Raw genomic sequence first — 57,249 nt, forward strand, 5'->3', positions numbered from 1 at the left:
CAGACCGTGGCCGGCCACTGCGCAGGAAACCCACCCGTCCTGTCATACACTAGCCCGTCGTTTGCCACAGGGGCCGTACCGGTGTCGCCCTTGCGATACCCCGGAAACCACCCATGACCAACCGTCCTCCCATGCGCGTGCAGGTCCGCCTGCCCGGCGCGCCGCAACCGCCTGCCGACCGTCGCCGCCTGCTGGTGATCGGCGGCATCTGGCTGCTCAGCCTGGTGCTGGCGGTGCTTGGCGGCTGCTGGATGGCCACCCCGCGCGATGCCCAGGGCCAGCGCCTGCAGGCCGCCGAGAAGCGTGCCGAGACGCTGCAGGCACAGCTGACCGAGCTGCGCCAGAAGCAGGCCACGCTGGAAGCCTCCGACCGCATCAGCCGTGCCGCCAATACCGAGGTGCAGTCCTCGCTGGCCGAGCGCGATGAGGAAATCGCCGGGCTGCGCGCCGATGTTGCCTTCTATGAGCGGCTGGTCGGCTCGACCAGCCAGCGCAAGGGCCTGAACACCCATTCGATCGAGTTCAGCCCGGAAGCGGCCGGCACCTGGCAGTACACCGCCGTGCTGACCCAGAACCTCAACCGCGGGGCCATCAGCCAGGGGCAGATGCGCTTCACCGTGGAAGGCGTGAAGAACGGCAAGTTGGCCACGATCAGCTGGGATGATCTGCACCAGCGCAGCAAGGTGCCGGGACAGGACTACTCGTTCCGGTACTTCCAGCAGCTCACCGGCAGCGTGATGCTGCCGGCTGACTTCACCCCGCAACGCGTGCGGGTGACATTGGGGAGTGGTACGGGGGGTACCACCCAGGTATTCGACTGGAAACAGGCCGGTGCGCCGGCCAGCAAAGGGGAGTAGGCAGATGTTCGGAAGCAGCAAATCCAACCGTGAAGGCCAGCTGGTGGTGGATGCCCTGATCGGCAACCAGGTGGTGATCCGCGGTGATGTGGAATTCAGTGGTGGCCTGTATGTGGAAGGCCGCATCCACGGCAAGGTGATCGCCGCCGAAGGCGCCAGTGGTGCGACCCTGACGGTTGCCGAGCACGGCGTGATCGAAGGTGAGATCCGGGCCCAGGTGGTGGTCATCAGTGGCCGCCTGGACGGCGATGTACACGCTACCGAGAAGGTCGAGTTGACCCCGAGCGCACGGGTCAATGGCAACGTCCATTACCAGGTGGTGGAGATGAACGCGGGCGCGCAGCTGAACGGCCGCCTGATCCATGCCAGCGCCCCGATGGCAGCCTTGCCGGCGCCGGAAGGCGAAGACGCCCATGATGGCAAGGGCGATACCGCCGCGCGTCGCAAGCTGGCCGAGGCGATGGCTTGAAAGCCGTCGTCGGCACCCCCATGCTGGCAGCATGAGCACGCTAGTCTCCCTGCCCGGCGCCACCCCGGTTGCCGCGCCCGATTACCAATCGCTGGAGCGCCCGCTGAACTTCACCGAGTCGGCGGCCGCCAAGGTCAAATCCCTGATCCAGGAAGAGGGCAACCCCGACCTGGCCCTGCGTGTGTACATCGAGGGAGGCGGCTGTTCGGGCTTCCAGTACGGGTTCGAGTTCGACGAGAACCGTGCCGAGGATGACCTGGCGGTACAGACCAGCGGTGTGACCCTGCTGGTCGACCCGCTGAGCCTGCAGTACCTGATGGGCGCGGAGGTGGATTACACCGAGAGCCTGACGGGTGCCCAGTTCGTGATCCGCAACCCGAACGCAAAGACCACCTGCGGCTGCGGCAGCAGTTTCAGCATGTAAGCAGGGCGCGGGGCCTGTGTCCCGCGCGACAAGGTGTGTGGAGCAAGCTCCACACCCACAGGCGGTTTCCGCAAAGCCTGCGGCTTGCCACCTGCATCGATTGGCGGCACGCTTGGCGGATGCCCAATACTCCTTCGCCGCTTTCCGGTTTTGCCTTCGTTGGCGAACCGTTGGAGCGCGCCGATGCCCTGCGCGAAGATGCCGATGCACTGGCGCGCCTGTGGCCGGGCGCGCGCATCCTCGTCCTCGATCACGATGGCAGCGCCTTCACCGGCGATGACGACCAGCCGCTGGCGCTGACCGGCGCCGACGTCGGCGGTGGCCCGGGCGCCGCAGTTTTCCTGGGGCTTCGCGGTGATCAGGCATGGTTCTCGGTCGAAGCCACCAATGTCACCGTGAGCGCGCCACGCCGACTGGATCTGCGCCAGGCTGCGTTGTTGTGGCCGATGGCCGATGCCACCGCTTTCAGCTATGCCCGTGGCATGTCCTACTGGCACTCGCGCACCCGCTTCTGCGGCGTATGCGGCGGCGCGGTGGCGTTTGCCCGTGGCGGCTTCGTCGGCCGTTGCGCGCAGTGTTCCACCGAACACTATCCGCGCGTCGATCCGGCGGTGATCGTCGCCGTGGAAAACCAGGGCCGGCTGCTGCTGGGCCGACAGTCGAACTGGGCCCCGCGCCGTTACTCGGTGCTGGCCGGCTTCGTCGAACCTGGCGAGACCTTCGAGCAGACCGTGGTGCGCGAAGTCCATGAGGAGAGCAAGGTGCGGGTGACCGCCTGCCAGTACCTCGGTTCGCAGCCGTGGCCGTTCCCCGGCGCGCTGATGGTCGGCTTCCGTGCACAGGCGCATGACGACCTGCCGACCGTGGATGGCGAGCTGGAAGACGCGCGCTGGTTCAGTGCCGACGAGGTCGGCGCCGCGTTGGCGCGCGATGTGGAGGACGACGGCCAGGGCATCCGCCTGTCGCCACCGATCTCGATTTCGCGGAGCCTGATCGAACACTGGTACCGCCAGCAGCGAGGCTGAGCCGGCGTTTCGGCCGGGCCGATCGTGGCAGCTGTATTGCCGCCACCTGAACACGGCCCGGGTTACAGTCCGGTTCACCCGCGAGGGCACCGCTGCGACAGGTAAGGTAGCGGCGCCGAGCGTTCTGTTTCGTAGGGAGACCTGCCATGTTCACCACTCTGGCCGCCGTGCTGGTGGCGCTGGCCCTGGGCCACGTTGCCCCGGCCGCTGCCGCCTCGATGCGCCGTTTCGACGGCTTCCGGCGCTGGCTGGGCTGGCTGGATGCGCGTGGTGGCAAGGCCTGGCAGGGACCGGCTGGAGTGGCGCTGGCGCTGCTGCCGCCGCTGCTGCTGATGGGGCTGCTGGCGTGGCTGCTGCGCGGAGTGCTGTTCGGCCTGCCGTCGCTGCTGCTGGGGGTGGGCGTGCTCGCCTGGTGCTGGGGGCCACGCGACCTGGATCGGGATATCGAAGCGATCATCGACGCGGATGATGCGGCGACACGACAGGCGGCCGTGCGCAACCTGCAGGCCGCCGGTGGCAGCCTGCGCGAAGACGTGCCGTCGCTGGTCGAAGCGACCTTGCTCAATGCGCTGCGTCGCTGGTTCGCGGTGCTGTTCTGGTTCCTGCTGCTGGGCCCGGCCGGTGCGTTGGGCTACCGCTTGCTGGCGCTGATGGCGGAAAGCCCGATGCGTGCACGCGTGCCGGTGGAGCCGCTGGCGCTGGCCCAGCGCCTGCTGGGCTGGATCGAGTGGCCGGTAGCGCAGCTGATGGCGTTCTCGATGGCGCTGGTCGGCAACTTCGATACGGCGTGGAAGGCCTGGCGCCAGGCCCATGGCGAACGCCTGGTCGGCACCATCGGGTTTCTGGGCGCGGTGGCGCGGGCCAGCGTCAACGCCGAGCTGCGCGAGGACGCGCACGATTACACCGAGGCGGGGCTGTTGCCGGTGTGGCAGCGGCTGCCGGACCTGCGTGATGCGATGAGCCTGGTGTGGCGGATGCTGCTGCTGTGGCTGGCGATCCTCGCGTTGCTGGTGATTGCAGGCTGGGTGACGTAGGTGTTCTGGCAGGGCTTGCAGCCCTGCACCTGCAGAGGCCAACGCCAAAGCCAAAGCGGCTCTGGGTTGCTGAGGGTTGGGCGGGGCGGTGTGGGGCTGCAGGACACGCCGTAAACCCCTCCCTGGGGGCTCGATGGCGCCATCCATGGCGCCAACGGTCCTGCAGCCCCACACCGCCCCACCCCCGACAGTTTCCCGATGACGGATGTTCTGTAGAGCCGAGCCATGCTCGGCTCCGAGCGAGCGCAGCGAAGCGATCCGCTTTCGCTTTTGATCTTCTTTTTCTTTTCCGTGGTGGACGCACACGGAAACTGTCAGAGGCCGGGCGGGTGGGCTGCGCAGGGGCGTGAGCCGCATGGATGCGGCGACCGAGCTTACATGGGTGAGGGCGCTTTGCTTGCGAAGCACTGCTTCGCGAGCGACCGAACGCACAGCCGCCAGCGGCTGGGCTGGGCCCCGGCGGGGTACTTGCAGCGGCCCCTGCGCGGCCCACCCGCCCGGCCAGATCCCGTATCAATGCACTCGCCCACCACGAGGGGCTGCGCCGTTGGCTGGAAACCTAGACCGGTGCCAGCGCGGTAAACGGTGCCCATGGCAGGTTACGCAGCAGCGCATACCCGGGCAGTACCCAGAGCCAGAACGTGGGATTGGCCAGCACCCGCATCAGCGGGTCCAGCAGGCGCGGACGGATGCCGGCGACGTTCAGCAGCATCAGCAGCAGGAAGGGCAGGCTGATGACCAGCAGCGGGTTCATCGCCATCGCGCCGGGCAGGTCGAAATGGACCAGCGAATACAGGCAGCGGGTGCTGCCACAGCCCGGGCAGTACAGGCCGGTCAGCGCGTACAGCGGGCAGCTCGGCAAGGGATTGCCGGCGACATACGGATTGACGTTGCGCAGCACCAGCGCGGCACCGGCGGCCAGGCCGGTGGCGGCCAGCAGCGGTGCCCAGCGGGCCAGTCGGGATCGGGTGGGCAGTGCGGACATGCAGCAACGGATCCGGCGCAGGCGCCGGATCCGTCCACGCGGATCAGTAGCCGCTGTTGCTCATCGCACCCATGCCGCCGAGAGCGACGATCAGGATGCCGTACAGCACGCCGACCACGACGGCGGCAATGGCCGACCAGATGGCCCACTTCTTGGCCTTGGCCGAGGATTCCTGGGCACCGGCGATGTCGCCAGCGGCCAGCTTGCCGTTGACCTGGGCGGCGTAGACGATCGACACGATGCCGGCCGGCAGGCAGCAGAACAGGGTGCTCAGGATGGCCCAGACCAGATTGTTCGGGACCTGCGGAGTGGCGGTATTCATGGGTTCAAGCTCCTTGATGGGTGGTGGTGGTGAATCATTGGTCGGAAAGAGCGCCCAGTACGGCCAAGCCGCCGAACAGCCCGAACCACAACAGCAACAGGACCGGCAGGGCCACGGCCGAAGCCACCGCCCACCAGCCCGCCTTGCGCGACGCGCTGTAGGCCCCCGGCAGGTCGCCGGCCGCGCGGCGGCCATCGACCTGGGAGGCATAGACGATCGACACCACGCCCAACGGCAGGCAGCAGAACAGCGTCGTCAGGATCGCCCAGACCAGATGGTTGGGGATGTAGACCGGACGGCTGAGCGGTGGCGGTTGATTCAAAGCAAGACTCCATTCCTTGGTGGCCGGCCTTGGTGCATTGGCCGAACCTCCCCCCTGTGGGTGCGTAATCTACCTCAACCTGCGCTGCATGTATGCGTTTACAGTCAGATGGTGGCGTGTATGGCCCTTGACTGGGCGCTATTTGACGGGTCTCTGTCATGAGACAGAGGCCGTCATTCCGGGGATTGGGGCTATCGCCTGGAAGCGCTACCGACGGCCGCCGGGCCGATCAGGCGTGATCGCCACGCAGGGCCCGCACCTGCGCCTCCAGCACCGGGGCGCGGGTGGCGTGGCCATCGACGGCCGGTGCCGCCACGACCTCGACGGTAGCGCGGAAACGGCGCGGCACCCGCATGCGGCCGAGGCGGCTGTCGCGGCGACTCCACATGCTCGACCACATGCCGCGCAGGGCCATCGGCACCACCGGCACCGGCCGCCGCTCGAGGATCTTCTCGACGCCGGACTTGAACGGCGCCATCTCCCCGTCGCGGGTCAGCGCACCCTCGGGGAAGATGCAGACCAGTTCGCCTTCGGCCAGCGCAGCGTCGATCTCGTCGAACGCGCGCTGCATCAGTGCCGGGTCTTCGCGCGCACCGGCGATCGGGATTGCCTTGGCGGTCCGGAAGATCCAGCGCATTACCGGGATGTTGAAGATCCTGTAGTACATGACGAAGCGCACCGGGCGCGGAATCGTCGCCGACAGGATCAGCGCGTCCATGTAGCTGACGTGGTTGCAGACCAGCAGTGCGGCGCCTTCGTCGGGCACGTTGGCCTCGATGCCGTGCGGGCGCAGCCGGTACAGGGTGCGCACCATCAGCCAGCTGAGGAAGCGCATCAGGAATTCGGGGACGATGGTGAAGATGTAGATCGCCACCAGCGCGTTGGCGATGGCCAGCGCCAGGAACTGCTGCGGAATGGTCCAGTGCAGCAGCGTGTGCGCGGCCAGCGACAGCAACGCCGCAGCGACGATGAAGCCCGAGTTCTGGATGTTCAGTGCGGCGAACACGCGCGACATCTGCGCCTTCGGCGTGCGGCTCTGGATCAGTGCGAACAGCGGCACCACGAAGATGCCGGTGAACAGGCCGATGCCGATCAGGTCGATGACGATGCGGATGCTGCCGGGCTGCTGCAGGAACGGCGCGATGGTCAGCCCGTGCACCGTCGCTTCGCCGCTGCGGGCGAAGTACAGGTCGAGCAGGAACGCGGTCATGCCGAACGCGCCCAGCGGTACCAGGCCGATTTCCACCGTACGGGCTGACAGCTTCTCGCACAGCAGCGAGCCGACGCCGGTGCCCACCGAGAACAGGGCCAGCGCGAAGATGTACAGGGTCGGCTCGCCGCCCAGGTTGGTCACTGCGTAGGCCGGTAGCTGCGAGGTCAGCACGGTGCCAACGAACCAGAACCAGGACACGCCCAGGATCGAGTTGCGCACGGCCTTCTGCTGGCGCGCCATGCGCAGTACCGCCAGCGATTCCGGCAACGGGTTCCAGTTGATCTTCAGGGTCGGGTCGCCTGCATCGACCCTGGGAATCAGGCGCGCGGCGATGTTGCCGCAGATCGCCAGGGCGATGATCGCGCACGCAGCCACCACCGTGCCGTGGCTCCCGGCCACGGTGAACACCAGGCCGCCGACGATCATGCCGGAGAGGATCGACATCGAGGTCCCCATCTCGACCAGGCCGTTGCCGCCGGTCAGCTCCTCGGGCCTGAGCACCGACGGCAGCACCGAATACTTCACCGGGCCGAACAGGGTCGATTGCATGCCGGTGCAGAACAGGGCGACCAGCAACACCGGCAGGCTCTGGGTGAGGAAGCCGGCGGCGGCCAGCGACATGATCACGATCTCCATGGTGGTGGTGATGACGATCAGCCGCGATTTTTCCAGTTTGTCGGCGATCTGCCCGGCCAGTGCCGAGAACAGGAAGTACGGCAGGATGAAGATGGCCGGTGCCAACGTGGCGTACAGCCCGAGTTCCTCCTCTGGCACGGCCATGAACAGCAACATGCTGATGATCGCTTGCCGGTACACGTTGTCGTTGAACGCACCGAGCGCCTGTACCACGAAGAACGGCAGGAAACGGCGCTGGCGGAGCAGGGCAAACTGGTTGTGACCGGACATGGAACCTCCTTGACCGGCGCAGCCTAGCATTCCTGCCCATCCGCTGTGGGTGCGGACCTGTGGGTGCGGACCGTTGGTCCGCACACCTGCCGTCGGACTCAGACGATATCGTCGACCACGCCGCCATCCACGCGCAGTGCCGCACCGGACGTGGCCGAAGCCTGCGGCGACGCCAGGTACACCACCATGTTGGCCACTTCCTCGACCGTGGCAGTGCGCTGGATCACCGAGGACGGCCGGTGTGCCATCACGAACTCGCGGCCGATCTGCTCCAGTGGCTTGCCGCTGCGTCGGCGTTCATCCTCGAACATCGCCGCGAAGCCGTCGGACAGGGTCGGGCCAGGCAGCACCGCGTTGACGGTGACGCCGCTGCCGGCCACGCGCTTGGCCAGGCCGCGCGACAGTGACAGCTGCGCGGTCTTGCTGACCCCGTAATGGATCATGTCGGCCGGGATGTTGCGCGCCGATTCGGACGAAATGAACAGCACGCGGCCCCAGCCGGCATCGACCATCGCTGGCAGCAGCGCACGCGACAGGCGTACGCCGGACATCACGTTGGTCTGCCAGTAGCGCTCCCAGGTGGCGTCATCGGTCTGGAAGAAATCCTCTGGGCCGAAGATGCCGGCGTTGTTGACCAGGATGTCGATCTTCGGCAGCCCGGCCAGCAGCGTATCGACACCGGCCGCATCGGAGAGGTCGGCGGCGACACCCAATACGTCGGCTCCCGGCACGGCCGCGAGCAGATGCTGGCGGGCGCGCTCGACGCTGCTGGTGCTGCGGCCATTGACAATGACCCGCGCACCAGCGCTGGCCAGGCCTTGGGCGATGGCCAGGCCGATGCCGGCGGTGGAGGCGGTGACCAGCGCGGTGCGACCGCTGAGTTCGATTTTCATGGTGATGATCCAGAGCGGGCGATTGCCCAGTATCCGCCTGGCGCCGTGATCGAACTGCATCGCCAGGTGCAACGCGCCGTTGCACGCGGCGCAGCAGATCCACGCCATGCGTGGATGGGATGCCCGATCAGCGATGAGGGATCAGGTCAGGTTGGTCACCGCCTCATTGGCCGCTGCCCGCACCTTTGGCAGCATGCGCAGTACCAGCGCCATCTGGGTACGGATCAACTGCAGTTTCGGCGGCATCGCCTCGTCGATCTGCTCCAGCTCGGCAGCCGCCGCGCGGTCGGCGTCGTTGTCATCGTCCGCGACGGGTTGCCGCGCGGTCAGCGCCGTCGCCAGCTGCTGAAGTGCCTTGCGCACGCGATCGCCCGCGGCCAGCGCCAGTGGATCGCCTGCGTAGCTGTCCACCTGGTCGCGGTGCGCACCCAGCGCCGACAGATGCCCCAGCAGCGTGTTGGACAGCGCCAGGAAGCGGAAGCCGGCATCCAGGTTGCGGCGCACGTGGCCGGGTTCGCGCAGCATGTTCGACAGTGCGGTGGACAGCGCGGCGTCGGCGTTGTGCATGTCGCGGCGGGCGATGCGGTAGGCCAGGTCGTCGCGCATGCCGCTGCGGTACTGGCCCAGCACCGAATCCAGGTAGCGAGCGGCGGTATCCAGCACGCGTGCCAGGACGAGATGCAGCTGGCGGCCCTGCCAGTCGGGCAGGATCAGGAACGCGGCGGCGGCGGCGATCGCGCAGCCCAGCAGCGTATCGACCATGCGCGGCACGATCAGCACGAAGCCATCGCCGATCAGGTTGAAGCAGGTCAGCGCCATCACGGTGATCGCGGCTGATGCCACCAGGTAGCGGTCGGTGCGGGTGAAGAAGAACAACAGTGCCGACAGCAGTGCGATCAGCAGCTGTACGTGCAGCTGCGGGAACAGCTGCAGCAGTGCCCAGGTCAGCACCAGTCCGGCGACGGTGCCGACGATGCGCTGTGCCAGGCGCTGGCGGGTGGCGCCGAAGTTGGGCCGGCACACGAACACGATGGTCAGCAGTACCCATGAACCGTTCTGCGCATTGAACAGCCGGATCGCTGCAAAGCCGGCGATCAGCGCCAGTGCCATGCGCAGGCCATGGCGGAACAGCACCGAGCCGGGCGTGAGCTGCTGGCGGATGCGCACGCCCATCTCGCGCAGGGTATGCGGGTTGCTGTCGCGCAGGCGAGTGTCGACGTTGTCCAGGCTGGCTTCGGAACGTTCGGCATCCAGCAGGCGGCGCTCGATGCTGCGCAGGTTGTGAACCAGCAGGTCCAGCGAACCGAGCAGGCGCTGCCACTGCGGGCGCTGCTGGTCACGCAGGTAGGCGAGCGCGTCGGCCAGGTCGCGCCCGGCCTGCTGGTTGCTTTCGCCGTATACGAACGGACGACGCAGCCGGATCGCCTCGCCCAGGCGGGCACAGGCCTGGCCCTGCAGGTCGAGCAGGCGCTGGCAGCGGTAAAGCACATCGCTGTGGAAGAAGGCGTCCACCAGCGCGCCATACGGGTAGTGCGAGGAACTGGCGCGCTCGTGGAAATCCTGTGCCATGTAATACAGGCGCAGGTACAGGCCGGAGTTCACGCCCGGCCGCCCGGAACGGCCGAAGCGGGCCAGGATCGCGGTCTTGGCCTCGTTCAACGCACCGACCACGCGCCGGTTCTGTTCGGCCAGGTCGAGCTGGCGACGTTGCAGGTCGGCTTCGCGCACCGGCTCGAACAGCGCAGCCTTCAGCTGCAGGTAGCGGCCCAGCTCAACGTACAGCCGCGCCACGCGTTCGCGCACCGGCCGGTTGGCGAACAGCGCAGTCCACAGGATCGACAGCAGCCCGTACCAGGCTGCACCGGCCAGCAGATGGCTGACCGCGTCCAGCGCGCTGTGGAGGTCGCTGGCGCCATGCTGCTCCAAGCCGATCATCGTGTAGATCGCCAGCGTCACCGTGGCCTGGGCAATGGATGCGTAGCGCTCACCGAGCGCGCCAAGCAGTGTCAGGCCGAAGGTGGACAGTGCCAGCGCACCGATGAAGATCCACGGCCACGGGAACAGCCAGATCACCGAGGCCGCCGCAATGCAGAAGCACAACAGTGACAACACCACGGCCTTGATCCGGCCCCACCAGTTGTCGTCCGTTTCCGCGATGGCGCTTGCGATGATGCCGAGGAACAAGCCGGGCAGGGCGGTCAGCGCCTCGAACTGCCAGCACACGGCCACGGCCGCGGTCAGCGCGATGAACACGCGCAGGCCGTAGCTGGCCTTTTCGTGGGCCCACAGGCGGCTGAGGCGGGATTGGCGGGCGGACATGCAGGCTCGGTGGAAGGGTCTTCCACCATTATTGCGGGCTGCGCGTGAAATATGGAGTGCGGACCAACGATCCGCACCCACGGTGGTGCCGGGCCTTACATGTCGAACCGCACGCTCACAGCGAACGTGCGTGGCAGGCCTGTGCCGGCGTTGGACCAGTACTTCCGGTTGGCCAGGTTCTCGACACTGGCGCGCACGGTCACCGGATGACCGGAGGCGAGCAGGCGGTAACCGATGCCTGCATTGACCAGCGTGTAGTCGGGCAGCTTCAGGGTGTTGTCGGCGTCGTACCAGACATCGCCGTAATAGCGCACCGCGGCGTAGGACTCCAGCCCATCCACCCACGGCAGCTGGTAGGTGGCGTGCACGACCCCACTCCAGCGCGCTGCACCGGCGGTACGGTTGCCTTCCTGTGCGACGCTGGCCGGGGACAGCCTGTCGTAGGTCGGGTCAAGCCAGGTGACGCCTCCGCCAACCGTGAGGACATCGCTGAGGTGCAGGTCGGCACTGGCTTCGATGCCTTCGTACAGCGTGATGCCGTCCTGCACCAGGCGCTTGCCGGCCGGTGTGAGTTCATCGATATTTGCGCCACGCTCCAGCCGGAACGCCGCCACGTTCGCATTCCAGCGCGCGGCCTCGGCCTTCGCGCCGATCTCGTACTGCTTGCTGAGGGTCGGGTCGAGCACATCACCGGCGTTGACGTAGTTGTTGCCTACGCGGCTGCCCGCTTCCAGCGATTCGATGTAGCTGGCGTAGAGGATGACCGCCTCGCTGGGCTTGAACATCACGGCATAGGTCGGTGTGACCGGATAGGTGTGGTAGCGGCCCTTGGTCTCGTAATCGTTGTAGCGCCAGCCCGCCAGCACCGACCAGCCGCTGCCGAGATCGACGGTATCGCTTGCGAACACGGCCTGCTGCACGGTCTCGTCGCCGCGGGTCATCACCCGTGAACCGACGGCGTCATGGCGGATGGCATGGCGCTGGTACAGGTTGGCGCGGCCGATCAGGCTCCATTCGTAGGGACGGTCCCAGCCCAGCCCGGTCTGGTGACTGATGCCTGCCACCACCTGATGCTGCAGCGGACCGGTGTGGAAGCTGCCCTGCAGCATCGCCTGCGCCAGCTTCCACTCGCTCTTGCCACCCAGTTCATAGACGTTGACGTCATAGTCGCCATTGGGCGAATCGATGTAGGCGAAGATCTTGTTGACGTCATTCCACGAGGTGGTGACGCCATAACTCAGGCTGGTTTTCCAGTCGCTGTTGATCTGCCAGTCCAAGCGGGTCGACAACAGGCTGGAACGAGTGTCGTAGTAGGTGCCGGGGACACTGTTGCCGGCATTCCCGGCGATCGGTCGTGGCAATGAGGTCAGTCCGCGGAAGTAGTACTGCGGCGATTCCTCGCGCAGGTCGCGTGACTGGAACACGCCGTCGAAGGTCCAGATCAGTGCGTCGCTCAGGCGCGCGTCCAGCGACAGTGCGCCCACCTTGCGATCGACGTGGCCACCGTTGAAGGTTTCGCCCTTTTCCCGGTAGGCGTTGAAACGATAACCGAACATCTGCTCGTTGCCGAAGCGGCCGCCGACGTCGATCCCGCCGCTGACGATGCCCTGCTCGCGCCAGCCCAGCTGGGCGGAGAAGGTGGGCGTGTCGGTCGGCTTCTTGGTGATGTAGTTGACGATGCCACCGGGGGCACCGAAACCGTACAGGAATCCGCCCGGGCCTTTCAGCAGATCGACCTGTTCCATCACTTCCAGCGGCCACTCGGTACCCCACGAGGAGACCTGCAGGCCATTGACCCGATAGCTGTCGAAGTTCAGGTCGATGCCACGGTTGCGGATCGGCGAACTCCAGCCACTGGCATAGGCGCTGACCTGGGTGGTGACCGAAGGGTCGAGCAGGAACGCTTCGCCCAGCGAGACCACTTGGCGCTGCTCGATCTGCTCGCGGCCCACGGCGGTGATCGCAAACGGGGTATCACGCAGCACGCGATCACCAAGGGCGCCGGTATCGGCGTGGGTGCGTTCGGCGGTGACCTTCACCGCATCCAGATCGGTGGCACTGCGGTTCCGATGGGTGCGCTCGGGTACGGACTGGGCATGCGCGGCACAGGCCAGTGACAGGGAAACGGCAAGCAGGGCCGGGCGGCAGAGTGGGTGCAGGAGCATGGTTCAGTCATCCTCGGCGAACGGCCACGCGCCATCCGCCCGCATGGGGGGAAAGGTTGATGGCTGGGATCACGCAGGCTTGCCGGAGAGGGCAGCGGGGCGCCGCGAAGGGGCGCAGGACCATGGCTGGAGGGGAATTGTTCTCTTTTCGTTACAGCACGTCAAACCCGGAGGCGTGCGGACCAACGGTCCGCACCCACCCTCCGTGCCCGTGGTAGTGCCGGCCGCTGGCCGGCAGATTCGCAGCACCTAGAAGTAGATCCACGCCATGCGTGGATGGGCTCTGCTACGCCCGCTGCGCGCGCTTGAGCAGCTTCGCTTCGCGCCTGCGCGCGCGACGGGTGCGCCAGCGCTCGGCCAGGCAGGAGAAGATCACGTACAGCGCCGGCGTGCTGAGCAGGGTCAGGCTCTGCGAGAACAGCAGGCCGCCGATCATCGCGATGCCCAGCGGGCGGCGCAGCTCGGACCCTTCACCCAGGCCGATGGCCAGCGGCACTGCGGCCAGGATCGCGACCATCGTAGTCATCATGATCGGGCGGAAGCGCACGATGCTGGCCTCGCGTGCGGCATCGCGCGGCGCCAGCCCATGCTCGCGCTGCGCCACCAGTGCGAAGTCGATCATCATGATCGCGTTCTTCTTGACGATGCCGATCAGCAGCACCAGCGCGATCATCGAGATCACCGACAGCTCGGTGTTGGTGCCGAACAGGGCCAACAGCGCACCGACACCGGCCGCCGGCAGCGTGGACAGGATGGTGACCGGGTGGATCAGGCTCTCGTAGAGCATGCCCAGTACCAGGTACACGGTCAGGATCGCGGCGAACACCAGGATCAGCATATCGCTGGGATCGGAGTTGAAGCCGAAGCCCGCATCGTCGGCCAGGCGGATGTCGCCGGGCATGCGCATGCCGGCCACGGTCGCGTCGATGATCGCCTTGGCCTCGCCCATGCTCACGTTGGGAGCCAGGTTGTAGCTGAGGTCCATCGTCGTGTACTGGTTCTCGTGGGTGATCTGCGATGGGGCCAGGCCAGGCATCTGCGTGGCCACCGCGGTGATCGGCACCATGTCGCCGTTGCGCGCACGCACGTACACCTCATCCAGCGCCGCCGGGGTGGCGGTCTGCGAGGGCAGGGCATTGACCACCACGCTGTACTGGTTGATGTCCGAATAGATGGTGGAGATCTGGCGCTGGCCGAACGCACCGTACAGCGCGCCGTCGATGGCGCCCACCGTGATGCCCAGGCGCGCGGCCTTTGCGCGGTCGATCTGGATGTTCTGGCGCAGGCCGGCATTGTCCACGTCGGTCCCGACGTCGCGCAGCTTCGGGTTCTTCTTCAGTTCCGCCTGCAGCTTGGGCAGCCATTCCTGCAGTCCGGCCAGGTCGTTGCCCTGCAGCGAGATGCGGTACTGCGCGCCCTGGCTGGAACCGCCGCCATCGTTGCTGGGCAGGTCCTGGATCGCGCGCAGGCGCAGCTGCAGGTCGGGATAGCGATCGGCCTTGGCACTGAGGCGCGCCAACGCATGCGCGGTGGTTTCGCGGCGGCCGTCGCTGCGTGATTTCAGCTCGATGTTGAACTGTGCACTGGAGCCCTGGCGGCCGCTGCCCAGGCGTACACCCACCGTCTTCACCGCCGGGTCGGCCATCAGCATGTCGGTGATGCGGCGCTGGCGCGCGACCATGTCCTCGAACGACACGGTGGCACTGGAGTTGGCGCGGCCCCAGATCAGGCCGGTGTCCTGCGGCGGGAACGCGCCCTTCTTCACCGCGCCGAACAGGAAGATGGTGACGCCGATCAGGATCAGCGGCGTCAGCGACAGCAGCAGCGCGTGGCGCAGCGAGAAGTCGAGGAACACGGTGTAGATGCGCAGCATGCGCTCGTGGCCGGCGTCCAGCCAGCGGCCAAAGCGCGACGGTGGCGCGCTGTGGTCGTGCGCACTGAGGAAGCGGCTGCACAATGCCGGGGTCAGCGTCAGCGAGACGATCATCGAGACCACGATGGCCGCCACCAGGGTGACGGTGAACTCGCGGAAGAACGCGCCCATCATGCCGCTGGCGAACAGCAGCGGGATGAACACCGCCACCAGCGAGGCGGTGATCGAGACGATGGTGAAGCCGATTTCGCGCGCACCGGTCAACGCCGCCTGCATGCGCGGCATGCCTTCGTCGAGGTGGCGCATGATGTTCTCGATCACCACGATCGCATCGTCGACCACGAAGCCGATCGCGATCACCAGCGCCAGCAGGCTCAGGTTGTTCAGGGTGAAGCCCATCACGTACATCACCAGCGCGGCGCCGGCCAGCGACAGCGGCACGGTCACCGCCGCGATCAGGGTGGGTGCCAGCCGGCGCAGGAACAGCGCCATGGTCAGCACCACCATCGCCAGGCTGATCAGCAGGGTGACCTGCACTTCATGCAGCGACGAACGGATGGTCGGCGTACGGTCGAAGTACGGCGTCATCGTGGTGCCCGGCTGCAGGTAGTCGCGCAGGGTGGGGATCTGCGCCTTGACCCGGTCCACGGTCTCCACGATGTTGGCGCCGGCGCGGGTGAACACGTACATCACCACCGCCGGCTTGTGGTCGAACCACGCCGCCTGGTAGGCATCCTGTTGGCCGTCGTAGACGTTGGCGATATCCTTCAGCCGGATCACCCGGCCGTCGCCCTGGGTCTTGACCACCAGGTCGGCGAAGTCGGCGGCGCGCGCCACCGAGTCGTTGGCGATGATCGCCGTGGTGGTGTTGCCATCGCTGAGGAAGCCGGTGGGCGAGGTCACGTTGGCCGCGCGCACTGCGTTGCGCAGGTCATCGGCGGTCAGGCCCAACGCGTTCATCAGGCGCAGGTTGACATCCACGCGCACCGCCGGCGTCGACGCGCCAGCGATGTCGACCGAGGCGACGCCGCTGATCTGGCGGATGCGCTGCGCCAGCAGCGAGTCGGCCACGTTGTAGAGCTCGTCGGCCGACTGCGTCTGCGAGGTCAGCGCGATGGCGATCACCGGGTCGTCGTTCGGATTCGCCTTCTGGTACATCGGCGAGCCCATGCCCGAGGGCAGGTCGGCCTGGGCCGAGTTGATCGCCGTTTGTACATCCAGTGCCGCCGAATCGATGTTGTGGCCGCTCTGGAAGATCATGAACACCAGCGAGCTGCCTTCCGAGCTCGACGAGCGCATGCGATCGATGCCCGGCAGCTGGCCGAGATGGCGTTCCAGCGGCGCGGTGACGGTCGAGGCCATGGTCGCCGCGTCGGCGCCGGACTGGCTGGCATGCACGAAGATTACCGGGATCTCGATGTTCGGCAGCGCCGATACGCCCAGGCGCAGGTAGCAGATCAGGCCGACCATGAACAAGCCGATGGCCAGCAGTGCGGTGCCGATCGGGCGGCGGATGAAGGGACCGGACAGGTTCATCGCGCGGCCCCCCACGGCAGTGGGGCGTGGATCATGCCTGCGGCTCCTGCAGCGAACCATCGCGCAGCGCACGCTGTTCGCGGCGGCGCGCCAGCCACTCGGAGAAGCGCTCCATGTACAGGTAGATCACCGGCGTGGTGTACAGGGTCACCAACTGCGACAGCAGCAGGCCGCCAACGATGGCGATACCCAGCGGGCGGCGCAGCTCCGAACCGATGCCGGTGCCCAGCGCCAGCGGCAGTGCGCCGAGCATGGCCGCAGCGGTGGTCATCATGATCGGGCGGAAGCGCAGCAGGCAGGCGCGGCGGATCGCTTCATGCGCGTTGGCACCGGCGCGGCGCGCCTCGATCGCGAAGTCGACCATCATGATGCCGTTCTTCTTGACGATGCCGATCAGCAGCACGATGCCGACGATGCCATCCACCGACAGGCTCAGCCCGCACAGCATCAGCGCCAGCAGCGCGCCGACGCCGGCCGGCGGCAGCGTGGAGATGATCGTGATCGGGTGGATGTAGCTCTCGTAGAGCACGCCCAGCACGATGTAGATCACCACCAGCGAGGCCAGCAGCAGCCACACCACGTCGGTCTGGCTGCCGGTGAACTCAGCCGCCTTGCCGATGAACTCGGCATGCAGGTGGGTGGGCATGTCCAGGCTGTCCTTGGTCTCCTGGATCGCTCGCACCGCTTCGGACAGCGAATAGCCCGGCGCCACGTTGAACGACACGGTCACCGCCGGCAGCTGCTGCTGGTGGCTGACCACCAGCGGGGCGCTGCTGACCTTGCCTTCGGCCAGCGCCGACAGCGGGATGATGTTGCCGGCGCCGACGGTGATGCCGGTGTTCTGCGCGCCGATGCCGGTGGCGGTGGACGAGTTGGAGGAGGTGACCTGGCCGAAGCTGGTGGCATTGGTGCCGGTCAATGCGCCGGCGCCGTTGGAGGCGACCGCCAGCTGTTCCATCAGCGCGGTGCTGGTGCGGAACTCCGGTGCCACTTCCAGCACCACGCGATACTGGTTGAGCTCGGTGAAGATGGTCGAGATCTGGCGCTGGCCGAACGCATCGTAGAGCGTGTCGTCGATGGTCTGCATCGGCACGCCCAGCACGCTGGCCTTGTCGCGGTCGATGTTCAGTTCCAGGGCGCGGCCCTGGTTGGACAGGTTGTTGTCGACGTCGGCCAGTTCCGGGCGCTTGCGCAGCGCTTCGGTCAGGCGCGTGGCCTGGGTCGCCACCGTCGCCGAATCCACGTCCGACAGCGAGTACTGGTACTCGGTGGCGGCCACGCGGGTATCCAGGGTCACGTCCTGCACCGGTTTCAGGTACAGCGCCACGCCCGGAATGCCGGCCACCGCCTTCTGCAGGCGCGGCAGGATCTCATCCAGGCCATCGCGCTCGCCGCGTTCCTTCAGCACGATCGACAGCTGGCCCTGGTTGAGCGTGGGATTCATGCTGCCCGCGCCAATGAAGGCCGACACGCCGGTCACATCCGGGTCCTGGCGCAGCGCTTCGGCCACCTGCCGGGTGCGCTGCTCCATCTGCGGGAAGGCGATGTTCTGGTCGGCCTGCACCACGCCGGTGATCAGGCCGGTGTCCTGTTCGGGCAGCAGGCCCTTGGGGATCAGCACGTACAGCAGCACGGTCAGCACCAGCGCGCCACCGGCCACGGCCAGGGTCAGGCGCTGGTGGCCCAGCACCCAGTCCAGGCTGTGCTCGTAGAGGCCGACGGTGCGCGTCCACAGGTTCTGCTTGCCGGCCGCTGCCGCGCGCTCATGCGCGTCCTCGCCCTCGGGCAGGGCGTCGGGCTTGAGCAGGTAGGCGCACATCATCGGGGTCAGCGTCAGCGAGATCAGCATCGACAGCACCACGGCGATGCTCAGCACCCACGCGAACTCGTGGAACAGGCGGCCGGTGACGCCGGGCATCAGCAGCAGCGGCAGGAACACCGCCACCAGCGAGACGGTCAGCGACAACACGGTGAAGCCGATCTGGCGTGCGCCGATCTCGGCCGCTTCCTTGCCGCTCTTGCCCTGCTCGATGTAGCGCACGATGTTCTCGATCATCACGATCGCGTCGTCGACCACGAAGCCGGTGGCCACCACCAGCGCCATCAGCGACAGGTTGTCCAGCGACATGCCGGCGAAGGCCATCACCGCGAAGGTACCGGCCAGCGAGAGCGGTACTGCCACCGACGGGATGATCGTGGCCCACAGGCGGCGCAGGAACACGAAGATCACCGCCACCACCAGGCCGATGGTGAGGATCAGGGTGAACTGCACCTCATGCACCGAGGCGCGGATGGTCTCGGTGCGATCGTTGAAGATTTCCAGGTGCACGTCGGCCGGCAGCACGCCCTGCAGCTGCGGCAGGATCGCGCGGATGCGCTCGACGGTCTGCACGATGTTGGCACCGGGCTGGCGGCGCACTTCCAGCAGCACCGCCGGCTTGCCATCGGCCCAGGCGGCCAACTGGTCGTTCTCCACGCCATCGATCACCTCGGCCACGTCCGACAGCCGCACCGGGCGGCCGTTCTTGTAGCTGATGATGGTGTCGCGGTACTCGGCGGCGCTGGCCAGCTGGTCGTTGGTGCCGATGCTGTAGGACTGGGTCTTGCCGTTCAACGAACCCTTCGGCGCGTTGACGTTGGCCTGGGTCAGCGCGCTGCGCAGCTGTTCCAGGGTCAGCCCCATGTTCGACAGCTGCGCCGGATTGACCTGGATGCGCACGGCGGGCCGCACGTTGCCGGCAATCGAAACCAGGCCCACGCCCTGCACCTGCGACAGGCGCTGGGCCAGGATCGAATCGGCGTAGTTGTTGACGTCGCGCAGCGGGCGCGTGTCAGAGGTCAGCTTCAGGGTGACGATGGCCGCGTCGGCCGGATTCACCCGGTTGTAGACCGGCTGGTAGGGCAGCGATGAGGGCAGGGTGGCCTGGCGGATCGCCGCCTGCACGTCCTGCGCGGCGATGTCGATGTCGCGGTCCATCGAGAACTGCAGGATGATCGTCGACAACCCGGCCGACGAGTCCGACGTCATCAGTTCCAGCCCGGAGATCTGCCCGAACTGGCGCTCCAGCGGGGTGGTGACCAGCGAGGCCATGGTGGTGGCGTTGGCGCCGGGGTACTGGGTGGTGACCACCAGGCTGGGCGCATCGATTTCCGGCAGCGCCGACACCGGCAGCTTGCGGTAACCGAGGATGCCCAGCAGCAACAGGCCCGCCATCAACAGCGAGGTAGCGATCGGGCGGCGGATGAAGATCGTCGAAAAGCCCACGGACTGATCCTTGCTGGCACTTCAATGTCGGCGCCGGCAGGTCCGCCGGCGCGAGGGAGAACCGTGGCCTGCGCTCAGCGCGGGCCACCACCGCGACGGCCACCGCCGCCCGCGTTCTTCTGTTCGGCCGCCTTCAGTTCGGCCTCGGTCGGCGCGGCCGGGGTCTCGCCCGGCTTCAGCGCGGTGACCTTGCTGCCCGGCTTCAGGCGGAACTGGCCTTCGCTGACCACCCGCTCGCCGCCCTTGAGGCCTTCGGCGATCTGCACCTGGCTGTCGCCCACTTCCACGCCGCTGCGCACGGTCTGCATCTTCACCGTGTTGTCGCCCTGCACGACATAGACGTACTCGCCGTCCGGGCCACGCAGCACCGCCTGGGTCGGAATGACCACGCCGCCGCCGATGGTGCGCAGCTGCATGCGCACGTTGACGAACTGGCCCGGCCACAGGCCGTTGTCGGTGTTGTCGAATACGGCGCGCGCCTTGAACGTGCCGCTGTCGGCACTGATCAGGTTGTCGACCACATCGAGCTTGCCGTCGCCGGACAGCACGTGCGAATCGGCGCGGTCCAGCGCCGCCACCGGCACCGTGCCGGCGGCCTGCGCCTGGCGCACATCGCCGAGCTGGCGCTCGGGCAGGTTGAACAGCACGTGGATCGGATGGATCTGGGTCAACGTGACCAGCGCGGTACCGGCGTTGACCACGTTGCCGGCGTCGACCGCACGGATGCCGGCGATGCCGGAGATCGGTGCGGTGACCCGGGTGTACTGCAGCTGCACCTGCGCCGAGCGCATGCTGGCCTCGTTTGCGGCCACGGCGCTTTCGTACTGTGCCACTTGGTTTCGCTGTGTATCCAGATCGGTCTTGGCGACGTACTGGCGATACTCCGGCGCGTTCGAGCGCTGGTAGTTGGAGCGCGCGGTGGCCAGCAGGGCCTCGTTCTGGCGCTTGGCTGCCGCGGCCTGGTCGTAGCTGGCCTGGGCGGTGCGCGGATCGATCACCGCCAGCACATCACCCTGCTTCACTTCCTGGCCTTCACGGAAATTCAGGCTCATCAGCTGGCCGCCGACCTGCGGGCTGACGGTGACGGTGTTCATCGCGGTCACCGTACCCAGCGCGCTGGCATACACCGGCACGTCCTGGCGCGTGGCCTCCACCACGGTCACCGGCACTGGACCGGCACTCGGATCTTCGCCGCCCTGGCGCGCGCCCGCAGCAGGTTTTCCAGCCTTGTCCTTGCCCCCGCCGATGACGCGCAGGCCGACCACGGCCAGCACCAGGATCGCCACGACCAGCAGCACGATCTTCCAAACACGTGACATTACGAGGACTCCGAGAGGGCTGGACCGGACGGGACGCCGGGACAATGCGCAAAGCATACCTGTGCCACATCACGTTTCCTGCATGACGGATGGGACGGGCGCTAAGACCGGATGCGGCGCCGGAGGTTCCCGTGGCGCCGGTGTTGCCCTACATTCAGCTGGAACCCTCTTGCTGTGGAGATTGCGATGCGCCGTTCGCTGCTGCTGTCCGCCCTGCTGCTGGCCCTGCCGGCGCTTGCCCATGCCCAGGACGGGCAACGCCCGGAAGTGACCGCCGCCGCGCAGCGGCTGCAGGCCCGGGTGGTCGAATGGCGTCGTGACTTCCACCAACATCCGGAGCTGTCCAATCGCGAGGCGCGCACCTCGGCCGAGGTCGCCAAGCGCCTGCGGGCGATGGGCCTGAAGCCGAAGACCGGCATCGCCCACCACGGCGTGGTGGCGATCATCGAAGGCGGCAAGCCGGGTCCGAAGATCGCGTTGCGTGCAGACATGGACGCGTTGCCGGTGACCGAGCAGACCGGCCTGCCGTTCGCCTCCAAGGCCACCGACCAGTACCGCGGGCAGACCGTGGGCGTGATGCATGCCTGTGGCCACGACGCGCACACCGCGACGCTGCTGGGCGTGGCCGAAGCGCTGGTATCAATGAAGAAGGACCTGCCGGGCCAGGTGATGCTGATCTTCCAGCCGGCCGAGGAAGGCGCGCCGCCGCCGGAAGAGGGCGGTGCCGCACTGATGCTGAAGGAAGGGCTGTTTGCCGACTTCAAGCCGGAGGCAGTGTTCGGCCTGCATGTGTTCTCCAGCGTGCAGGCCGGCCAGATCGCGGTGCGCGGCGGCCCATTGATGGCTGCCTCTGATCGCTTCGGGATCAAGGTGATCGGTCGCCAGACGCATGGCTCGGCACCGTGGAACGGTGTTGACCCGATCGTCGCCACCGCCGATCTGGTCGGCACCGCGCAGACCATCGTCAGCCGCCGCGCCAACCTGTCCAAGCAACCGGCGGTGCTGACCTTCGGCGCAATCAACGGCGGCATCCGCTACAACATCATTCCCGATGAAGTGGAGATGGTCGGCACCATCCGCACCTTCGACGAAGGCATGCGCCAGCAGATCTTTGCCGACCTGCGCAACGTGGCCGAGCACACGGCCGCCGCGCACGGTGCGAAGGCGGTGACCGACATCTACGAATCGGAGGGCAACCCGGCCACGGTGAACGACCCGGCGCTGACCGCGAAGATGCTGCCGAGCCTGCAGGCGGTCGTGGGCAAGGACAACGTGTACGAGCCGCCGCTGCAGATGGGCGCGGAGGATTTCTCGCTGTACGCGAAGGAAGTGCCGGGCATGTTCTTCTTCGTCGGGTCCACCAGCGTGGGCATCGATCCGGCGACGGCGCCGGCCAACCATTCGCCGAAGTTCCTGCTGGATGAGAAGGCGCTGGATGTGGGATTGCGCGCGTTGCTGCAGGTGAGCCTGGATTACCTGCACGGTGCCGGCTCGCCTGCGGGGTGAGGGTTGCCGGCAGGGCTTGCAGCCCTGGGTACGCGACATCGCATGCGCGCTGTCGCTCCCACAGTTCGCTGCGCGAACAGTGGGCCCCCCTTACCAGCTTCCAGACCCCTGCCGCTTCGCGGCCGCCCCCTGACTCAGGGGGCTTTCCTCCAGACCCGATCCCGTGGCTTGCCGGTAGATCCACGCCATGCGTGGATGGCAGACATCGAAAATGTCCGAAGGATCGGATTTTGACTTTCTGATCTTTCCCGTGGTGGATCGGCGGCAGAAATGTGTCGGGGGGCCGGGCGGGTGGGGCTGGCGGGGTATCCGCGCCATGGATGGCGCGGCTAAGCCTCCAGGGACGGATTCACGGCGTCCCCGCCAGCCCCATCCGCCCGGCCCACTCCCGGGAATCCAGGCTTTCGACGACCCAACACCCCACCACGGAGGGGCTCCGCCGTTGGCCGGCCAGGCCGAAGGCCCTCCCTCCGCGCGATACAATGCGTCTCATGAACACCCCACAGGATTCCAGCCTCGGTCGCGAGGTCAGTTACCCGTCGCAGTACGATCCCGGCCTGCTGTTTCCCATCCCGCGCAGCGGCGCCCGTGCCGAGATCGGCCTCGATGATGCCGCGCTGCCGTTCGTCGGCCACGACCGCTGGCATGCGTTCGAACTGAGCTGGCTCGACCCGCGTGGCAAGCCGCAGGTGGCCGTGGCCACCGTCCAGGTGCCCTGCACCTCGCCGCGGTTGATCGAGTCGAAGTCGTTCAAGCTCTACCTGAACTCCCTCAACAGCACCCGCATCGACAGCGCCGAGGCGCTGCGCTCGCGCATCGTGGCGGACCTGTCGGCCTGTGCCGGTGCGCCGGTCCAGGTCGAGTTCGGCCTGCCGGGTCTGCGCGAGACGCCGCTCGGCGAATCCATCGACGGGCTGGACGTGGAGATCGATTGCTACGGCCCGCCGCAGGCCGACTTCCTTGCCGCCGATGCGGGCGAGGTGGTGGAGGAGACCCTGGTTTCGGCGTTGCTGAAGTCCAACTGCCCGGTCACCGGCCAGCCGGACTGGGCCACGGTCAGCCTGCGTTACCGTGGGCCGAAGATCGACCGCGCCGGCCTGCTGCGCTATCTGGTCAGCTATCGCGAGCACGCCGAGTTCCACGAGCAGTGCGTCGAGCGGATCTTCAGCGAGGTGTCCGCGCGCTGCCAGCCGCACTGGCTCGAGGTTGAGGCCCGCTACACCCGCCGTGGTGGCCTGGACATCAACCCTTGGCGTGCCAGCCCCGGCATCGCCGCCCCGGCTGCGACCTACCGCGAGCTGCGGCAGTAACCGCCGCAGTCGGATACCCGTTGTGCCGGGCCATGCCCGGCGAGCGCCGGCCAGCGGACGGCACTACCGGGCGTCCATTCCCCCGATTGTTCAGCCGCCCCCGGGGGCGGCTTCACATCTGCACCATCCCCATTTAACAACCTCCATGGCACCGTGCGAACCACGTAGTCATGCAGACGGGAGTTGTGGATGAGTACCGAGAAGAAAGCCGATTTCTCCGGCGTCAGCAGCAGCGTCGACAGTACCGCCGAACAGGCACCGAAGGCGGACTTCTCCGGCGTCAGCGCTTCGGTGGACAGCACCGCAGACGTTGTCAGCGGCGGCACCTATACCGTGCAGAAGGGTGACTCGCTGTCGAAGATCGCCAAGCAGCATCTGGGCGACGCCAATGCCTGGAAGAAGATCTTCGAAGCCAACCGCGATGTGCTTGATGACCCGGACAAGATCTTCCCGGGCCAGACCCTGAAACTGCCGCCGAAGTAAGCCGGCCAGAGTGCCGTCCAACAATCCCTGGGAGGAACCCCGAATGATCAAGACCACCCCGCTCCAGACCGCCCTGATCGCCGCCCTGCTGGGCAGCGTCGCCCTGGTCGGTTGCAAGAAGAAAGAAGAGTCGACCGACAACAATGCCGCTCCGGCAGCGACTGCTCCGGCCGAACCGGCAGCACCGGCCCCGATGACCGGCGCGCCGCCGCCGATGGCCGAAGCTGCTGCAGTGAGCGTCTCGGCGGTCACCGTCGGCAAGACCGCAGCCGCCGACAAGTCGGTTGCGACGACGGCTTTGTTCGCGCCGAAGGACGACATCATCGTCTCGGTCAAGACCGACGGTGCTGCCAACAACGTCACCGTTGGCGCGAAGCTGACCTACCAGGACGGCCAGGTGGCCGGCGAACAGAATGCCACGCTGAACACCAGCGGTGCGGAAACCACCAACGTCACCTTCAAGAATGCAAAGGGCTGGCCGGCCGGCAAGTACCGCGCCGAAGTCACCGTCGATGGCAAGGCGGCCGGAACGCCGCAGGAGTTCGAGGTCAAGTAAGTCCAGCCGACTCTCTCCCGGCAGGGCTCACGATGGACGCAGCCGCGAGGCTGCGTCCTTTTTTGTTGGGCGATACCCGATCGAGGGGATCTCGGGTACGCTGAACGGAATATGGAAGCGTGGGAGGGATGGGACGCTCAACTGGATTGTTCTCACGCTGGCAATGGCGTCGACGGACGGTGAAGTAGTCACCTATGTTCATACGGATGCACTCGGGAGTCCGGTGGCTATTACGGACTCAAACGGGAAGGTGATCGAGAGATTCACATACGAGCCTTATGGCTCTGTCGTTGGAATCGCCGCGGCAGATGGTCCTGGTTACTCAGGCCATGTGTTTGATTCCACGACAGGTCTCAATTACATGCAGCAACGATATTACTCTCCCGAAATAGGTGCCTTTCTCAGTGTAGATCCCGTCGCTGCCTATGGTGGGAAGTCTTCCCTCTTCAACAGGTAGCGATACGCCAATAGCAGTCCTTACAACTTTGTCGATCCGGACGGCAGAGTTCCTGTAGTTACGCGGATGAAGGACGGTTCGGTGAAAATCAGCTTCCCAACAAAGTTTTCAGGGGATGGTGCGACACCCAAGAACATAGCGACCTTCAAAGAGCAGGTGGCGTCAATGTCAGGAACCTATGATATTGGCGGGAAGGAGACGCGCGTGACGGTCGAGGTCACTGACATTGAAAGAAGTACCCCGCGGGCCGCCCGTAATGAGATAAAGCTTGTCAACGGGGAAACCTCCCACCGCAGCGGACGTAGTTTTGCGGAGTTGGGCGGAAAGAAGGGCGAGATCAATGTCCTGGATAGATTTGACAAGGGTGTTGTTCCTCATGAAGTGTCACATCTTGGCGGTGTGGATGATCTCTATGACAAGACAACGGGGCTGCCCAACCCTGCACGCGGCGACGGAATCATGAATAGGGTTCCCGGTGTGGTTGACAGCCATACCATCGGTGGAATTGTGGACGGTGATTCGGCAGTTCAGAAACGGGAGCGTTGAGATGCTTGCACGCATTTTGGTTTTCTTCGCTTTCTTATTCCCGCTCACTTCGTGGGCCCAGGAATCTAGCCTGTGGAGCTACAGTTGTGACCACTTCCTATACGGCGCCTGTGTGCGGCTGCCGACAGGCATGTCCGTGACCTACGAGGCACCTGTTGACTTTGGTCTGCACCGCATCAGGCGTGATGGTAGGGAAGTCGCCTTGATCTACGAGGGCGATGCCCCCGAAAAGCCTGTGCCAGGAAGCACGCCGGATCTGCGCTTCACGGATGGCGGATATGTCGTGTCGGGGTATGCAAGGGCGGAAGGACCTTCCACCCGGTACGACGTCTACGTTCGACCCGGATCATCTGGCGCCGGCTCGCTGCACATCCGAGGCTCTGCAGCGACAGCAGATGAACTCGCCAGCCTGGCCGCCGTCGTTGGGGGATTCCGAATCTGCAACTTCCAGCAAAGCAAGCGCTCGCAGACATTGATCTGTCCAAGGCGTGCCGAGTGGGGGCAGGGATTGTCGGAGTGGGTCATGCGTGCCTCAACGAGCGGGAAGTCGAATTAGCCATCAAGCCTCAGCTTCCAGACCGGAAGCGAGCCAACGACGAAACACAGCGGTCCAGTACCGCCGCGTATGGCGTGGCTTTGCCCCGCGCGACTGAAAACGCGACAATGCAGGGGTTTCCCCGCCGCGCGCCCACCCTGACGGCGACGGGGGAAAGCGTGGGGCCCCGCCTCGCGCGCGACACGGTTGCACGTGGCCCGGCGCTGGCGCCGGCCTTCCCCTGAGCATTGCTACAGAGTCCAAGTCCCCCATGTCCAAGATCCTCTACACGCTGACCGACGAAGCACCGTTCCTGGCCACCCAGTCGCTGCTGCCGATCGTTGACGCCTACACCGCCACGGCCGGCATCGTGGTGGAAACCCGTGACATCTCGCTGTCCGGCCGCATCCTGTCGCAGTTCCCGGAACTGCTGTCCGACGCGCAGAAGGTCAGCGACGACCTGGCCGAGCTGGGCCAGCTGGCGACCACCCCGGACGCCAACATCATCAAGCTGCCGAACATTTCCGCCTCGGTGCCGCAGCTGAAGGCGGCCATCAAGGAACTGCAGGACCAGGGCTACCCGCTGCCGGATTACCCGGAAACCCCGGCCGACGACCAGCAGCGCGACTACAAGGCGCGCTACGACAAGGTCAAGGGCAGCGCGGTGAACCCGGTGCTGCGCGAAGGCAACTCCGACCGCCGTGCACCGCTGTCGGTGAAGAACTACGCGCGCAAGCACCCGCACCGCATGGGCGCCTGGTCGGCCGATTCGAAGTCGCACGTGGCGCACATGGCCGCCGGCGATTTCTACGGCAGCGAAAAGTCGGCCACCCTGGTCAACGCCGGTTCGCTGAAGATCACCTTCCACGGCAAGGACGGCAGCGCCGTCGTGCTGAAGGAAAAGACCGCGGTCAAGGCCGGCGAGATCGTCGACGCCGCCGTGATGAGCCGCAAGGCACTGGCCGCGTTCATCGGCGAGCAGATTGCCGATGCCAAGGCTCAGGGCGTGCTGTTCTCGCTGCACCTGAAGGCGACCATGATGAAGGTCTCCGACCCGATCATGTTCGGCGTGGCGGTCAATGAGTTCTACAAGGACGTGCTGGCCAAGCACGCCGACGTGCTCAAGCAGGCCGGTTTCGACGCCAACAACGGCATCGGTGACCTGGCTGCGCGCCTGCCGTCGCTGCCGGAAGCCACCCGTGCTGCGATCGAAGCCGACCTGGCTGCCGAGTACGCACAGCGCCCGGGCGTGGCCATGGTCAACTCGGACAAGGGCATCACCAACCTGCACGTGCCGAGCGACGTCATCGTCGACGCCTCGATGCCGGCGATGATCCGCGACTCCGGCAAGATGTGGAACGCCGAAGGCAAGCTGCAGGACACCAAGGCCGTCATTCCGGACCGCTGCTACGCCGGCGTGTACCAGGCCGTCATCGACGACTGCAAGGCGCACGGCGCCTTCGACCCGGCCACCATGGGTTCGGTGCCCAACGTCGGCCTGATGGCACAGAAGGCCGAGGAGTACGGCTCGCACGACAAGACCTTCCAGATCGCTGCCGATGGCGTGGTCAAGGTCACCGACGATGCCGGCACCGTGGTGTTCGAGCACGCCGTGGAAGCCGGTGACATCTGGCGCATGTGCCAGACCAAGGACGCGCCGATCCAGGACTGGGTCAAGCTGGCCGTCGAGCGTGCCCGCCTGAGCAGCACCCCGGCCGTGTTCTGGCTGGATGCCGCCCGCGCCCACGACGCGCAGGTCATCGCCAAGGTCGAGCAGTATCTGAAGGACCACGACACCAACGGCCTGGACATCCGCATCCTGCCGCCGGTGGAAGCGACCGCGTTCTCGCTGGACCGCATCCGCAAGGGCGAGGACACCATCTCGGTGACCGGCAACGTGCTGCGCGACTACCTGACCGACCTGTTCCCGATCATGGAGCTGGGCACCAGCGCCAAGATGCTGTCGATCGTGCCGCTGATGGCCGGTGGTGGCCTGTTCGAGACCGGCGCCGGTGGTTCGGCCCCGAAGCACGTGCAGCAGTTCGTCGAAGAGGACTACCTGCGCTGGGATTCGCTGGGTGAGTTCCTGGCCCTGGCCGCGTCGCTGGAACACCTGGGCAACCGCTATGACAACGCCGCCGCCCGCGTGCTGGCCAAGGCGCTGGACGAAGCCAACGGCCAGTTCCTGGACAACGACAAGTCGCCGTCGCGCAAGCTGGGTGGCATCGACAACCGTGGCAGCCACTTCTACATCGCCCTGTACTGGGCGCAGGCCCTGGCCGCGCAGGACGAGGATGCCGCGCTGAAGGCACGCTTCGCACCGCTGGCCAAGGCGCTGACCGACAACGAGCAGAAGATCGTCGACGAGCTGATCGCGGTGCAGGGCAAGGCCGTGGACATCGGTGGCTACTACCGCCCGGACCTGGCCAAGGCCAGCAAGGCGATGCGCCCGAGCGCGACCTTCAACGCCGCGCTGGAGCAGCTGCGCGGCTGATCCTGCGCCGTTCGGTGGTGACACTGGAACCCGCGCTTCGGCGCGGGTTTCTTTTTTGGCTCCGGGGTCAGATCCCTTTTGCATGGCAAAAGGGATCCGACCCCTGGCGATGAAAACCGTGACATCCGTCAGCTGTCGGACTGCCGTCAACGGGGCATGAAACTTGCCCGCGATGGCTGTCGCAGAACCGACAGAAGGGGGTGTGCAAGCGCCTTCAATCTGAGCAGTCGATCACGACGGTCTTCGTCGGCAATATCCTAGCCTTGGCGACGCGAGACCACCGGGGAGGTGGTCGCCCGGGGAACACGGATGGCACGCGTGCTGGTGGTGGGAACCGATATCCAGGGCGAGCAGGCCCTGCTGCAACGGCTGCGCCTGGCGTCGGCACTGCCGGACGGCCACGTCCGGCGCAGCCAGGACCTGGACGACTGCGACCTGCTGGTCATCCGCGATACCCCGGCACTGCGCAACGCGGCCCAGCGCATGCGCCAGCAGCGACCGCGCCTGCAATGCTGGATCGAGGACAACGGCGGCCAACTGCGCGACGGCGACGGACACCAGGATGTGCTCGACGACGGTGCCATCGGCCGCGCGCTGCGTCGCATGCAGTTGGCACCGGAGCCCCTGGCCATGCCCGCACCCGCGCTGATACGTCTGGCCGATGGCGCACACGCCATTACCCGCCTGCTGCGCGAGCGGTTGCCGCTGCGCCATGGCCAGGCACTGTTGAGTGATGCGGGCGAACCTTTGCTATTGATGGATCTGGAGCACGACCAGGCCGTGCTGTTGCAGGAACCTGCGAGCGCAGTGGTGGAGCGCCTGGCCGATGCTTTCGAACGCCTGCAGCTGGATGCACTGACGCCAATGCGCCTGCAGGCGCTGGCTGGTGAGCGACCACGCCAGCCGCTGCGGCCGCTGTTGTGGCAATGGGCGCAACGCAGCCGCCACTGGCAGGCACTGGACGAACGCCTGCGCGGGGCTTCGGTGAAGCTGCTGCGCTGGCCGGATTTCCGCGTACTGGGACACGACCACGATGGATTCCGCCTGTGCTCGTTGCTGCTCAAGCGCGCGTGCACGGTTGAAGAATGCGCGATGCTGCTTGAGCTGCCGGCGGCGGCCGTTCGCGATTTCATCCACGCGGCCTACCTGTGTGGCTACGCGCAGCTGCAGGCCGCCCCGGCGGCGCCGATGATGGCGACCGGTGGCACCCGCACCGACAACGGACTGCTTGCCCGCCTGTGGCGGCACCTGCGCGGGAGTGAGCGCAATGCGTGAGCACAAGGTGGTCGTGCTCGGTGGCATGGGCAGCGGCAAGTCGACACTCGTGCGCAGCATCGCGGCCGGCGCGGTGATCGACACCGATGTGGCCAACAGTGATCGCCTCGGTGCCGACAAGGCCTCCACCACCGTCGCGCTGGACTACGCAGACATCGACCTGCCCAACGGAGAACGCCTGCGTCTGTACGGAACGCCCGGCCAGCAGCGTTTCGATTTCCTGTGGCCGATCCTGCTGCAGGGTGCACGGGGCGCGGTGCTGCTGCTGGACGCACGTCGCGCCGGCATTGCCAGCGAGCTGCAGGACTACCTGCAGGTGCTGCAGCCGTTCGCATCATCCCTGGTACTGGTCGTGGCCGTCACCCACCTGGACCAGGCACCACAGGCGGCGCTGGATGACTGGGCCACGCACGCCTGCCTCGACGACCAGCCGCTGCCGTTGCTGGCCGTCGATGCCCGTGACCGCGAACAGGGACTGCTGCTGATGGATGTACTGATGAGCGAAATGGAAGCGCACGCACTGGTGGCCGCGTATGGGTGACGGGCAGATGGCGGTACTGCCCGATGCGGGCCAGCGTGAGCGCCTGCAGCCGCTGCTGCAGGACCTGCAGCAGCGGGTGGAAGGCGTGCGCACGGTGGTGCTGGCCAGCGTCGATGGCTTTGCCCTGGTCAGCGCCGGTGCCGACGGGCGCGGCGAACGGCTGGCGGCGATGACCAGCGCGATGCTGGCGTTGGCCGCAGCGGTGGGGCGCGAACTGGTGCTGGGCGATCTGCAGACGCTGATGCTGGAAGCGATGGGCGGGAAGGTGCTGATGCTGGCAATCCAGGCCGAAGGGCGTGCGCCGCTGCTGCTGATGGCGGCCTGCGACCAGCGCAGCGTGATCGGCCAGGTGCTGTGGCAGAGCAGGGAATGTGGCCAGGCGATCCTGGCCGAACTCGGCGGATCGTGAGCCCGGCCGCAGGGGAACGAGGGGCTCGAACCAACATCGACAAGGGGTGCGACGTGGCTGGATTGAATGAATCGTTGAACGCACTGATGGGCATCGACGGCGCGCAGGCAGTGGCGCTGGTCGACTACGAAAGCGGCATGCTGCTGGGCGAAGCCGGTGCCGGCATGGACATGGAAGTGGCCGCCGCCGGCAACACCGAAGTGATCCGGGCCAAGATGAAGACCGCTGCCTCGTTGAACCTCAATGACAGCATCGAGGATATCCTGATCTCGCTGGGCAAGGCGTACCACATCATGCGACCGGTCGCGAAGAAGAAGGGACTGTTCTTCTACATCGTGCTGGACCGGACCAAGTCCAACCTTGCGCTGGCCCGGCGCAAGGTGCAGGACGTGGAGGCCGAACTGGCGATCTGAGCCATCTGCTCCTGTAGAGCCGGGCCATGCTCGGCTGCTTTCAGCCGAAGCAGCCGAGCGCGTTCGGCGCTGCTTTCACTGCGGTGGAAGCAGCAGCGTGGTCACGAACGAAAGCGCTTCGCTGTCGCGCTTGGCGAAGTACGTCTGCGCCTTCTGGGGCAGCCACACTTCGTTGAAATGGCGGCGGAAATCCTCGTAGAACTCGTTGGGATACAGCTTGGCCTGCACCGTCCGGCCGTCCGGGTAGGCGTGGTCATACGTGGGCAGTGCGTCGGTGTTGACGCCGCGATGATCCCTCAGCCATTTGCAGAACAGGCGGCCTTCGGAGATGTCCGGCACCAGCGCCTGCGGGAGCGTATAGCCTGCCTGCTCCAGCGGTGCGATCAGGTTCAATGTCAGCTCGTTGAGCATCGAAAAATGGGTATACGGCACCTTCGCACGGTTCTGCATGTAGCGATCGATGTGTACGGGGAGCAACGCATTGGCGCGACCCTGCTGCCATTCCACCACCCACTGCGAGACCTTCACTGCGAACTTGCGCGACAGCCACTGGCCGAGGTTGATGGCCAGATAGGGATGGATCCAGGTGCCCTGCATGGTCGGATTCCCGCCGGAGACCACGTGGATCAGTTCATGCTCGGCCAGACCGGTCTGGACGGTAAGCTCCTGCAGGAACTCCTCCGTCGATTTCAGCGCCCGGTAATCGGACCAGCGCTTGTTGACGGACTGGCAGAGGGCGGTTGCGCTGATGTAGCCATCGCGGGCACGCTGCGGGATCACGTTGCCTTCTTCCACGCGTGGGATAAAGGTCATTTGCTGCATGCGTCACCTCGTGCCGTGGTTGGGCCTGAAAGGGTAGGCAGCAGAGGGGCACCGGGTCTGTAGGAATCGTTGCGTTTGTTGCGGCGCGTAGCGACGCCGTTCCTGTAGAGCCAAGCCGACGCTTGGCTGTTCTTCGGGCAGATTGCGGTGAACCAAGCCGAGCATGGGCTCGGCCCTACACAAGCCACCCCACGCCAGCGTATGGTGAAGCCGGTCCTCCCGGCTGAGTCCTGCATGTCCGAGCCTGATATCGATGCCGAGCTGGCGTCGCGCATCGCTGGTGCCATCCACGCTGGCTTCGAGCAGTACCACGCCCGCTTTGCGGCGATCACCGCCCGCGCGCGGCAGCGTTTCGAGCAGCGCGACTGGGCGGGCGCGCGCCGGGATGCAGTCGAGCGCATCGCGTTGTACGACCTGTGCATTGCCGAACAGATGGATGCACTGCGGCGCCTTGCCGGCGAAGCGGTCGGGGAGCGCGCACTGTGGCTGCAGGTGCATGCACGCTACAGCGAATTGCTGCGGGGGCTGATCGACGCCGAACTGTACAAGACGTTCTACAACACCCTGTCGCGGCGCTTGTTCTCCACCCGTGGCGTGGACCCGGCGCTGGAGTTCATCGCCTTTGACGTCGAGCCGTCCGATGCGATCACCCATCCGGTCGCGCGGCATACCTACGCGGTTTCACCGACGCGGCCGGTGGAGGCCCTGCAGCGCGTGTTGGCCGATTACCGCTTCGACATTCCGTATGCGCACCAGTTGCGCTGCGCGGCGGCCATCGCCGTGCGCCTGCAGGATGATCTGGCCCACTGGGGCGATACGCCGGTGCGCAGCATCGAGCTGCTGGACACCGTGTTCTATCGCGAGCGCCGTGCCTACCTGGTGGGCCGCGTGTTCGGCGAGCACCGCTTCTCACCCTGCGTGATCGCGCTGGTCAACGATGAGCGTGGACTGCGTGCCGACGCGGTGCTCACCCGGCGCCGCGACGTCGCCCACCTGTTCGGCGTGTCGCGCAGCTATTTCCAGGCCGACCTTGCCACGGTGGGCGATGCGGTGGTGTTCCTGCGCAGCCTGCTGCCAGGCAAGCCCATCGATGAGATCTACACCGTTCTGGGCCGTGCCAAGCAAGGCAAGACCGAGCGCTACCGGACCTTCTTCCGCCACTTCAACGAACATCCGCAGGAGCGGCTGGTGCCCGCCGAAGGAACACCTGGCATGGTCATGGCGGTGTTCACCCTGCCCAGCTATCCGCTGGTGTTCAAGCTGATCCGCGACCGCTTCGCCTGGCCCAAGGCGATGTCGCGGCAGCAGGTGGAAGAGAAGTACGCGCTGGTGTTCAACCTCGACCGCGTCGGCCGCCTGCTCGATGCGCAGCCGTATCGCCACCTGCGCTTCCCGCGCGACCGCTTCGCACCGGCCTTGCTGGAGGAGTTGCTGCAGCAATGCGCGCAGACCGTGCGGGTCGATGGCGACCATGTGGAAGTCGCACTGTGCTACGTACAGCGTCGTTTCCGTCCATTGAACCTGTACCTGCGCGAGCAGGGGGGCGAGGCGGTGCGCGCAGCGGTACTCGACTACGCGCAGGCGATCACCGACATGGCGCGCAACAACATCTTCCCCGGCGACATGCTGCCGAAGAACTTCGGCGTATCGCGGCATGGCCGGGCAGTCTTCTACGACTACGACGAGCTGTGCCTGGTCAGCGACTGCGTGTTCCGCGCCTGGCCGCAGCCGCGTACGCCGGAGGAAGCCATGGCCGATGAACCCTGGTTCCATGTCGGTCCACGCGACGTGTTTCCCGAGCGCTTCGGCCCGTTCATGTGCCTGCCCGCCAGCGAACTGGCGGCAGTGCGGGAACACTACCGGCACCTGTTCGATCCTGCGTGGTGGCAGGGCCTGCAGGTGCGCTTCGCCGCAGGTGATTATCCGGATACGCCGCCCTACGCGGCGGCCCATCGCCTGGCCTGAACGGCGTGGCGTGAAGCGCGTGCCGGTCCGGTCTGGACTGCGGTACGCTCGGTGCTCACTTCATCACCACGGATCCGGCAATGATGCGTTCCCCCCTGTTCCTTGCCCTGGCCCTGGCGTTCTCCGCCGGTGCCCCCCTGCTGCCAGCCGATGCCGTCGCCCAGAACGCGCGCGCCGTGCGTGCCACCGCCGAGATGAGCATGGCGCTGTCGGGCAGTATCGACGTGGCGGCCGATGGTTCGGTCAGCGCGCTGGTCCTGGACCAGCAGGCGATGCTCGCACCGGGTATCGCCTCATTCGTGGAGGGCACCATCCGTGGCTGGCAGTTCGAGCCGACGCTGCGCGATGGCAAGCCGGTGGCGGTCCACGCACCACTGCGGGTGCGCCTGCGTGGCAAGCAGCAGGAGGACGGCAGCTACCAGGTCAGCATGACCAGTGTCGACTTCAGTGAGTATGACCCGAAGGCTACCGATTCGGTGACCCGGAAGAGCATGCCGCCACCGCGCTACCCCGAGGATGTCTTCCGCAGTGGTGGGCAGGGTGATGTGCTGTTGCTGGTCAAGGTAGCCCGCGATGGGACCGTGGCCGACGTCATTGCCGAACAGGTGAACATGACCGTGGTCGCGCCGGAGCGGACCCTGGCCAAGATGCGCGACCTGCTCGCCAAGGCCAGCATCAGCGGCGCGCGCAAGTGGACCTTCGTCCCGCCGACCACCGGCGAGAACAGCACGCGCGACTTCTGGACCGTGCGCGTGTTGGTGAACTTCGCCCTGAACAGCGACACCGGCAGCAACGGCAATGCCCAACCTGAGCACTATGGCCGCTGGCGTGCCTTCATCCCCGGCCCGCGCCAGGCCGCACCGTGGCGCAAGCCGGATGCCGTCGAACAGGCGGGCAGTGATCTGCTGCCGGCCGGGGGCGTGTACATGGTCGATGGCACCCAGCGCGGCCTGCGCCTGCTGACACCGTTGGCGCAGCGCTGAGCCCGGCGCGGTGAAGCGGTCGGCCAGGCCGGCCGCTTTTCAGTCCGCGTACGGGTAGACCACCACCCGGTTGCGGCCCTGTTCCTTGGCCATGTACAGGGCCTTGTCGGCCAGCCGCAGCGCCTGCTCGGCATCGACATGGAAGCTGGGGAAGTGGGCCACGCCCAGTGACACGGTGATGGTGCCGACCGGCTCGAACGGATGATCGGCGATGTGCTGGCGCAGGCGCTCGCCGGCCTGGCGCGCAGAGTCGGTGCTGATGCCCGGCAACAGCAGCAGGAATTCCTCGCCACCGGCACGGCAGAGGATGTCGCTGTCGCGCGAGTAGCGGCGCATCTGGTCGGCGATATGGACGATGGCGGCGTCGCCGATGTCATGGCCGTGGCTGTCGTTGATCGATTTGAAGCGATCGATGTCCAGCGCCAGGATCGCGAACGGAATGCCCTGCACCTGCAATGCATCCAGCGCCTGCTGCAGGCCGCGGCGATTGAGCAGGCCGGTCAGCGGATCGGTACGGTTGGCGCGGCTGAGCGTGCCGATGCGGTCCTGCAGCGCGTTGAAGCTGTGCAGCACCGCCTGCTTGAGCTGGGCCACCTCGAAGTACCACGCGCGGATGCCGCTGACGTGGCTGATCGCGTTGCCGGTGTCCTCGCCACCCTGCACGTTCCGCGCCAGCTGCCACAGCGGCATCGAGATGCGACGGGCGAACCACCAGGTGACCAGCAGTGACAGCAGGCCGAGCGGGATCGCATTCCAGATCACCGCGGTCATCAACCGCGACAATGGCTGCAGCGTGGCCTCGGTCGGCCGCTGGGCGATGATGCCCCAGCCGGTGGCCGGTACCGGCGCATAGCCGGCCAGCATCGACACGCCCAGGTTGTTGCGGACCTGCTGCGCACCGCGTTCACCGCGCACGACTGCCTTCACCGCCGGGTTGCCGACCACGTAGTCGCCGACCCGCTTGCCATCGGCGTGGTACAGCAGGCGGCCATTGCGGTCCACCACGTACAGGTACGAGCCGTCGCGGTAGTAGTGCTTGCCCAGCAGCGTGTGCAGCGCACTGCGCTGGCGCAGGTACAGGGTGCCGCTGACGTAGCCGCGATAGCGGCCCTGGCGATCGAAGATCGGGTGCGACAGCGAGACCAGCAGCTTGCCGGTGGTCGACTGGTAGGGATCGCTGATCATCGGCTGGCGCGCGGCCAGTGCGGCGTTGTTGCCGGCGCTGTGCAGGATCTCGCCCTGCAGCTGCAGGGTCTGCGGCGAGGTGGCGATCACCAGGCCGTCGGCATCCACCACCAGCGAGGAGTTGAAGCTGTTGGTCTGCAGCTGCAGGCGGCTGGCCTCATCCTGCGCCTGTGCCGGATCGAGGTTGCTCTGGCCGAGCCGGGTGGCGGCGTAGGCCAGCTCCTGCTGCGCGGCCAGCAGGAAGTTCTGGGTGGTCTCGGCCAGCTTGGTGGCATAGACGCGGTTGGCTTCCAGGGTGTTGCCGACCAGCTGGTCGCGCTGCACGCGGTAACTGGCCAGCAGGGTATTGGCCAGGGCGATGATGGCGCTGAGCAGGGCCAGGGCGAGGATCAGCTTGCCCAGGTTGAGGCGGGTGGACAGCGTTCGCATGCGTCGACGGATCCGGCAGGAGGCTGGACCCGACCGGTTCTCCGGAAGGGGCGACAGCGGGAATCGGTGGCCACGCCCTTGGGGCCGGGCAGGGTATGGGGCGAATTATCGCCAAAAGTCAGCGGCGGCAAAGTGAAGCAGGTCGCCCTGCAGGCAAAAAAAAACCTGCCGCAGCGGGCGGCAGGTTCTTTTCGATGCAATGGCGCGGATCAGCGCTTCATCGAACCGAAGAACTCGTCGTTGGACTTGGTGTTCTTCATCTTGTCCAGCAGGAATTCCATCGCGGCCATTTCATCCATCGGATGCAGCAGCTTGCGCAGGATCCAGATCTTCTGCAGCAGTTCCGGTTCGATCAGCAGGTCTTCGCGGCGGGTACCGGAACGGTTGATGTCGATGGCCGGGAACACGCGCTTTTCAGCGATACGACGGCTCAGGTGCACTTCGCTGTTGCCGGTGCCCTTGAACTCTTCGTAGATCACCTCGTCCATCTTCGAGCCGGTGTCGACCAGCGCGGTGGCGATGATGGTCAGGCTGCCGCCTTCCTCCACGTTGCGCGCGGCACCGAAGAAGCGCTTCGGGCGGTGCAGGGCGTTGGCGTCCACGCCACCGGTCAGCACCTTGCCCGAGCTCGGCACCACGTTGTTGTAGGCGCGGGCCAGGCGGGTGATCGAGTCGAGCAGGATCACCACATCCTTCTTGTGCTCGACCAGACGCTTGGCGCGCTCGATGACCATTTCGGCCACCTGCACGTGGCGCGCGGCCGGCTCGTCGAAGGTCGAGCTGATGACCTCGCCGCGCACCGTGCGCTGCATTTCGGTCACTTCTTCCGGGCGCTCGTCGATCAGCAGCACGATCAGGTGCACGTCCGGATGGTTGGTGGTGATGGCGGTGGCGACCTGCTGCATCATCATCGTCTTGCCGGCCTTGGGCTGCGACACGATGAGCGAGCGCTGGCCCTTGCCCTGCGGCGCCATCAGGTCGAGGATGCGGCCGGTGATGTCTTCCGACGAACCGTTGCCACGCTCCAGGGTGAAGCGGCGGCGCGGGAACAGTGCGGTCAGGTTCTCGAACAGCACCTTGTTCTTCGACGCTTCGATCGGCTCGCCGTTGATGGTGTCGACGATGTTCAGCGCGAAGTAGCGCTCGCCGTCCTTCGGGAAGCGGATGCGGCCGGAGATGTGGTCGCCGGTGCGCAGGTTGAAGCGGCGGATCTGGCTGGGCGAGATGTAGGTGTCGTCCGGGCCGGCCAGGTAGCTGGCTTCGGCCGCGCGCAGGAAACCGAAGCCATCCGGCAGGATTTCCAGCACACCATCGGCGGCGACGCCGTCACCGTGGCGGGTCAGCACCTTCAGCAGGGCGAAGATCACGTCCTGCTTGCGGGCACGGGCCACGCCTTCGGAGATCTGCAGCTGTTCGGCGATTTCCAGCAGCTTCTGTGCCGGCATGCGCTTGAGGTCGCTCAGCGAGTAGACCGGGAAGCCCTCGGGCACGTTGGCGTGCGGGCGCGGCACGAACGGCTGCTGTTCGCCGCCGTCATTGGACATGCCATCGTCGCGGAAGCGGTTGTTGCGGTCACGGTCGCGGCGGTTGCGGAAGCGGTCGCGGCGGTTGCCCTGACCTTGCCCCTGGCCCTGCTGGCCGCTCTGGTTGTACGGGTTCTGGCCCTGGTTCTGGCCCCCCCCCTGGTGATTCTGCTGCCGCGGCTGGCCGGATTCGCGGCCCTCGCCACCCTCGCCACCGCCACTGCTGGCGGGGGCCTCGGCGGCGGGCGCGCTCGGCGCAGGTGCTTCGGGCGCGGCGGCCAGCGGCAGGGTCGGCTGCGCCGGAGCGGCGCTGGTTTCTGCGGCTGCCGGGGCGGCGGCCTTGCTCACGCGGGGCTTGCGCACGCGCTTTTCGGCGGGCGCATCAGCGCTGCCGGTTTCGGAAGTGTTATCGGACAAGAGCGTTATTCCTCGCTTGAAGGTGCGAGCGCCCGGCTGGGGCGGCGAACGTTGGGAATGGGTCTGGAAGAAACTGCGTCCAGAGGGTGCGGCACGCGAACGCGGCCGGATATGCCGACACTATCATCGGCCTGCGGCGCCATGCAAGGGTCGCCGGGAACAGCATTCATCATGGGCGTGGTGCGCCCGCCGGCAGCCGCGCTCGGCGGCTGCCGGAGACCGGCAGGATCAGGCCAGGGCCTTGTCCAGCAGGCCGGCCAGCTGGGCCTTGCCCACCGCACCGATCTGCTCGCCGACCTTCTCGCCATCCTTGAACACGACCAGGTACGGAATCGAACGCACGTGGTACTTCGCGGCCAGCGCACGGTTGTGGTCAACGTTGACCTTGGCGATCTTGGCGCGGCCCTGGTAGGCATCGGCCAGCTCGTCCAGCGCCGGGGCGATCATCTTGCAGGGGCCACACCACTCGGCCCAGAAATCGACCAGCACCGGTTCCTTGGAATTCAGCACTGCGCTATCAAAGTCGGCGTCGCCGACATGTACAACCTTGTCGCTCATCTTGGTTTCTCGTCTTGGATTGCACCCGGCCATGCCGGAGGTGGGTGAACTGGGCCTTGCCCGGTGGCGCGACCCTCGTCGTTGCCTCGCGGCGCACTGCCGCGGTGCGTTCGGCGGGATGCCTGGACGCTCACGGCCGGCAGTGTACCCCTATCGCGGGGCAGGGACAGGCGCCGTCTGGAACCCAGCGTATCGTGATCGCTTCGATGGCCGGTATGTGTCGGATTTCACTGTCTTCCTGAAGATGGGGCTGGCAGTGGGCGACACCAGCGCCTCCGTGCAAGCCGTTCAAGTCCGGTGTGGCTGGGTGAAGGTGGCGTCTCTGGGCGCCGTGAGACGCGGCATTCCGGTTTGCCTGCCCGAGTGCGTTAAACTGGGACATTGTGCGGCGCACGGACCGAGGGGTCCCGGCCTGCCAACCCGCCGCAGGGGCCGCAGTTTGCGACGGTTCCCCTAGACGCTGAAGTGCCAGCCGCCCCAAGGGCCGGCGGCCATACCAAGACGGACTCATGAGCGACAAACCGCTGACCGATTTGACCTTCTCCTCCTTCGAGCTGCACCCGGCCCTGCAGGCCGGCCTTGAAGGAGCCGGATTCACCCGCTGCACCCCGATCCAGGCGCTGACCCTGCCGGTCGCGCTGCCCGGTGGTGATGTTGCCGGCCAGGCCCAGACCGGTACCGGCAAGACCCTGGCCTTCCTGGTCGCTGTCGTGAACCGCCTGCTGACCCGTCCGGCGCTGGCCGACCGCAAGCCGGAAGACCCCCGCGCCCTGATCCTCGCCCCGACCCGCGAACTGGCCATCCAGATCCACAAGGATGCGGTGAAGTTCGGTTCCGACCTGGGCCTGCGTTTCGCGCTGGTCTACGGTGGCGTGGATTACGACAAGCAGCGCGAGCTGCTGCAGCAGGGCGTGGACGTGATCATCGCCACCCCGGGCCGCCTGATCGACTACGTCAAGCAGCACAAGGTGGTTTCGCTGCATGCCTGCGAGATCTGCGTGCTGGACGAAGCCGACCGCATGTTCGATCTGGGCTTCATCAAGGACATCCGCTTCCTGCTGCGCCGCATGCCGGAACGCACCATCCGCCAGACCCTGCTGTTCAGCGCCACCCTCAGCCATCGCGTGCTGGAGCTGGCCTACGAGCACATGAACGAGCCGCAGAAGCTGGTGGTCGAAGCCGAGACCATCACCGCTGCCCGCGTGCGCCAGCGCATCTACTTCCCGGCCGACGACGAGAAGATCCCGCTGCTGCTGGGCCTGCTGTCGCGCAGCGAAGGCGCGCGGACCATGGTGTTCGTCAACACCAAGGTGTTCGTCGAGCGCGTTGCCCGCTCGCTGGAAAAGGCCGGCTATCGCGTCGGCGTGCTGTCCGGCGACGTGCCGCAGAAGAAGCGCGAGAGTCTGCTCAACCGCTTCCAGAAGGGCCAGCTGGAAATCCTGGTGGCCACCGACGTCGCCGCGCGCGGCCTGCACATCGACGGCATCAAGTACGTCTACAACTACGACCTGCCGTTCGATGCCGAAGACTACGTACACCGCATCGGCCGTACCGCGCGCCTGGGCGAAGAGGGTGATGCGATCAGCTTCGCCTGCGAACGCTACGCGATGGGCCTGCCGGACATCGAGGCCTACATCGAGCAGAAGATTCCCTCCGAGCCGGTCACCAAGGAACTGCTGACCCCGCTGCCGCGCCCGGAACGCCCGGCCCCGGCTGCAGGCGAGGAAGGCGAGGACAACGAAAGCGTCGGCCAGATCTTCCGTGAAGCGCGCGAAGCCCGCGCCGCCGAGGAAGAGCGTCGGGGCGGTGGCCGCAGTGGCGGTCGTTCCGGCAGTGGTGGTGGTCGTGGTGGCCGTGACGGCGAGCGCAGCGGCGAACGCCGTTCGCGCGGCCCGCGCAAGCCGCGCGTGGAAGGCGAGCAGGCCGCAACTGCCCAGGTGGAAGGTGCTGAAGCCGCTGTCGCCCAGGCTCCGCACCCGCCGCGCCCGCCGCGTGCCGAAGGTGCGCCGGAAGGTGCGGTGGATGGCGAGCGCAAGCCGCGCAAGCGTCGTCGTCGTCGCCACGGCCGTCCGGTCGAAGGTGCCGAAGGCGTGCAGGCCACAGCCGGCAATGGCGCCAGCCCGGTCACCCCGGTGCAGGTGGTGGCCAAGCCGGTGCGCACCGCGGTCGATACCGGTGATTCGTTCCTGACCCGCATCGGCCGCAAGATCCGCCGGATGCTGTCGGGCAGCTGATCCAGTAGCACCCGGCCGTTGGTCGGGTGGCATTGCAGGGTAGTGCCGGCCGCTGGCCGGCATGCAGCGCAGTCGCCGGCCAGGAAACCCTGTCGCGTCTGACTCTGGCCGCGCCTGCCGGCCTGCAGCCAAGCTGATTCCTCCTGCATCCGGAGGAGTCACGCGATGGCATCCGTACCCTGTTACGACACATTCGATCTGCACTACGCACAGCACGTGGCGGCCTCTGCGTCCCGTCCGCTGGAACGCCGGACGCTGCTGGAGCTGGCCGGTCCATTGCAGGGGCGGGATGTCATCGACCTGGCCTGCGGCTCCGGTGACTTCGGCCGTCACCTTCTGCTTCACGGTGCACGAAGCGCCCTCGGCGTCGATCTGTCCGCAGCGATGATCGAACAGGCGCGCCAGCTTTCGGCGCAGGGTGGTGACGCCATGCAGTTCCTGCACGGCGATGCGACCCGGCTGGACCTGCCAGCCCGTTTTGATATTGCCGTGGCGGTCTGGCTGTTCAACCATGCCGATACGCTGCAGGAACTGGAGCGCATGTACCGGGCAGCAGCGAGCGTGCTCAAACCGGGCGGTCGGCTGCTGGGCATCGTCACCCATCCTGCCTTCCGGCTGGCCAACGGTGACTTTTCGCGTTACGGCGCGCGCATCGTCCGGCAGCAGGCCCGGAATGACCATCACCTGGTAGAGGTGGAGTTCGCCGGTGCGGCCGTGGCACGCGTCACCGACCATCAATGGCGTGCGGACCAGCATGAGCAGGCGGCAGCCCGCGCGGGGCTGCCCGGGCTGCAGTGGCGGGTGCCGGCGCCGACAGCGGCGGAGTGCCGGGGCCGGCCTCCCGGCTTCTGGGATGAATACCGGGACAACAACGCGCTGGTGGTACTGCACGCCCGCAGGGAGGGGTAGCGCCAGCGCAGGTCGGGCGGACGTAGCGGCGGATCGAAGATTCCGCCGGGCATGGCCCGGCGCTACCGATCCGTCGCGCCGGTCCTGCATAATCGGGGCATGAGTGTCCTGCGCTTCGACAATGTCAGCAAACAGTACGCCGGTGGCCACGAGGCACTGACCGATGTCAGCTTCGAGGTCGCGCCGGGCGAGATGCTGTTCGTCACCGGCCATTCCGGTGCGGGTAAAAGTACGCTGCTCAAGTTGATCCACCTCGACGAGCGGCCAAGCCGCGGCGCGGTGGTGTTCGACGAGCGCAACCTGCTGAAGGTGCGCGGCGGCGACGTGCCGCGCCACCGACGCGCGGTGGGGGCGGTCTACCAGGACCACCGCCTGCTGATGGACCGCTCGATTGCCGAGAACGTGGCGCTGCCGCTGATCCTGCGTGGTACCCGCCGTGGCGACATCAACAAGCGCGTGCGTTCAGTGCTCGAGCGCATGGGCCTGGGCCACCGCGAGAAGGCGCTGCCCTCGCAGCTGTCGGCCGGCGAGCAGCAGCGCGTCGGCATCGCCCGTGCCATCGTCGGCGAGCCCAAGCTGCTGGTGGCCGATGAACCAACCGGCAACCTCGACCCGACCCTGGCGGCGGAGATCATGGCCCTGTTCGCCGAGCTGCCCTCGCGCGGCACCAGCGTGCTGGTGGTCAGCCACGACCTGCCGCTGCTGCGCCGCATGCGCAAGCGCGTGCTGATCCTCGACCACGGCCGGCTGGTGGATGACATCTCGCCGCAGGACCTGGCGGAGTAACCGATGGCGAAGAACGAAAACAGCGAAGCCGCCGCCCCGTCGCGCGTGGGCGTCTGGTTCCAGCACCACGTGCACAGCGTGGTGTTCAGCCTGGGCCGCGCCTGCCGCAAGCCGTGGGCGACCCTGCTGACCGTGATGGTCATGGCGCTGGCGCTGGCGTTGCCGCTGGGGCTGTCGATCGCGCTGGACAACCTCAAGCAGTTCGCCGGCAGCGTGCAGCAGTCGCGCGACATCAACGTGTTCCTGAAGGGCAACGTCGATGGTCCCGGTGCGCTTCGCCTGGCCGGCCAGCTGCGCGACCGCGATGACGTGGCCGAGGTGAATGTGCGCACACCCGAGCAGGGCCTGCAGGAACTGCGCGATGCCGGCCTCGGTGAGGCGATCGATGCGCTCAACGACAATCCGTTGCCCTCGCTGCTGGTGATCACCCCGGGCCAGGGCAAGGATGACGCACGCCTGGCACGCGCGCTGGAAAGCCTGCCCGAGGCCGATCTGGTGCAGCACGATGCGCTGTGGCGCCAGCGCCTGGACGCCTGGCTGGCGTTCGGTGCACGTCTGGTGCAGGTGCTGTCGGTGCTGCTCGGCGTGGGTGCCGCGCTGGTGGTCGGCAACACCGTGCGCCTTGATATCCAGGCCCGTCGCGAAGAGATCGGCGTGCTGCAGCTGCTCGGCGCGAGCGATGGCTTCATCCGCCGCCCGTTCCTGTACCTGGGCGCGTGGTACGGGCTGGGCGCCGGCGCGGTAGCGCTGGCCCTGATCGGCGCCGCCGGTGCCGCCCTGCGCGTGCCGCTGGCCGAACTCTCGCGCAGCTACGGCAGCCCGTTCGTGCTGCATGGCCTGGACCTGCTGCACGGCGGCCTGGTCCTGGTCGGCACGCTGCTGCTGGGCTGGCTGGGCGCCTGGCTGGTGACCGGCCACTTCCTCCGCCAGACCCGTCCGACCGACACCTGAGACCGGCATGCAACCGCAAGCGCTGAAGCACCTTGAAGGGCCCGCGACGCGGGTGATGGTGGTCGATGGTTCGAAGCTGGTCCGCAAGCTGATCGCCGATGTCCTGCAGCGTGACCTGCCGGGCGTGGAGGTGATCGGCTGCGACAGCATCGAGGATGCGCAGCAGGCGCTGGCGCAGGGCCCGGTGGACCTGGTGACGACCTCGCTGACCCTGCGCGATGGCGACGGCCTGGCGCTGGCGCGGATGGTGCGCGAAGCCGCCGGCCAGGCCTATGTGCCGGTGATCGTTGTGTCCGGCGATGCCCAGCAGCACCTGGAGCAGCGTCGCTTCACCGAGTACGTCACCGACTATTTCGACAAGGCGCTGGGCCATGAGGCACTGGCGACCTTCATCCGTGGCTATGTGCAGCCGCAGACCATCCCCGGCGCCACCATCCTCTACATCGAGGACAGCCGGGTGGTGGCCGAGGCCACCAAGCGCATGCTTGAGCGGCAGCAGTTGAACGTACTGCACGTGGTCAGCGCCGAAGAGGCATTCACCCTGCTCACTGCCGAGTCGCTGGGCCGCAGCCGCCACCGCATCGACCTGGTGCTGACCGATGTCACCCTGAAGGGCGAACTGAGCGGGCGCGACGTGGTGCAGCGCGTGCGCGTGGACTTCGGTTACGGCAAGCGCCGCCTGCCGGTGCTGGTGATGACCGGTGACGGCAACCCGCACAACCAGACCGGGCTGCTGCAGTCCGGTGCCAATGACCTGGTGCTCAAGCCGATCGAAGAGCGGCTGCTGGTCACCAAGGTGCTGTTCCAGCTGCGCCTCGCGCGATTGAACGATGGACCCCTGATCCGATGATGGATGAAGTAGCCGACACCCCGACGATCCAGCTGGAACCGAGCTGGAAGCAGCATGTCGGCGATTACCTGCTGCAGCCGCAGATGCGCGAGCTGTCCAGCTTCCTGCGCCAGCGCAAGGCCAGTGGCGCGGCGGTGTTCCCGCCCGGCCCGCAGATCTTCGCCGCGTTCGACGCCACGCCGTTCGAGCAGGTGAAGGTGGTGATCCTCGGGCAGGACCCGTACCACGGCCGCGGCCAGGCGCATGGCCTGAGTTTCTCGGTGCCGCCGGGCGTGCCGGTGCCGCCGTCGCTGCTGAACATCTACAAGGAGATCGAGAGCGATCTCGGCATCCCGCGCCCGGACCACGGCTGCCTGATTCCGTGGGCGCAACGTGGGGTGCTGCTGCTCAATGCCGTGCTGACGGTGGAAGAGGGCAAGGCTGGTGCCCACCAGGGACGTGGCTGGGAGGGCTTCACCGATCACGTGGTGGACGTGCTCAACCGCGAACGCGAAGGCCTGGTGTTCATGCTGTGGGGCGCCTATGCGCAGCAGAAGGGCAAGGTCATCGACACCCGACGCCATCGCGTGCTGAAATCGCCGCACCCGTCGCCGCTGTCGGCCCATCGTGGCTTCCTCGGCTGCCGGCATTTCTCGATGGCCAACGAGTACCTGCAGCGTCGCGGCCAGGCCCCGATCGACTGGTCGCTGCCGCCGCGTTCGGCGCTTTGAGCACCGGCGGGCTGCCGGGCCTGAACACTGGGCAACGTCTTCGGCGCTGAATGGGCCTTCAGAACGGCCCGTTCAGCTCCGCTTGACTGAAATCGGCCGGTTTCCGCCCGGTAATTGCTTGAATTCCAAGGGATTGTGAATCCCGAAAAGCGTGCTCGCCACTGTCATCAAATCGCGCTACGGTAGGGCTCTGTTTGGGACCAGTGTTGCATCAATAGGATGCTGGAACTTTTTCCTCCTTTAGCAGTCCAAATCCCGGACTGCTAAGATGGGTGCCTATGAGCCAGAACACCTCTACTGCCCTTGTGGCAAACAATCTCCCGATTCCCAGTGCGCTCGGTTCGCTGGACGCCTACATCGGTGCCGTGCACCAGATCCCGGTGCTGTCGGTCGATGACGAACAGGACCTGGCCCGTCGCTTCCGCGACGGCAACGATCTGGACGCCGCCCGCGAGCTGGTGCATTCGCACCTGCGCTTCGTGGTGCACGTGGCCCGCGGCTACAACGGCTACGGCCTCGCGCTGGGCGACCTGATCCAGGAAGGCAACATCGGCCTGATGAAGGCGGTCAAGCGCTTCGACCCGGACATGGGCGTGCGCCTGGTCTCCTTCGCCGTGCACTGGATCCGTGCCGAAATGCACGAGTTCATCCTGAAGAACTGGCGCATCGTGAAGGTCGCCACCACCAAGGCGCAGCGCAAGCTGTTCTTCAACCTGCGCAAGTCGAAGACGCGCCTGGGCTGGATGAACGCGGCGGAAGTGAGCGCGGTGGCCAAGGACCTGAACGTGTCCGAGCGCGAGGTCATGGAAATGGAGTCGCGCCTGTCCGGTCGCGATATCGGTTTCGATGCGCCGACCGACGAGGACAACGAGCACGCTCCGCCGTCGCCGGCTGCGTTCCTGGTTGCCGATGACGAAGACCCGTCGATGGCCTACGAGCGCGAGGACAGCGAAGACAACCAGATGCAGCTGCTGCGCGAAGGCCTGGCCGAACTGGATGCGCGTTCGCGCGACATCATCCGTCGTCGCTGGCTGGATGCCGACAGCAAGGTGACGCTGCAGGAGCTGGCCGACGAGTATGGCGTGTCCGCCGAGCGCATCCGCCAGGTCGAGGCGAACGCGCTGAAGAAGATGAAGGCGCTCTTCACCGCGTAAGGCGGGATGGCGTTGAAGCAATGAAAAGGCCCGGGCACTGCCGGGCCTTTTTCGTTTGTGGGGCTTAGCCACGCATGGCGTGGCTCTACTCTGACGCCAGAGCGGTGATTGTGCCGACCGGGCCATGTGCTGGATGCTGATGTTCACGCCGTACCACGCAGTGGCACGGTATGATCATGCCACGCGTCTTCCGCACACGAAGTTTCAATCGCAGTATGCGCAGGACCACCTGTCCGACGCTGCGCTGTACCGGTCGGTACGTGAAATGGAAGCGGGTCTGGTGGATGCTGATCTTGGCGGCGGAATCTTCAAGAAGCGCGTTCCGTTGCCGGGGCGAGGAAAGCGTGGGAGCGTTCGAATCATCGTCGCCACACAGCGAGGCGGGCATTGGTTCTTCCTTTCCGGCTACGAGAAGAATGAACGTGCTGCGATCACGAATGCGGAACGGGATGCGCTGCAGTTGTACGCATCGGAGTTCCTGAGAATGAGTACGGCGCAGCTGAATCGCGCCGTGGAGTACGGGGATCTACAGGAGATCGGCCATGACGAAGACCCCTGAGCGACGGCGCGCGAAAAGTGCGCTTCTTGAAGCGGTGCATGATGCTGCTGTGAGTCTGCACGCGCATGGCTTCATCGATAAACGTCGGTTGAGCAGCTACGAAGCACTTTGCCTTGAGCCGGTCCCTGAGTACAGCAGTGCCCAGATCCGTGCCCTGCGTACGTCACTGCAGCTCAGTCAGCCGGTCTTTGCGGGGGTTCTCAATACCAGCGTTTCCACCGTACGCAGCTGGGAGCAGGGCGAAAAGAAACCCAGCGGACCGTCACTGAAGTTGCTTAACCTGATTGATCGGAAGGGTCTCGAAGCAGTCCTGTAGAGCAAAGGCCCGGCAATGCCGGGCCTTTGCTTTACCGTGGTATTCAATCCGCGCCATGCATGGGAGCGGGGGAGCCTCACCCCTCGCGTGCGATCGCGCGCCAGCCGATGTCGTTGCGGTGGAATTCGTTGGCCCAGGTCACCTTGGCCACGCCGGCATAGGCGTTGGCCTGCGCGTCGCGCACGCTGTCACCCAGCGCCGCCACGCACAGCACGCGGCCGCCGGCGCTGACCACCTGGCCCTGCGCGTCCAATGCCGTGCCGGCATGGAACACCTTGGCGCTGGCCGGCACGTCGCCCAGGCCGGAAATCACATCACCGGTGATCGGCGATTCCGGGTACGGCCGGGCGGCCATCACTACGCCCAGCGACGGGCGCGGGTCCCAGTGCGCCTGCACCTGTTCCAGCCGGCCGTCGATGGCCGCTTCGACCAGTTCGACCAGATCGGACTGCAGGCGCAACATCACCGGCTGGGTTTCCGGGTCGCCGAAGCGCACGTTGAATTCGATCACCTTCGGCGCGCCGCTGGCGTCGATCATCAGGCCCGCGTAGAGGAAACCGGTGAACGGGATGCCGTCGGCGATCATGCCCTGCACGGTCGGGTTCACCACTTCGCGCATCACGCGTGCATGCACCTCCGGCGTCACTACCGGCGCCGGCGAGTACGCGCCCATGCCACCCGTGTTGGGGCCGGTGTCGCCGTCGCCGACGCGCTTGTGGTCCTGCGAGGTGGCCATCGGCAGCGCATGCACGCCGTCCACCATCGAAATGAAGCTGGCTTCCTCGCCATCGAGGAATTCCTCGATCACCACGCGGGCGCCGGCATCGCCGAACGCGTTGCCGGAGAGCATGTCACGCACCGCGTCTTCGGCCTCGGCCAACGTCGTTGCGACGATCACGCCCTTGCCGGCGGCCAGGCCATCGGCCTTGACCACGATCGGTGCGCCCTTCTCGCAGATGTAGGCCAGGGCAGCGTCCACGTCGGTGTGCACGGCATAGAACGCGGTGGGGATGTTGTGGCGGGCCAGGAAATCCTTGGCGTAGGCCTTGCTGCCTTCCAGCTGCGCGGCGGCGGCGGTTGGCCCGAAGATGCGCAGGCCGGCGGCGCGGAAGCGGTCGACCACGCCGGCCACCAGCGGTACTTCCGGGCCGACCACGGTCAACGCCACGCCTTCAGCCTGGGCCAGCGCCAGCAGGCCGTCGATATCGGTCACCTTCACCGCCACGTTGCGGCACTTGTCTTCGCTGGCGGTACCGGCGTTGCCGGGCGCCACGATCACGTCGGTGACACGGGAGGACTGGGCCAGCTTCCATGCCAGGGCGTGTTCGCGGCCGCCGGAGCCGATGACGAGGATCTTCATGGGACAGGGTTCTCGGATACGGAAAAGAAAAGCCGGGCAGGGCCCGGCTTGGTGATGCGGATCAGTGGCGGAAGTGGCGCACGCCGGTGAACACCATGGCCAGGCCATGTTCGTCGGCGGCGGCGATCACTTCGGCATCGCGCATCGAACCACCCGGCTGGATGACCGCCTTGATGCCGGCGGCAGCGGCGGCATCGATGCCGTCGCGGAACGGGAAGAACGCATCGGAGGCCATCACCGAACCCTCGACCACCAGGTTCGCATCGGCGGCCTTGATGCCGGCGATGCGGGCCGAGTACACGCGGCTCATCTGGCCGGCGCCGACACCGATGGTGCGGTTGTCCTTGGCATAGACGATCGCGTTGGACTTCACGAACTTGGCCACCTTCCAGGCAAACAGCAGGTCGGTGAACTGCTTGTCGGTCGGCGCCAGCTTGCTGACCACCTTCAGCTCGTCGCGGGTCATGCCGCGGTTGTCCGACGACTGCAGCAGCAGGCCCGAGCCGACGCGCTTGCTGTCGAAGTTGTTCAGGCCGTCGCCATGCGGGATGCGCAGCACGCGTACGTTGGCCTTCTTCTGCGCGTACTCCAGCGCGGCCGGCTCGTAGTCCGGGGCAATCAGCACTTCCACGAACTGGCGGTCCAGGATCACCTTGGCGGTGGCGGCGTCCAGCGGCGTGTTGAAGGCGATGATGCCGCCGAACGCGCTGGTCGGGTCGGTGGCGTAGGCCAGCTCGTAGGCATCGCCGTTGCCGGCACCGACGGCCACGCCGCACGGGTTGGCGTGCTTGACGATGACGCAGGCCGGCGCATCGAACTGGCGCACGCATTCCCACGCCGCATCGGCATCGGCCAGGTTGTTGTAGCTCAGCTCCTTGCCCTGCAGCTGCTGGAAGGTGGCCAGCGTGCCCGGCACCGGGTGCAGGTCGCGGTAGAACGCGCCGCTCTGGTGCGGGTTCTCGCCGTAGCGCAGGTCCATCACCTTCACGAAGGTGGAGTTCATCTGCGCCGGGTATTCGGCACGGGCCGGCACGGCGGCGTCGGTGGCGGTGACCGCCGACAGGTAGTTGCTGATCGCCGCATCGTACTGGGCGACGCGGTTGAACGCGGCCACCGAGAATGCGAAGCGGGTGGCAGCCGTCAGCTGGCCGTTGTTGGCCTCCAGCGAGGCCAGCAGCTCGGGGTACTGCGACGGGTCGGTGGCCACTGCCACGCGGGCGAAGTTCTTGGCCGCCGAACGCAGCATGGCCGGGCCGCCGATGTCGATGTTTTCGACCGCGTCGGCCAGGGTGCAGTCGGCCTTGGCGGTGACCGATTCGAACGGGTACAGGTTCAGCACCAGCAGGTCGATGGCGCCGATGCCGTGCTCGGCCATCACCGCGTCATCCAGGCCGGAGCGGCCCAGCAGGCCGCCGTGCACCATCGGGTGCAGGGTCTTGACCCGGCCGTCCATCATTTCCGGGAAACCGGTGACCTCGGCCACGTCCTTCACGGCCAGGCCCGCCTCGCGGATCGCCTTGGCGGTGCCGCCGGTGGACAGCAGCTCCACGCCGCGTGCCGCCAGCGCAGTGGCCAGCTCGACCAGACCGGTCTTGTCGGAAACGGAGAGGAGGGCCCGGCGGACGGGCAACAGATCAGCAGTCATGGGACGGAATCGGCAGCGGAGCGGGGCCGATATTGTAGGCGGTGGGGGCCGGTGGCGGGCGCTGGTGGTGGTAATCAACCCGCACCGATGGCCTGTGGCCGCCTTCAGCACCGTCTGGCCGGGGGGCCGCAATCAATTCGATGGGGCGCGCGGCCCCAATCGGGTAGGCTGTGCGGGAACTGCCAAGGATCAGCGGGTTCGGATCGTGTCGATCTATGCATTGAAAGGACGTTTTCAGGACCTCCTGCGTCCGGCCGTACGCGGCCTGTACCGCATGGGGATCACCGCCAATGCGGTGACAGTGGCCGCTGCCGTGGTCTCGCTGCTGGTGGCCGGCGCCGTCTGGTGCTGCGCACCGGCCCAGCCATGGCTGTACCTGCTGCTGCCGCTGTGGATGCTGCTGCGCATGGCGCTCAACGCCGTGGACGGCATGCTGGCCCGCGAATTCGGCCAGCAGTCGCGGCTGGGTGCCTATCTGAACGAATTGTGCGATGTGATCGCCGATGCGGCGCTGTACCTGAGCCTGCTCAGCGTGCCGGGCGTGCGCCCGGAGCCGCTGTGGCTGCTGGCCTGGACCGCGGCGCTGAGCGAATACGCCGGCGTGCTGGGGCTGATGGTCGGCGCCAGCCGCCGCTATGACGGCCCGATGGGCAAGAGCGACCGCGCCTTCGTGATCGGTGCGCTGGGCTTGCTGCTGGCCTTCGGCTGGGGCGGTGCACTGACGGTCAGCGGCGTGGCTGCAGCCATGGCAGTGTTGTGCGTGCTGACGATGATCAACCGGGTCCGTCGCGGACTGCGGGAAGCGGCGGTTTCGCCGAATTAATCAAGCAGATACAAAAAGACAATCAGGAGATTGCATGCGTCAGGCGCAGGAACGGGAATTCCACAGCTTCGACCAGGTACCGCTGTTCTACCGGTACTGGGCCGGCACCACCGCCACCCCGGCCACCCGGGCCATCGTGCTGCTGCACCGCGGGCACGAGCACTCCGGGCGTGTTACCCATCTGGTCGATGAGCTGGACCTGCCTGACACCGCCTTCTTCGCCTGGGATGCGCGCGGCAATGGCCGTTCGCCGGGCGCGCGTGGCGATGCACCGGGCTTTCCGGCGCTGGTGCGCGACCTGGACAGCTTCATCGCCCACATCGGCGCCGAGCATGGGATCGCGGTGGAAGACATCGTGGTGATCGCGCAGAGCGTGGGTGCCGTGGTCGCCGCCACCTGGGTGCACGACTACGCGCCACGCCTGCGCGCGCTGGTGATGGCCTCGCCGGCGTTCAAGGTGAAGCTGTACGTGCCGTTCGCACGCCCGGGCCTGGCCTTGATGCAGAAGCTGCGCGGCAACTTCTTCGTCAACAGTTACGTCAAGCCGCAATGGCTGACCCACGATCCGGCGCGGGTGGAAAGCTACCGCACCGATCCGCTGATCACCCGGCCAATCTCGGTGCGGGTGCTGCTGGGCCTGTACGAGGCGGCCGATCGCATCGTCGCCGATGCGCAGGCGATCAGCGCGCCGGTGCAGCTGCTGGTGTCCGGCTCGGACTTCGTCGTGCACCGTGGCCCGCAGGACCGCTTCTACGAGCGCCTGTCCAGCCCGATCAAGGAGCGCGTGCATCTGCCAGGCTTCTTCCACGACACGCTGGGCGAGCGTGATCGGGCACCGGCACTGGCGCGCATCCGCAGCTTCATCCAGGCGCGTTTCGCCGAGCCGTTGCGCGAGCTGTCGCGCCGCGATGCGCACCGCCATGGGCCGACCTTCGAGGAATCGGAGATCCTGGCCTGGCCACCGGAACGCAACAGCCTGGCCGACCTGCGCTGGCGCGTGGTGCGTGGCGGCCTGCGTTTCGGTGGCACGTTGTCCGAAGGCATCGCGCTGGGCCTGCAGACCGGTTTCGATTCGGGCAGCACGCTGGACTACATCTATCGCGACGAAGCACGTGGCAAGGGCCCGTTGGGTCGCCTGGTCGACCGCAACTACCTGGATGCGATCGGCTGGCGCGGCATCCGCATTCGCGGTCGGCACCTGCAGGAACTGCTGCGCGATGCCGCCCAGCGCCTGCGCGGGCAGGGCACGCCGGTGCGCGTGCTGGACGTGGCCGCTGGCCATGGCCGTTATGTACTGGAAGCGCTGGGCCAGGGCGAGCAACGCGCCGAGCGCATCGTGCTGCGCGACTTCAGCGGTCTGAACGTGACCCAGGGCCAGGCGTTGATCGAGCGCCTCGGTGCGTCCGACATCGCCCGTTTCGAGCAGGGCGATGCGTTCGATCCGGTGCAGCTGGCGCAGGTCGACCCGGCGCCGACACTGGCGGTGGTATCGGGGCTGTACGAACTGTTCCCCGACAACGACGCCGTGCTGCGCTCGCTGCAGGGCATCGCCGCAACGGTGCCGATGGGTGGCTACCTGGCCTACACCGGCCAGCCCTGGCACCCGCAGCTGGAGTTCATCGCCCGCGCGCTGACCAGTCATCGTGGTGGCGCTGCGTGGGTGATGCGCCGCCGCACCCAGCAGGAAATGGATGAACTGGTGCGCCTGGCCGGGTTCGAGAAAGTGGCGCAGCGCATCGATGACTTCGGCATCTTCACTGTGTCGCTGGCACGCCGGACCGCGTGATGGCGACGCTGGCTGCAACTCCGCTTGCCACGGCGGGGCGCCCCTGGCGGCGCGCGCTGCTGTGGCTGGCCCTGCTGGGCCCGTTCTTCTTTGCCAGCTACGGCTTCGCCAACTGGATGGCCGGCCGCCACGCCGAACTGCCGGTGATGGCGTTCGGCTGGGAAACGCAGATTCCGTTCGTGCCATGGACGATCGTGCCGTACTGGTCGATCGACCTGTTCTACGCAATCTCGTTCTTCCTGTGCCGGCAGCGCCTCGAACTGGACCGGCACGCATTGCGGCTGTTCAGTGCACAGCTGATCGCGGTGACCTGTTTCCTGCTGTGGCCGCTGCGCTTCAGTTTCGAGCGGCCGGAGATCGGCGGCGTGTTCGGCTGGCTGTTCGATGTGCTGCTGGGTTTCGACAAGCCGTTCAACCAGGCGCCATCGCTGCACATCGTGCTGCTGATCGTGCTGTGGGTGAAGTTCGCGCAGTACCTGCACGGTGCCTGGCGCTGGGTACTGCATGTGTGGGCGCTGCTGATCGGTGTCTCGGTGCTGACCACGTTCCAGCATCATTTCATCGACATCCCGACCGGCCTGCTGGCCGGCTGGCTGTGCGTGTGGTTGTGGCCGGAGCAGGGCACGCCACCGCTGCGGGCCTGGCGCATCGCGCGGCATGCCAAGCGGTGGCGATTGGCTGCGCTGTACCTGCTGGGGGCCGCTGTGCTGCTGGTGCCGGTGGTCCTGCTGCGGGGTACGGCGTTGTGGTTGCTGTGGCCGGTGGTGTCGCTGCTGCTGGTGGCGCTGGCCTATGCCGGTCTGGGTACGGCGGTGTTCCAGAAGCGCGCCGATGGTCGCCTGACCATGGCGGCACGCTGGCTGCTGGCACCGTACCTGGGCGCCGCCTGGATCAACTCGCGGCTGTGGACACGGCGTGCGCCGCAACCGGTGCCGGTGCTGGACGGCGTGTGGCTGGGCCGGATTCCCTGCACGGTATTGCCGGCACCTTTGGTGGGCGTGGTCGATGCCTGCGCCGAGCTGTCCTGCCGCGCGCCGGGCGCGGCGTATGCCAGCGTGCCGATGCTGGATCTGGTGGTGCCCACGCCGCACCAGTTGCGCGAGGCGGCCGAGGCCATCGAACGGCTGCGGGTACAGGGGCCGCTGCTGGTGTGCTGCGCATTGGGTTACTCACGCAGTGCCGCCAGCGTGGCGACGTGGCTGCTGCGCACGGGCCGTGCCGCGGAAGTCGAGGCGGCGGTCGCCATCGTGCGTGCGGCACGCCCCGGCATCGTGCTGGGCCCGGAGCATCTGCAAGCCATCACCGCAGCGGCTGGAGGACGCGCATGAGTGCCGTTCCCGATCTGGCGACCATGCAGCTGCTGCTGCGCCAGGGACGCTGGCCCGCGCTGCTGTCACTGGGGCTGCTGCTGGTGGCGCTGCTGCTGCTGGGCATCGAACCGGGGCTGGCGATGATCGCCGCCGGGCTGTTGCTGCTCAGTGTGGGCGCTGGGCTCATGCAGGCCTACCATGCATGGCGGGTCGGGCTGGACGCGAGCCTGCTGCAGCTGTTGCGCGATGAAGGCCTGGACGGCGAAGCCGCTGCACGCCGTACCGACCAGCTGCTGCAGGACAGTGGCCTGCGCCGCACACCGGCCGATGCGCCGCTGCGCGGCTGGGACGTGCGTTGGGCCGGCATGCGCCGGCTGCTGCTGCGCCAGTACCTGCTGACAGCAGTGCAGGCCGCACTACTGGTGCTGGCCTTAGTGTGGCCGCAGACGTGAACGGGAGGGGCCGATGTTCGCCGAACTGATTGCACGCGCCTGCAGTGGCGCGATCCACGTGGTGACCGGCGCCCGTGCGCTGTGGATCGGCTGTGCGCCGTCCAGCGAGCGCCGCGTGTACTACGGCAACCACGCCAGCCATGGTGACTTCGTGCTGATCTGGTCGTCGATGCCGCCCGCGCTGCGGCGACAGGTACGCCCGGTGGCCGCCGCCGAATACTGGCAGCGCGACGGCCTGCGCCGCTACCTGATCGATGCGGTGTTCAATGGTGTACTGGTAGAGCGTGAGGCCGGGCATCGCCAGCAGGACCCGTTGCAGGTGCTGCGCGATGCGGTGGACGAAGAGTGCTCGCTGATCCTGTTCCCGGAAGGCACGCGCAATGTGGGCGATGAGCCGCTGCTGCCGTTCAAGAGCGGCATCTACCACCTGGCGCGGCAACGGCCGGAGCTGGAGTTCGTGCCGGTGTGGATCGACAACCTGAAGCGGGTGATGCCGAAGGGCCGGTTCCTGCCGCTGCCGCTGCTGTGCACGGCTACGTTCGGCACGCCGCTGCGGCTGCAGGCCGACGAGGACAAGGCCGCATTCCTGGCCCGCAGCCGGCAGGCGCTGCTGGACCTGGCGCCGAATGGAGGGCGCGCATGAGCTATCTGATGGACGTGTCCGGCGACCTGGCCGCGCGCAGCGTGGGCCAGCAGACCGGCCTGCTGTTTGCCGGCGTCGGCGCGGTGCTGGTGCTGGCCACGCTGGTGGCCGAGACCCTGCGCTGGCGGCAGCGTGGGCAGCCCAGTGCGGTGATCGCCAACCTGGTGTCGCGCATCCGCGCCTGGTGGGTGATGGCGATCGTGGTCGGGCTGGCGCTGTTCTTCGGTCGCGCCGGGGTGATCGTACTGTTTGCGATCATCTCGCTGTTCGCGCTGCGCGAGTTCATCACTCTGGCACCGACCCGCTCGGGCGACTACTACGCGCTGCTGGCCGCGTTCTACATCGTGCTGCCGTGGCAGTACTACCTGGTGTGGATCGACTGGTACGGCATGTACACGCTGCTGATCCCGGTCTATGCGTTCCTGTTCCTGCCGATCCTGTCGACCATCGGTGGTGACACCACGCACTACCTGGAGCGGACGGCGAAGGTGCAGTGGGGGCTGATGATCTGCGTGTTCTGCATTTCGCATGTGCCGCTGCTGCTCAACCTGCATGTGCCCGGGCATGACCCGGCGCGCAACGTGCTGCTGTTTGCCTTCCTGGTGATCGTGGTGCAGTCCTCGGATGTGCTGCAGTACATCTGGGGCAAGCTGCTGGGCCGGCACCTGATCGCCCCGAAGCTGTCGCCGTCGAAGACGGTGGAGGGCTTCGTGGGCGGCGTGCTGAGTGCCAGCGCGCTGGGAGCGGCGCTGTGGTGGATCACCCCGTTCACGCCGCTGCAGGCGTTCGGCCTGTCGCTGCTGATCAACCTGATGGGGTTCTGGGGCGGCCTGGTGATGTCGGCGATCAAGCGCGACCGTGGCATCAAGGACTGGGGCCACATGATCGAGGGCCATGGCGGCATGCTCGACCGGCTGGATTCGGTGTGCTTCGCCGCGCCCGTGTTCTTCCATGTGGTGAGGTACTACTGGAAGGCGGGCGGAGGCGGCTGATTCTGCCGGGCTTCGATCCACGCATGGCGTGGATCTACCGGTCCTGCCATCGTTCATGGGGTTGCCGGCCAGCGGCCGGCACTACCCACGCGCGCTTACGCGCTGATGCCGTATTCCTTCAGCTTCTTGCGCAGGGTGGCGCGGTGGATGCCCAGCATCGCTGCGGCGCGGCTCTGGTTGCCTTCGCAGTGGTTGAGCACTTCCACGAACAGCGGGATTTCCATCTCGCGCAGCACGATCTCGTAGACATCGTCCGCGTCGCAGCCATCAAGGTCACGCAGGTAGCGGCGCACGGACTGGGCGACGTGTTCACGCAGCGGTGGCCGGGGAGCGCCACGACTGTTGTCAGGACGAGAGAGGACAGCGTTCAAGGGGGTTCCCGATTCGGTTGGCCCGTGCGCGCGGAGCGCGCGGCCGGACGAGGTGGTGGCGGCC

The 57,249-nt window shown here is 66.8% G+C and carries 50 protein-coding genes; 33 read left to right on the plus strand and 17 right to left on the minus strand.

Features of this window, described 5'->3' with window-relative positions:
- Nucleotides 1–113 precede the first annotated feature (113 nt).
- The 5 genes from AC2A1N_RS03525 (at nt 114) to ampE (ending at nt 3,809) form a co-directional block, all read left to right on the plus strand.
- Complete coding sequence (locus tag AC2A1N_RS03525) at nt 114–857, plus strand: DUF6776 family protein (protein WP_005411304.1); 744 nt, start codon at nt 114–116, stop codon at nt 855–857.
- A gap of 4 nt (nt 858–861) precedes the next feature.
- A complete protein-coding gene (locus tag AC2A1N_RS03530) occupies nt 862–1,326 on the plus strand; it encodes a bactofilin family protein (protein ID WP_053497672.1) in 465 nt (154 codons plus the stop codon).
- Nucleotides 1,327–1,357: 31 nt separating this feature from the next.
- Complete coding sequence (erpA, locus tag AC2A1N_RS03535; protein WP_005419789.1) at nt 1,358–1,750, plus strand: iron-sulfur cluster insertion protein ErpA; 393 nt, start codon at nt 1,358–1,360, stop codon at nt 1,748–1,750.
- A 119-nt stretch (nt 1,751–1,869) separates the two neighbouring features.
- A complete protein-coding gene (gene nudC / locus AC2A1N_RS03540) occupies nt 1,870–2,775 on the plus strand; it encodes an NAD(+) diphosphatase (RefSeq protein ID WP_061478193.1) in 906 nt (301 codons plus the stop codon).
- 146 nt (nt 2,776–2,921) lie between these two features.
- Complete coding sequence (gene ampE / locus AC2A1N_RS03545; protein ID WP_061478192.1) at nt 2,922–3,809, plus strand: regulatory signaling modulator protein AmpE; 888 nt, start codon at nt 2,922–2,924, stop codon at nt 3,807–3,809.
- Between the two features lie 559 nt (nt 3,810–4,368).
- Here ampE and AC2A1N_RS03550 read toward each other — a convergent pair.
- The 10 genes from AC2A1N_RS03550 to AC2A1N_RS03595 all read right to left on the minus strand — a co-directional run bounded on the left by AC2A1N_RS03550 (nt 4,369) and on the right by AC2A1N_RS03595 (nt 20,927).
- Nucleotides 4,369–4,794: a DUF2752 domain-containing protein gene (locus tag AC2A1N_RS03550; RefSeq protein WP_005419786.1), complete on the minus strand. Its 426-nt coding sequence runs from the start codon at nt 4,792–4,794 to the stop codon at nt 4,369–4,371.
- 43 nt (nt 4,795–4,837) lie between these two features.
- Nucleotides 4,838–5,116 (minus strand): CD225/dispanin family protein, encoded by a 279-nt coding sequence (locus tag AC2A1N_RS03555; RefSeq protein WP_005419785.1) that lies wholly within the window; start codon nt 5,114–5,116, stop codon nt 4,838–4,840.
- 34 nt (nt 5,117–5,150) lie between these two features.
- A complete protein-coding gene (locus AC2A1N_RS03560; protein ID WP_005419784.1) occupies nt 5,151–5,438 on the minus strand; it encodes a CD225/dispanin family protein in 288 nt (95 codons plus the stop codon).
- 229 nt (nt 5,439–5,667) lie between these two features.
- Complete coding sequence (locus tag AC2A1N_RS03565; protein WP_061478191.1) at nt 5,668–7,557, minus strand: MFS transporter; 1,890 nt, start codon at nt 7,555–7,557, stop codon at nt 5,668–5,670.
- Between the two features lie 98 nt (nt 7,558–7,655).
- The gene (locus AC2A1N_RS03570; RefSeq protein ID WP_061478213.1) at nt 7,656–8,450 is read right to left on the minus strand and encodes an SDR family NAD(P)-dependent oxidoreductase; all 795 of its coding nucleotides are present in this window, start codon (nt 8,448–8,450) and stop codon (nt 7,656–7,658) included.
- A gap of 141 nt (nt 8,451–8,591) precedes the next feature.
- Entirely contained in the window at nt 8,592–10,769 is a 2,178-nt protein-coding gene (gene yccS, locus AC2A1N_RS03575; RefSeq protein ID WP_484371505.1) for a YccS family putative transporter, read from the minus strand.
- A gap of 95 nt (nt 10,770–10,864) precedes the next feature.
- A complete protein-coding gene (locus AC2A1N_RS03580) occupies nt 10,865–12,934 on the minus strand; it encodes a TonB-dependent siderophore receptor (protein ID WP_484371507.1) in 2,070 nt (689 codons plus the stop codon).
- A 286-nt stretch (nt 12,935–13,220) separates the two neighbouring features.
- The gene (locus AC2A1N_RS03585) at nt 13,221–16,343 is read right to left on the minus strand and encodes an efflux RND transporter permease subunit (RefSeq protein WP_061478188.1); all 3,123 of its coding nucleotides are present in this window, start codon (nt 16,341–16,343) and stop codon (nt 13,221–13,223) included.
- A gap of 31 nt (nt 16,344–16,374) precedes the next feature.
- Complete coding sequence (locus tag AC2A1N_RS03590) at nt 16,375–19,608, minus strand: efflux RND transporter permease subunit (RefSeq protein ID WP_061478187.1); 3,234 nt, start codon at nt 19,606–19,608, stop codon at nt 16,375–16,377.
- Between the two features lie 74 nt (nt 19,609–19,682).
- Nucleotides 19,683–20,927 carry an efflux RND transporter periplasmic adaptor subunit gene (locus AC2A1N_RS03595; protein WP_242889909.1) on the minus strand — a complete coding sequence of 415 codons (1,245 nt, stop codon included), beginning with the start codon at nt 20,925–20,927 and terminating at the stop codon, nt 19,683–19,685.
- A 186-nt stretch (nt 20,928–21,113) separates the two neighbouring features.
- Here AC2A1N_RS03595 and AC2A1N_RS03600 point away from each other — a divergent pair, with 186 nt between their 5' ends.
- From AC2A1N_RS03600 to AC2A1N_RS03650, 11 genes are all read left to right on the plus strand, one after another.
- On the plus strand, nt 21,114–22,433 hold the full coding sequence (locus AC2A1N_RS03600; protein WP_088496586.1) for a M20 family metallopeptidase: 1,320 nt from the start codon (nt 21,114–21,116) through the stop codon (nt 22,431–22,433).
- Nucleotides 22,434–22,924: 491 nt separating this feature from the next.
- Complete coding sequence (gene queF / locus AC2A1N_RS03605; protein WP_061478185.1) at nt 22,925–23,743, plus strand: NADPH-dependent 7-cyano-7-deazaguanine reductase QueF; 819 nt, start codon at nt 22,925–22,927, stop codon at nt 23,741–23,743.
- Nucleotides 23,744–23,932: 189 nt separating this feature from the next.
- Nucleotides 23,933–24,226, plus strand: coding sequence for a LysM peptidoglycan-binding domain-containing protein (locus AC2A1N_RS03610; RefSeq protein WP_049410686.1), 294 nt, complete (start codon nt 23,933–23,935; stop codon nt 24,224–24,226).
- A gap of 43 nt (nt 24,227–24,269) precedes the next feature.
- Nucleotides 24,270–24,782 carry a hypothetical protein gene (locus AC2A1N_RS03615; RefSeq protein WP_019336714.1) on the plus strand — a complete coding sequence of 171 codons (513 nt, stop codon included), beginning with the start codon at nt 24,270–24,272 and terminating at the stop codon, nt 24,780–24,782.
- Nucleotides 24,783–24,945: 163 nt separating this feature from the next.
- A complete protein-coding gene (locus AC2A1N_RS03620) occupies nt 24,946–25,239 on the plus strand; it encodes an RHS repeat-associated core domain-containing protein (protein WP_242889911.1) in 294 nt (97 codons plus the stop codon).
- An 81-nt stretch (nt 25,240–25,320) separates the two neighbouring features.
- Nucleotides 25,321–25,785 carry a hypothetical protein gene (locus AC2A1N_RS03625; protein ID WP_242889913.1) on the plus strand — a complete coding sequence of 155 codons (465 nt, stop codon included), beginning with the start codon at nt 25,321–25,323 and terminating at the stop codon, nt 25,783–25,785.
- An 806-nt stretch (nt 25,786–26,591) separates the two neighbouring features.
- The gene (locus tag AC2A1N_RS03630) at nt 26,592–28,814 is read left to right on the plus strand and encodes an NADP-dependent isocitrate dehydrogenase (protein WP_154351514.1); all 2,223 of its coding nucleotides are present in this window, start codon (nt 26,592–26,594) and stop codon (nt 28,812–28,814) included.
- Between the two features lie 309 nt (nt 28,815–29,123).
- A complete protein-coding gene (locus AC2A1N_RS03635; protein WP_061478182.1) occupies nt 29,124–30,089 on the plus strand; it encodes a hypothetical protein in 966 nt (321 codons plus the stop codon).
- Entirely contained in the window at nt 30,082–30,630 is a 549-nt protein-coding gene (locus AC2A1N_RS03640) for a GTP-binding protein (protein ID WP_242889915.1), read from the plus strand. Before AC2A1N_RS03635 ends, AC2A1N_RS03640 begins: the two co-directional genes overlap by 8 nt.
- Nucleotides 30,623–31,039: a roadblock/LC7 domain-containing protein gene (locus AC2A1N_RS03645; protein WP_061478181.1), complete on the plus strand. Its 417-nt coding sequence runs from the start codon at nt 30,623–30,625 to the stop codon at nt 31,037–31,039. The genes AC2A1N_RS03640 and AC2A1N_RS03645 overlap by 8 nt, the downstream gene beginning before the upstream one ends.
- 53 nt (nt 31,040–31,092) lie before the next feature.
- Nucleotides 31,093–31,452: a hypothetical protein gene (locus AC2A1N_RS03650; protein ID WP_005419760.1), complete on the plus strand. Its 360-nt coding sequence runs from the start codon at nt 31,093–31,095 to the stop codon at nt 31,450–31,452.
- Between the two features lie 75 nt (nt 31,453–31,527).
- Here the strand turns inward: AC2A1N_RS03650 and AC2A1N_RS03655 are convergent, their stop codons facing one another.
- Nucleotides 31,528–32,265, minus strand: a complete 738-nt coding sequence (locus AC2A1N_RS03655) for a KilA-N domain-containing protein (RefSeq protein ID WP_229298487.1) — start codon at nt 32,263–32,265, stop codon at nt 31,528–31,530.
- Nucleotides 32,266–32,508: 243 nt separating this feature from the next.
- Between AC2A1N_RS03655 and aceK the strand changes: the two genes are divergently transcribed.
- Together aceK and AC2A1N_RS03665 are read left to right on the plus strand one after the other, a co-directional pair.
- Nucleotides 32,509–34,239 carry a bifunctional isocitrate dehydrogenase kinase/phosphatase gene (aceK, locus tag AC2A1N_RS03660; protein ID WP_242889917.1) on the plus strand — a complete coding sequence of 577 codons (1,731 nt, stop codon included), beginning with the start codon at nt 32,509–32,511 and terminating at the stop codon, nt 34,237–34,239.
- Between the two features lie 80 nt (nt 34,240–34,319).
- Nucleotides 34,320–35,222 (plus strand): energy transducer TonB, encoded by a 903-nt coding sequence (locus AC2A1N_RS03665; protein WP_242889919.1) that lies wholly within the window; start codon nt 34,320–34,322, stop codon nt 35,220–35,222.
- A gap of 39 nt (nt 35,223–35,261) precedes the next feature.
- Here the strand turns inward: AC2A1N_RS03665 and AC2A1N_RS03670 are convergent, their stop codons facing one another.
- The 3 genes from AC2A1N_RS03670 to trxA form a co-directional block, all read right to left on the minus strand.
- On the minus strand, nt 35,262–36,836 hold the full coding sequence (locus AC2A1N_RS03670) for a sensor domain-containing diguanylate cyclase (protein WP_484371513.1): 1,575 nt from the start codon (nt 36,834–36,836) through the stop codon (nt 35,262–35,264).
- Between the two features lie 209 nt (nt 36,837–37,045).
- Nucleotides 37,046–38,776: a transcription termination factor Rho gene (gene rho / locus AC2A1N_RS03675; RefSeq protein ID WP_061478177.1), complete on the minus strand. Its 1,731-nt coding sequence runs from the start codon at nt 38,774–38,776 to the stop codon at nt 37,046–37,048.
- Nucleotides 38,777–39,004: 228 nt separating this feature from the next.
- Entirely contained in the window at nt 39,005–39,334 is a 330-nt protein-coding gene (trxA, locus tag AC2A1N_RS03680; protein WP_005411275.1) for a thioredoxin, read from the minus strand.
- 509 nt (nt 39,335–39,843) lie between these two features.
- Here trxA and rhlB point away from each other — a divergent pair.
- The 9 genes from rhlB to AC2A1N_RS03725 all read left to right on the plus strand — a co-directional run bounded on the left by rhlB (nt 39,844) and on the right by AC2A1N_RS03725 (nt 47,803).
- A complete protein-coding gene (gene rhlB, locus AC2A1N_RS03685) occupies nt 39,844–41,568 on the plus strand; it encodes an ATP-dependent RNA helicase RhlB (protein WP_061478176.1) in 1,725 nt (574 codons plus the stop codon).
- Nucleotides 41,569–41,733: 165 nt separating this feature from the next.
- Complete coding sequence (locus tag AC2A1N_RS03690; RefSeq protein WP_061478175.1) at nt 41,734–42,477, plus strand: class I SAM-dependent methyltransferase; 744 nt, start codon at nt 41,734–41,736, stop codon at nt 42,475–42,477.
- 99 nt (nt 42,478–42,576) lie between these two features.
- The gene (ftsE, locus tag AC2A1N_RS03695) at nt 42,577–43,263 is read left to right on the plus strand and encodes a cell division ATP-binding protein FtsE (protein ID WP_005419728.1); all 687 of its coding nucleotides are present in this window, start codon (nt 42,577–42,579) and stop codon (nt 43,261–43,263) included.
- Nucleotides 43,264–43,266: 3 nt separating this feature from the next.
- A complete protein-coding gene (gene ftsX / locus AC2A1N_RS03700; protein WP_061478174.1) occupies nt 43,267–44,214 on the plus strand; it encodes a permease-like cell division protein FtsX in 948 nt (315 codons plus the stop codon).
- A 7-nt stretch (nt 44,215–44,221) separates the two neighbouring features.
- Nucleotides 44,222–45,064, plus strand: a complete 843-nt coding sequence (locus tag AC2A1N_RS03705) for a response regulator (protein WP_005411271.1) — start codon at nt 44,222–44,224, stop codon at nt 45,062–45,064.
- Nucleotides 45,061–45,774, plus strand: coding sequence for a uracil-DNA glycosylase (gene ung / locus AC2A1N_RS03710; protein ID WP_005419723.1), 714 nt, complete (start codon nt 45,061–45,063; stop codon nt 45,772–45,774). Before AC2A1N_RS03705 ends, ung begins: the two co-directional genes overlap by 4 nt.
- A gap of 278 nt (nt 45,775–46,052) precedes the next feature.
- The gene (rpoH, locus tag AC2A1N_RS03715) at nt 46,053–46,928 is read left to right on the plus strand and encodes an RNA polymerase sigma factor RpoH (RefSeq protein ID WP_005411269.1); all 876 of its coding nucleotides are present in this window, start codon (nt 46,053–46,055) and stop codon (nt 46,926–46,928) included.
- A gap of 139 nt (nt 46,929–47,067) precedes the next feature.
- The gene (locus AC2A1N_RS03720; protein WP_241776734.1) at nt 47,068–47,487 is read left to right on the plus strand and encodes a type II toxin-antitoxin system RelE/ParE family toxin; all 420 of its coding nucleotides are present in this window, start codon (nt 47,068–47,070) and stop codon (nt 47,485–47,487) included.
- A complete protein-coding gene (locus tag AC2A1N_RS03725) occupies nt 47,471–47,803 on the plus strand; it encodes a helix-turn-helix domain-containing protein (RefSeq protein WP_019338970.1) in 333 nt (110 codons plus the stop codon). Before AC2A1N_RS03720 ends, AC2A1N_RS03725 begins: the two co-directional genes overlap by 17 nt.
- 76 nt (nt 47,804–47,879) lie before the next feature.
- On the opposite strand, the gene purD is transcribed toward AC2A1N_RS03725, so the two are convergent.
- Nucleotides 47,880–49,163 (minus strand): phosphoribosylamine--glycine ligase, encoded by a 1,284-nt coding sequence (purD, locus tag AC2A1N_RS03730; protein WP_061478173.1) that lies wholly within the window; start codon nt 49,161–49,163, stop codon nt 47,880–47,882.
- Nucleotides 49,164–49,224: 61 nt separating this feature from the next.
- Nucleotides 49,225–50,808, minus strand: coding sequence for a bifunctional phosphoribosylaminoimidazolecarboxamide formyltransferase/IMP cyclohydrolase (purH, locus tag AC2A1N_RS03735; protein WP_061478172.1), 1,584 nt, complete (start codon nt 50,806–50,808; stop codon nt 49,225–49,227).
- A gap of 205 nt (nt 50,809–51,013) precedes the next feature.
- Here purH and AC2A1N_RS03740 point away from each other — a divergent pair, with 205 nt between their 5' ends.
- Genes AC2A1N_RS03740 through AC2A1N_RS03765 form a run of 6 tightly spaced genes read left to right on the plus strand, consistent with a single transcriptional unit; the run spans nt 51,014 to nt 56,814 of the window.
- The gene (locus tag AC2A1N_RS03740; RefSeq protein ID WP_061478171.1) at nt 51,014–51,631 is read left to right on the plus strand and encodes a CDP-alcohol phosphatidyltransferase family protein; all 618 of its coding nucleotides are present in this window, start codon (nt 51,014–51,016) and stop codon (nt 51,629–51,631) included.
- Nucleotides 51,632–51,665: 34 nt separating this feature from the next.
- Nucleotides 51,666–53,417 (plus strand): bifunctional alpha/beta hydrolase/class I SAM-dependent methyltransferase, encoded by a 1,752-nt coding sequence (locus tag AC2A1N_RS03745; protein ID WP_061478170.1) that lies wholly within the window; start codon nt 51,666–51,668, stop codon nt 53,415–53,417.
- Nucleotides 53,417–54,745 carry a phosphatase PAP2/dual specificity phosphatase family protein gene (locus AC2A1N_RS03750; RefSeq protein WP_061478169.1) on the plus strand — a complete coding sequence of 443 codons (1,329 nt, stop codon included), beginning with the start codon at nt 53,417–53,419 and terminating at the stop codon, nt 54,743–54,745. Before AC2A1N_RS03745 ends, AC2A1N_RS03750 begins: the two co-directional genes overlap by 1 nt.
- On the plus strand, nt 54,742–55,179 hold the full coding sequence (locus tag AC2A1N_RS03755) for a hypothetical protein (protein ID WP_061478168.1): 438 nt from the start codon (nt 54,742–54,744) through the stop codon (nt 55,177–55,179). The genes AC2A1N_RS03750 and AC2A1N_RS03755 overlap by 4 nt, the downstream gene beginning before the upstream one ends.
- Before the next feature lie 13 nt (nt 55,180–55,192).
- Nucleotides 55,193–55,822, plus strand: coding sequence for a lysophospholipid acyltransferase family protein (locus tag AC2A1N_RS03760; protein ID WP_005419712.1), 630 nt, complete (start codon nt 55,193–55,195; stop codon nt 55,820–55,822).
- Nucleotides 55,819–56,814, plus strand: coding sequence for a phosphatidate cytidylyltransferase (locus AC2A1N_RS03765; RefSeq protein ID WP_061478167.1), 996 nt, complete (start codon nt 55,819–55,821; stop codon nt 56,812–56,814). Before AC2A1N_RS03760 ends, AC2A1N_RS03765 begins: the two co-directional genes overlap by 4 nt.
- Nucleotides 56,815–56,909: 95 nt before the next feature.
- On the opposite strand, the gene fis is transcribed toward AC2A1N_RS03765, so the two are convergent.
- Entirely contained in the window at nt 56,910–57,185 is a 276-nt protein-coding gene (gene fis / locus AC2A1N_RS03770) for a DNA-binding transcriptional regulator Fis (protein WP_005419706.1), read from the minus strand.
- Nucleotides 57,186–57,249: the final 64 nt, after the last annotated feature.

This window comes from Stenotrophomonas maltophilia group sp. SKK55 (assembly GCF_057179845.1).

What these genes read in the sequence shown, in the direction of transcription:
- AC2A1N_RS03525 (WP_005411304.1), top strand. Translation starts at nt 114, where the DNA reads ATGACCAACCGTCCTCCCATGCGCGTGCAGGTCCGCCTGCCCGGCGCG.
- AC2A1N_RS03530 (WP_053497672.1), top strand. Translation starts at nt 862, where the DNA reads ATGTTCGGAAGCAGCAAATCCAACCGTGAAGGCCAGCTGGTGGTGGAT.
- erpA (WP_005419789.1), top strand. Translation starts at nt 1,358, where the DNA reads ATGAGCACGCTAGTCTCCCTGCCCGGCGCCACCCCGGTTGCCGCGCCC.
- nudC (WP_061478193.1), top strand. Translation starts at nt 1,870, where the DNA reads ATGCCCAATACTCCTTCGCCGCTTTCCGGTTTTGCCTTCGTTGGCGAA.
- ampE (WP_061478192.1), top strand. Translation starts at nt 2,922, where the DNA reads ATGTTCACCACTCTGGCCGCCGTGCTGGTGGCGCTGGCCCTGGGCCAC.
- AC2A1N_RS03550 (WP_005419786.1), bottom strand. Translation starts at nt 4,794, where the DNA reads ATGTCCGCACTGCCCACCCGATCCCGACTGGCCCGCTGGGCACCGCTG.
- AC2A1N_RS03555 (WP_005419785.1), bottom strand. Translation starts at nt 5,116, where the DNA reads ATGAATACCGCCACTCCGCAGGTCCCGAACAATCTGGTCTGGGCCATC.
- AC2A1N_RS03565 (WP_061478191.1), bottom strand. Translation starts at nt 7,557, where the DNA reads ATGTCCGGTCACAACCAGTTTGCCCTGCTCCGCCAGCGCCGTTTCCTG.
- AC2A1N_RS03570 (WP_061478213.1), bottom strand. Translation starts at nt 8,450, where the DNA reads ATGAAAATCGAACTCAGCGGTCGCACCGCGCTGGTCACCGCCTCCACC.
- yccS (WP_484371505.1), bottom strand. Translation starts at nt 10,769, where the DNA reads ATGTCCGCCCGCCAATCCCGCCTCAGCCGCCTGTGGGCCCACGAAAAG.
- AC2A1N_RS03580 (WP_484371507.1), bottom strand. Translation starts at nt 12,934, where the DNA reads ATGCTCCTGCACCCACTCTGCCGCCCGGCCCTGCTTGCCGTTTCCCTG.
- AC2A1N_RS03585 (WP_061478188.1), bottom strand. Translation starts at nt 16,343, where the DNA reads ATGAACCTGTCCGGTCCCTTCATCCGCCGCCCGATCGGCACCGCACTG.
- AC2A1N_RS03595 (WP_242889909.1), bottom strand. Translation starts at nt 20,927, where the DNA reads ATGTCACGTGTTTGGAAGATCGTGCTGCTGGTCGTGGCGATCCTGGTG.
- AC2A1N_RS03600 (WP_088496586.1), top strand. Translation starts at nt 21,114, where the DNA reads ATGCGCCGTTCGCTGCTGCTGTCCGCCCTGCTGCTGGCCCTGCCGGCG.
- queF (WP_061478185.1), top strand. Translation starts at nt 22,925, where the DNA reads ATGAACACCCCACAGGATTCCAGCCTCGGTCGCGAGGTCAGTTACCCG.
- AC2A1N_RS03610 (WP_049410686.1), top strand. Translation starts at nt 23,933, where the DNA reads ATGAGTACCGAGAAGAAAGCCGATTTCTCCGGCGTCAGCAGCAGCGTC.
- AC2A1N_RS03615 (WP_019336714.1), top strand. Translation starts at nt 24,270, where the DNA reads ATGATCAAGACCACCCCGCTCCAGACCGCCCTGATCGCCGCCCTGCTG.
- AC2A1N_RS03620 (WP_242889911.1), top strand. Translation starts at nt 24,946, where the DNA reads ATGGCGTCGACGGACGGTGAAGTAGTCACCTATGTTCATACGGATGCA.
- AC2A1N_RS03630 (WP_154351514.1), top strand. Translation starts at nt 26,592, where the DNA reads ATGTCCAAGATCCTCTACACGCTGACCGACGAAGCACCGTTCCTGGCC.
- AC2A1N_RS03635 (WP_061478182.1), top strand. Translation starts at nt 29,124, where the DNA reads ATGGCACGCGTGCTGGTGGTGGGAACCGATATCCAGGGCGAGCAGGCC.
- AC2A1N_RS03640 (WP_242889915.1), top strand. Translation starts at nt 30,082, where the DNA reads ATGCGTGAGCACAAGGTGGTCGTGCTCGGTGGCATGGGCAGCGGCAAG.
- AC2A1N_RS03645 (WP_061478181.1), top strand. Translation starts at nt 30,623, where the DNA reads ATGGGTGACGGGCAGATGGCGGTACTGCCCGATGCGGGCCAGCGTGAG.
- AC2A1N_RS03655 (WP_229298487.1), bottom strand. Translation starts at nt 32,265, where the DNA reads ATGACCTTTATCCCACGCGTGGAAGAAGGCAACGTGATCCCGCAGCGT.
- aceK (WP_242889917.1), top strand. Translation starts at nt 32,509, where the DNA reads ATGTCCGAGCCTGATATCGATGCCGAGCTGGCGTCGCGCATCGCTGGT.
- AC2A1N_RS03665 (WP_242889919.1), top strand. Translation starts at nt 34,320, where the DNA reads ATGATGCGTTCCCCCCTGTTCCTTGCCCTGGCCCTGGCGTTCTCCGCC.
- AC2A1N_RS03670 (WP_484371513.1), bottom strand. Translation starts at nt 36,836, where the DNA reads ATGCGAACGCTGTCCACCCGCCTCAACCTGGGCAAGCTGATCCTCGCC.
- trxA (WP_005411275.1), bottom strand. Translation starts at nt 39,334, where the DNA reads ATGAGCGACAAGGTTGTACATGTCGGCGACGCCGACTTTGATAGCGCA.
- rhlB (WP_061478176.1), top strand. Translation starts at nt 39,844, where the DNA reads ATGAGCGACAAACCGCTGACCGATTTGACCTTCTCCTCCTTCGAGCTG.
- AC2A1N_RS03690 (WP_061478175.1), top strand. Translation starts at nt 41,734, where the DNA reads ATGGCATCCGTACCCTGTTACGACACATTCGATCTGCACTACGCACAG.
- ftsE (WP_005419728.1), top strand. Translation starts at nt 42,577, where the DNA reads ATGAGTGTCCTGCGCTTCGACAATGTCAGCAAACAGTACGCCGGTGGC.
- ftsX (WP_061478174.1), top strand. Translation starts at nt 43,267, where the DNA reads ATGGCGAAGAACGAAAACAGCGAAGCCGCCGCCCCGTCGCGCGTGGGC.
- AC2A1N_RS03705 (WP_005411271.1), top strand. Translation starts at nt 44,222, where the DNA reads ATGCAACCGCAAGCGCTGAAGCACCTTGAAGGGCCCGCGACGCGGGTG.
- ung (WP_005419723.1), top strand. Translation starts at nt 45,061, where the DNA reads ATGATGGATGAAGTAGCCGACACCCCGACGATCCAGCTGGAACCGAGC.
- rpoH (WP_005411269.1), top strand. Translation starts at nt 46,053, where the DNA reads ATGAGCCAGAACACCTCTACTGCCCTTGTGGCAAACAATCTCCCGATT.
- AC2A1N_RS03720 (WP_241776734.1), top strand. Translation starts at nt 47,068, where the DNA reads ATGTTCACGCCGTACCACGCAGTGGCACGGTATGATCATGCCACGCGT.
- AC2A1N_RS03725 (WP_019338970.1), top strand. Translation starts at nt 47,471, where the DNA reads ATGACGAAGACCCCTGAGCGACGGCGCGCGAAAAGTGCGCTTCTTGAA.
- purD (WP_061478173.1), bottom strand. Translation starts at nt 49,163, where the DNA reads ATGAAGATCCTCGTCATCGGCTCCGGCGGCCGCGAACACGCCCTGGCA.
- purH (WP_061478172.1), bottom strand. Translation starts at nt 50,808, where the DNA reads ATGACTGCTGATCTGTTGCCCGTCCGCCGGGCCCTCCTCTCCGTTTCC.
- AC2A1N_RS03745 (WP_061478170.1), top strand. Translation starts at nt 51,666, where the DNA reads ATGCGTCAGGCGCAGGAACGGGAATTCCACAGCTTCGACCAGGTACCG.
- AC2A1N_RS03750 (WP_061478169.1), top strand. Translation starts at nt 53,417, where the DNA reads ATGGCGACGCTGGCTGCAACTCCGCTTGCCACGGCGGGGCGCCCCTGG.
- AC2A1N_RS03755 (WP_061478168.1), top strand. Translation starts at nt 54,742, where the DNA reads ATGAGTGCCGTTCCCGATCTGGCGACCATGCAGCTGCTGCTGCGCCAG.
- AC2A1N_RS03760 (WP_005419712.1), top strand. Translation starts at nt 55,193, where the DNA reads ATGTTCGCCGAACTGATTGCACGCGCCTGCAGTGGCGCGATCCACGTG.
- AC2A1N_RS03765 (WP_061478167.1), top strand. Translation starts at nt 55,819, where the DNA reads ATGAGCTATCTGATGGACGTGTCCGGCGACCTGGCCGCGCGCAGCGTG.